Origin of the sequence: Bacteroides sp. D55t1_190419_B8 (assembly GCF_015558905.1) — a bacterium.
In the GTDB taxonomy this organism is placed as follows: Bacteria; Bacteroidota; Bacteroidia; order Bacteroidales; family Bacteroidaceae; genus Bacteroides; species Bacteroides vicugnae.
Genome location: NZ_JADMOU010000006.1, coordinates 115,344 through 172,564 on the forward strand (window position 1 = coordinate 115,344; position 57,221 = coordinate 172,564).

59 protein-coding genes, 1 tRNA gene and 1 riboswitch (2 of these 61 cut by a window edge) are annotated in these 57,221 nt (G+C 41.0%); of the genes, 33 read left to right on the top strand and 27 right to left on the bottom strand.

The window, feature by feature from the left end; genetic code table 11:
* Positions 1-558 carry the beginning of a tRNA uridine-5-carboxymethylaminomethyl(34) synthesis GTPase MnmE gene (mnmE, locus tag I2I13_RS07650; RefSeq protein ID WP_195649223.1) on the bottom strand. 840 nt of this gene lie to the left of the window's left edge, so 558 of the gene's 1,398 nt are visible here — the first part of the coding sequence; it begins with the start codon at positions 556-558; its stop codon lies beyond the left edge, outside the window.
* A 134-nt stretch (positions 559-692) separates the two neighbouring features.
* Between mnmE and I2I13_RS07655 the strand changes: the two genes are divergently transcribed.
* Both I2I13_RS07655 and I2I13_RS07660 read left to right on the top strand, forming a co-directional pair.
* A complete protein-coding gene (locus tag I2I13_RS07655; protein WP_148364516.1) occupies positions 693-2,600 on the top strand; it encodes a PAS domain-containing hybrid sensor histidine kinase/response regulator in 1,908 nt (635 codons plus the stop codon).
* Between the two features lie 82 nt (positions 2,601-2,682).
* On the top strand, positions 2,683-3,342 hold the full coding sequence (locus tag I2I13_RS07660; protein WP_139164924.1) for an NAD(P)-dependent oxidoreductase: 660 nt from the start codon (positions 2,683-2,685) through the stop codon (positions 3,340-3,342).
* A gap of 175 nt (positions 3,343-3,517) precedes the next feature.
* Here I2I13_RS07660 and I2I13_RS07665 read toward each other — a convergent pair whose 3' ends face one another.
* The 4 genes from I2I13_RS07665 to I2I13_RS07680 form a co-directional block, all read right to left on the bottom strand.
* Complete coding sequence (locus tag I2I13_RS07665; protein WP_148364518.1) at positions 3,518-4,396, bottom strand: nucleoside phosphorylase; 879 nt, start codon at positions 4,394-4,396, stop codon at positions 3,518-3,520.
* Between the two features lie 156 nt (positions 4,397-4,552).
* Positions 4,553-5,554 (bottom strand): flotillin-like protein FloA, encoded by a 1,002-nt coding sequence (gene floA, locus I2I13_RS07670; protein WP_143258399.1) that lies wholly within the window; start codon positions 5,552-5,554, stop codon positions 4,553-4,555.
* 23 nt (positions 5,555-5,577) lie between these two features.
* Positions 5,578-6,048, bottom strand: coding sequence for an NfeD family protein (locus tag I2I13_RS07675; protein ID WP_148364519.1), 471 nt, complete (start codon positions 6,046-6,048; stop codon positions 5,578-5,580).
* A gap of 16 nt (positions 6,049-6,064) precedes the next feature.
* Positions 6,065-7,486: a tetratricopeptide repeat protein gene (locus I2I13_RS07680; RefSeq protein WP_148364520.1), complete on the bottom strand. Its 1,422-nt coding sequence runs from the start codon at positions 7,484-7,486 to the stop codon at positions 6,065-6,067.
* Positions 7,487-7,669: 183 nt separating this feature from the next.
* Between I2I13_RS07680 and I2I13_RS07685 the strand changes: the two genes are divergently transcribed.
* The gene (locus tag I2I13_RS07685; protein ID WP_195649224.1) at positions 7,670-8,416 is read left to right on the top strand and encodes an ATP-binding protein; all 747 of its coding nucleotides are present in this window, start codon (positions 7,670-7,672) and stop codon (positions 8,414-8,416) included.
* Positions 8,417-8,431: 15 nt separating this feature from the next.
* A complete protein-coding gene (locus I2I13_RS07690) occupies positions 8,432-8,803 on the top strand; it encodes a DMT family protein (protein ID WP_004304892.1) in 372 nt (123 codons plus the stop codon).
* Between the two features lie 113 nt (positions 8,804-8,916).
* Here I2I13_RS07690 and I2I13_RS07695 read toward each other — a convergent pair whose 3' ends face one another.
* The 6 genes from I2I13_RS07695 to I2I13_RS07720 are packed head-to-tail and all read right to left on the bottom strand — an operon-like array spanning position 8,917 to position 13,428.
* The gene (locus tag I2I13_RS07695; protein WP_195649225.1) at positions 8,917-9,930 is read right to left on the bottom strand and encodes an FAD:protein FMN transferase; all 1,014 of its coding nucleotides are present in this window, start codon (positions 9,928-9,930) and stop codon (positions 8,917-8,919) included.
* Between the two features lie 30 nt (positions 9,931-9,960).
* Entirely contained in the window at positions 9,961-10,542 is a 582-nt protein-coding gene (locus tag I2I13_RS07700) for a manganese efflux pump MntP family protein (RefSeq protein ID WP_195358501.1), read from the bottom strand.
* 6 nt (positions 10,543-10,548) lie between these two features.
* Positions 10,549-11,298: a DUF6048 family protein gene (locus I2I13_RS07705; RefSeq protein ID WP_195649226.1), complete on the bottom strand. Its 750-nt coding sequence runs from the start codon at positions 11,296-11,298 to the stop codon at positions 10,549-10,551.
* The gene (locus I2I13_RS07710; protein WP_195649227.1) at positions 11,282-11,866 is read right to left on the bottom strand and encodes a DUF6452 family protein; all 585 of its coding nucleotides are present in this window, start codon (positions 11,864-11,866) and stop codon (positions 11,282-11,284) included. The genes I2I13_RS07705 and I2I13_RS07710 overlap by 17 nt, the downstream gene beginning before the upstream one ends.
* 21 nt (positions 11,867-11,887) lie before the next feature.
* A complete protein-coding gene (locus I2I13_RS07715; RefSeq protein ID WP_148364525.1) occupies positions 11,888-12,838 on the bottom strand; it encodes a glycosyltransferase family 2 protein in 951 nt (316 codons plus the stop codon).
* A 32-nt stretch (positions 12,839-12,870) separates the two neighbouring features.
* Positions 12,871-13,428 (bottom strand): DUF4199 domain-containing protein, encoded by a 558-nt coding sequence (locus I2I13_RS07720; protein WP_015532571.1) that lies wholly within the window; start codon positions 13,426-13,428, stop codon positions 12,871-12,873.
* 308 nt (positions 13,429-13,736) lie between these two features.
* On the opposite strand from I2I13_RS07720, the gene I2I13_RS07725 reads away from it, so the two are divergent.
* Positions 13,737-13,810 (top strand) — tRNA-Thr (locus I2I13_RS07725).
* A gap of 169 nt (positions 13,811-13,979) precedes the next feature.
* Here the strand turns inward: I2I13_RS07725 and I2I13_RS07730 are convergent.
* From I2I13_RS07730 to I2I13_RS07755, 6 genes are all read right to left on the bottom strand, one after another.
* Positions 13,980-14,453, bottom strand: a complete 474-nt coding sequence (locus I2I13_RS07730; RefSeq protein WP_004309775.1) for a hypothetical protein — start codon at positions 14,451-14,453, stop codon at positions 13,980-13,982.
* Between the two features lie 403 nt (positions 14,454-14,856).
* Complete coding sequence (eno, locus tag I2I13_RS07735; RefSeq protein ID WP_148364527.1) at positions 14,857-16,137, bottom strand: phosphopyruvate hydratase; 1,281 nt, start codon at positions 16,135-16,137, stop codon at positions 14,857-14,859.
* A 179-nt stretch (positions 16,138-16,316) separates the two neighbouring features.
* Positions 16,317-16,979: a pentapeptide repeat-containing protein gene (locus tag I2I13_RS07740; protein WP_009000687.1), complete on the bottom strand. Its 663-nt coding sequence runs from the start codon at positions 16,977-16,979 to the stop codon at positions 16,317-16,319.
* Between the two features lie 37 nt (positions 16,980-17,016).
* On the bottom strand, positions 17,017-17,394 hold the full coding sequence (gene crcB, locus I2I13_RS07745) for a fluoride efflux transporter CrcB (RefSeq protein ID WP_074557087.1): 378 nt from the start codon (positions 17,392-17,394) through the stop codon (positions 17,017-17,019).
* A 27-nt stretch (positions 17,395-17,421) separates the two neighbouring features.
* A riboswitch (Fluoride riboswitch) is annotated at positions 17,422-17,484 on the bottom strand.
* Positions 17,485-17,501: 17 nt separating this feature from the next.
* On the bottom strand, positions 17,502-18,278 hold the full coding sequence (locus I2I13_RS07750) for a hypothetical protein (protein ID WP_195649228.1): 777 nt from the start codon (positions 18,276-18,278) through the stop codon (positions 17,502-17,504).
* Between the two features lie 10 nt (positions 18,279-18,288).
* Positions 18,289-19,122, bottom strand: coding sequence for a M23 family peptidase (locus I2I13_RS07755; RefSeq protein ID WP_148364529.1), 834 nt, complete (start codon positions 19,120-19,122; stop codon positions 18,289-18,291).
* Positions 19,123-19,451: 329 nt separating this feature from the next.
* Between I2I13_RS07755 and I2I13_RS07760 the strand changes: the two genes are divergently transcribed.
* From I2I13_RS07760 to I2I13_RS07785, 6 genes are all read left to right on the top strand, one after another.
* Positions 19,452-21,611, top strand: a complete 2,160-nt coding sequence (locus I2I13_RS07760; protein WP_195649229.1) for a glycoside hydrolase family 97 protein — start codon at positions 19,452-19,454, stop codon at positions 21,609-21,611.
* A gap of 164 nt (positions 21,612-21,775) precedes the next feature.
* Positions 21,776-23,185 carry an amidophosphoribosyltransferase gene (locus I2I13_RS07765; protein WP_148364531.1) on the top strand — a complete coding sequence of 470 codons (1,410 nt, stop codon included), beginning with the start codon at positions 21,776-21,778 and terminating at the stop codon, positions 23,183-23,185.
* A gap of 153 nt (positions 23,186-23,338) precedes the next feature.
* The gene (gene pepT / locus I2I13_RS07770; RefSeq protein ID WP_195649230.1) at positions 23,339-24,562 is read left to right on the top strand and encodes a peptidase T; all 1,224 of its coding nucleotides are present in this window, start codon (positions 23,339-23,341) and stop codon (positions 24,560-24,562) included.
* 68 nt (positions 24,563-24,630) lie between these two features.
* Positions 24,631-25,716: a glycine cleavage system aminomethyltransferase GcvT gene (gene gcvT / locus I2I13_RS07775; RefSeq protein ID WP_195649231.1), complete on the top strand. Its 1,086-nt coding sequence runs from the start codon at positions 24,631-24,633 to the stop codon at positions 25,714-25,716.
* Between the two features lie 151 nt (positions 25,717-25,867).
* Positions 25,868-28,141, top strand: coding sequence for a cation:proton antiporter (locus I2I13_RS07780; RefSeq protein ID WP_008644441.1), 2,274 nt, complete (start codon positions 25,868-25,870; stop codon positions 28,139-28,141).
* Between the two features lie 49 nt (positions 28,142-28,190).
* Positions 28,191-28,616: an HIT family protein gene (locus I2I13_RS07785; protein WP_074635632.1), complete on the top strand. Its 426-nt coding sequence runs from the start codon at positions 28,191-28,193 to the stop codon at positions 28,614-28,616.
* 153 nt (positions 28,617-28,769) lie between these two features.
* Here the strand turns inward: I2I13_RS07785 and I2I13_RS07790 are convergent, their stop codons facing one another.
* From I2I13_RS07790 to I2I13_RS07805, 4 genes are all read right to left on the bottom strand, one after another.
* Positions 28,770-29,186, bottom strand: coding sequence for an RNA-binding S4 domain-containing protein (locus I2I13_RS07790; protein WP_004302058.1), 417 nt, complete (start codon positions 29,184-29,186; stop codon positions 28,770-28,772).
* A 100-nt stretch (positions 29,187-29,286) separates the two neighbouring features.
* Complete coding sequence (gene pth / locus I2I13_RS07795) at positions 29,287-29,853, bottom strand: aminoacyl-tRNA hydrolase (protein WP_148364583.1); 567 nt, start codon at positions 29,851-29,853, stop codon at positions 29,287-29,289.
* Positions 29,854-29,990: 137 nt separating this feature from the next.
* Positions 29,991-30,581 carry a 50S ribosomal protein L25/general stress protein Ctc gene (locus tag I2I13_RS07800; protein WP_004302060.1) on the bottom strand — a complete coding sequence of 197 codons (591 nt, stop codon included), beginning with the start codon at positions 30,579-30,581 and terminating at the stop codon, positions 29,991-29,993.
* A 137-nt stretch (positions 30,582-30,718) separates the two neighbouring features.
* On the bottom strand, positions 30,719-31,120 hold the full coding sequence (locus tag I2I13_RS07805; protein WP_074557094.1) for a PUR family DNA/RNA-binding protein: 402 nt from the start codon (positions 31,118-31,120) through the stop codon (positions 30,719-30,721).
* A 168-nt stretch (positions 31,121-31,288) separates the two neighbouring features.
* On the opposite strand from I2I13_RS07805, the gene nusB reads away from it, so the two are divergent.
* From nusB to I2I13_RS07835, 6 genes are all read left to right on the top strand, one after another.
* A complete protein-coding gene (gene nusB, locus I2I13_RS07810; RefSeq protein ID WP_009000694.1) occupies positions 31,289-32,215 on the top strand; it encodes a transcription antitermination factor NusB in 927 nt (308 codons plus the stop codon).
* A 39-nt stretch (positions 32,216-32,254) separates the two neighbouring features.
* Positions 32,255-32,578 (top strand): preprotein translocase subunit YajC, encoded by a 324-nt coding sequence (gene yajC, locus I2I13_RS07815; protein WP_074635624.1) that lies wholly within the window; start codon positions 32,255-32,257, stop codon positions 32,576-32,578.
* A gap of 20 nt (positions 32,579-32,598) precedes the next feature.
* Positions 32,599-33,612 (top strand): CdaR family protein, encoded by a 1,014-nt coding sequence (locus I2I13_RS07820; RefSeq protein ID WP_004309789.1) that lies wholly within the window; start codon positions 32,599-32,601, stop codon positions 33,610-33,612.
* Entirely contained in the window at positions 33,602-34,216 is a 615-nt protein-coding gene (gene coaE / locus I2I13_RS07825; RefSeq protein WP_195649232.1) for a dephospho-CoA kinase, read from the top strand. The genes I2I13_RS07820 and coaE overlap by 11 nt, the downstream gene beginning before the upstream one ends.
* Before the next feature lie 24 nt (positions 34,217-34,240).
* Positions 34,241-34,669: a DUF5606 domain-containing protein gene (locus tag I2I13_RS07830; protein WP_074635621.1), complete on the top strand. Its 429-nt coding sequence runs from the start codon at positions 34,241-34,243 to the stop codon at positions 34,667-34,669.
* Positions 34,670-34,888: 219 nt separating this feature from the next.
* Positions 34,889-35,137 (top strand): hypothetical protein, encoded by a 249-nt coding sequence (locus I2I13_RS07835; RefSeq protein ID WP_074557097.1) that lies wholly within the window; start codon positions 34,889-34,891, stop codon positions 35,135-35,137.
* Between the two features lie 56 nt (positions 35,138-35,193).
* Here the strand turns inward: I2I13_RS07835 and clpB are convergent, their stop codons facing one another.
* A complete protein-coding gene (clpB, locus tag I2I13_RS07840; protein WP_148364536.1) occupies positions 35,194-37,782 on the bottom strand; it encodes an ATP-dependent chaperone ClpB in 2,589 nt (862 codons plus the stop codon).
* A gap of 285 nt (positions 37,783-38,067) precedes the next feature.
* Here clpB and I2I13_RS07845 point away from each other — a divergent pair, with 285 nt between their 5' ends.
* Both I2I13_RS07845 and I2I13_RS07850 read left to right on the top strand, forming a co-directional pair.
* Positions 38,068-38,655 carry a DUF6621 family protein gene (locus tag I2I13_RS07845; RefSeq protein ID WP_004305640.1) on the top strand — a complete coding sequence of 196 codons (588 nt, stop codon included), beginning with the start codon at positions 38,068-38,070 and terminating at the stop codon, positions 38,653-38,655.
* Between the two features lie 72 nt (positions 38,656-38,727).
* Positions 38,728-39,624, top strand: coding sequence for a LysR family transcriptional regulator (locus I2I13_RS07850; RefSeq protein ID WP_008651317.1), 897 nt, complete (start codon positions 38,728-38,730; stop codon positions 39,622-39,624).
* A 214-nt stretch (positions 39,625-39,838) separates the two neighbouring features.
* On the opposite strand, the gene I2I13_RS07855 is transcribed toward I2I13_RS07850, so the two are convergent.
* Positions 39,839-40,483 (bottom strand): HU family DNA-binding protein, encoded by a 645-nt coding sequence (locus I2I13_RS07855; RefSeq protein WP_195649233.1) that lies wholly within the window; start codon positions 40,481-40,483, stop codon positions 39,839-39,841.
* A gap of 429 nt (positions 40,484-40,912) precedes the next feature.
* On the opposite strand from I2I13_RS07855, the gene I2I13_RS07860 reads away from it, so the two are divergent.
* From I2I13_RS07860 to I2I13_RS07880, 5 genes are all read left to right on the top strand, one after another.
* A complete protein-coding gene (locus I2I13_RS07860) occupies positions 40,913-41,251 on the top strand; it encodes a DsrE family protein (protein WP_148364537.1) in 339 nt (112 codons plus the stop codon).
* 31 nt (positions 41,252-41,282) lie between these two features.
* The gene (locus tag I2I13_RS07865; RefSeq protein WP_195649234.1) at positions 41,283-42,215 is read left to right on the top strand and encodes a GNAT family N-acetyltransferase; all 933 of its coding nucleotides are present in this window, start codon (positions 41,283-41,285) and stop codon (positions 42,213-42,215) included.
* Between the two features lie 60 nt (positions 42,216-42,275).
* Positions 42,276-42,707 carry a DUF1810 domain-containing protein gene (locus I2I13_RS07870; RefSeq protein ID WP_195649235.1) on the top strand — a complete coding sequence of 144 codons (432 nt, stop codon included), beginning with the start codon at positions 42,276-42,278 and terminating at the stop codon, positions 42,705-42,707.
* Between the two features lie 18 nt (positions 42,708-42,725).
* Positions 42,726-43,100, top strand: a complete 375-nt coding sequence (locus I2I13_RS07875; protein ID WP_148364540.1) for a YccF domain-containing protein — start codon at positions 42,726-42,728, stop codon at positions 43,098-43,100.
* A 120-nt stretch (positions 43,101-43,220) separates the two neighbouring features.
* Positions 43,221-44,213: a YeiH family protein gene (locus I2I13_RS07880; protein ID WP_148364541.1), complete on the top strand. Its 993-nt coding sequence runs from the start codon at positions 43,221-43,223 to the stop codon at positions 44,211-44,213.
* A gap of 118 nt (positions 44,214-44,331) precedes the next feature.
* Here I2I13_RS07880 and recA read toward each other — a convergent pair whose 3' ends face one another.
* From recA to I2I13_RS07900, 4 genes are all read right to left on the bottom strand, one after another.
* Positions 44,332-45,366, bottom strand: a complete 1,035-nt coding sequence (gene recA, locus I2I13_RS07885) for a recombinase RecA (protein WP_148364542.1) — start codon at positions 45,364-45,366, stop codon at positions 44,332-44,334.
* 25 nt (positions 45,367-45,391) lie between these two features.
* A complete protein-coding gene (bcp, locus tag I2I13_RS07890; RefSeq protein WP_004325328.1) occupies positions 45,392-45,847 on the bottom strand; it encodes a thioredoxin-dependent thiol peroxidase in 456 nt (151 codons plus the stop codon).
* A 29-nt stretch (positions 45,848-45,876) separates the two neighbouring features.
* Complete coding sequence (locus I2I13_RS07895; RefSeq protein WP_004302080.1) at positions 45,877-47,070, bottom strand: saccharopine dehydrogenase family protein; 1,194 nt, start codon at positions 47,068-47,070, stop codon at positions 45,877-45,879.
* A gap of 97 nt (positions 47,071-47,167) precedes the next feature.
* Positions 47,168-48,451 carry a hypothetical protein gene (locus I2I13_RS07900; RefSeq protein ID WP_195649236.1) on the bottom strand — a complete coding sequence of 428 codons (1,284 nt, stop codon included), beginning with the start codon at positions 48,449-48,451 and terminating at the stop codon, positions 47,168-47,170.
* 144 nt (positions 48,452-48,595) lie between these two features.
* On the opposite strand from I2I13_RS07900, the gene I2I13_RS07905 reads away from it, so the two are divergent.
* The 9 genes from I2I13_RS07905 to I2I13_RS07945 form a co-directional block, all read left to right on the top strand.
* Positions 48,596-49,384, top strand: a complete 789-nt coding sequence (locus tag I2I13_RS07905) for an META domain-containing protein (protein WP_195649237.1) — start codon at positions 48,596-48,598, stop codon at positions 49,382-49,384.
* 327 nt (positions 49,385-49,711) lie between these two features.
* On the top strand, positions 49,712-51,625 hold the full coding sequence (gene dnaK, locus I2I13_RS07910; RefSeq protein WP_143260363.1) for a molecular chaperone DnaK: 1,914 nt from the start codon (positions 49,712-49,714) through the stop codon (positions 51,623-51,625).
* Positions 51,626-51,826: 201 nt separating this feature from the next.
* Entirely contained in the window at positions 51,827-52,393 is a 567-nt protein-coding gene (locus tag I2I13_RS07915) for a hypothetical protein (protein ID WP_005812876.1), read from the top strand.
* The gene (locus tag I2I13_RS07920; protein WP_005812874.1) at positions 52,390-53,637 is read left to right on the top strand and encodes a site-specific integrase; all 1,248 of its coding nucleotides are present in this window, start codon (positions 52,390-52,392) and stop codon (positions 53,635-53,637) included. Before I2I13_RS07915 ends, I2I13_RS07920 begins: the two co-directional genes overlap by 4 nt.
* Positions 53,638-53,960: 323 nt before the next feature.
* Positions 53,961-54,602 carry a hypothetical protein gene (locus I2I13_RS07925; RefSeq protein ID WP_005812872.1) on the top strand — a complete coding sequence of 214 codons (642 nt, stop codon included), beginning with the start codon at positions 53,961-53,963 and terminating at the stop codon, positions 54,600-54,602.
* A gap of 133 nt (positions 54,603-54,735) precedes the next feature.
* Entirely contained in the window at positions 54,736-55,104 is a 369-nt protein-coding gene (locus I2I13_RS07930; RefSeq protein ID WP_004320284.1) for a helix-turn-helix domain-containing protein, read from the top strand.
* A 43-nt stretch (positions 55,105-55,147) separates the two neighbouring features.
* A complete protein-coding gene (locus I2I13_RS07935) occupies positions 55,148-55,489 on the top strand; it encodes an AlpA family transcriptional regulator (protein ID WP_005812869.1) in 342 nt (113 codons plus the stop codon).
* Between the two features lie 2 nt (positions 55,490-55,491).
* Positions 55,492-56,598, top strand: coding sequence for an AAA family ATPase (locus tag I2I13_RS07940; protein WP_005812867.1), 1,107 nt, complete (start codon positions 55,492-55,494; stop codon positions 56,596-56,598).
* Between the two features lie 200 nt (positions 56,599-56,798).
* Positions 56,799-57,221 carry the 5' end (the start) of a toprim domain-containing protein gene (locus I2I13_RS07945; protein WP_005812865.1) on the top strand. 477 nt of this gene lie beyond the right edge of the window, so the window shows 423 of its 900 coding nt (coding positions 1-423); the start codon lies at positions 56,799-56,801; its stop codon lies off the right edge, out of view.

A 57,221-nucleotide genomic window follows, 5' to 3' on the forward strand; every position in this document is an offset into this window, starting at 1 on the left:
TTCCACATCCTCTTCACTGAAATCCAACTCCAATTCGATCATGGAGGTGAAATTTAACAACTTGTTGCGTAGATCTGTCAGCTCTTTACTGAATCCACCCCGCATCTGGCTCATTGCCAATCGGTGAGTGGCAGCAGATGAAGAAGCAATCAAGTCCGCCACGGCTTCTGCCTGACTTAAATCCATCTTTCCATTGAGGAAAGCACGTTGCGTATATTCTCCCGGCTGGGCCATGCGACAACCGTTCTTAATAAGCAACTGCATTACCTGTTGAAGAATATAAGTGGAACCATGACACGTGATTTCCGTGCTGTCTTCTCCCGTATACGAATGAGGAGCACGGAAAAGGCTGACGAGTACTTCATCAATCATTTCGTCTCCGTCATAAATACGCCCGAATGTCAAAGTATATGGTTTTTGTCCGCTCAATAATTTGCTTGCTTTGGCTGGCTTGAAGATGCTGCCGGTGATGGAAATAGCTTCCGGACCGGAAACACGGATGCTTCCGATAGCACCGCCTTGAGCGGTAGCGATGGCGCAGATAGTATCTTGAATCATTGTTTTTTCGTTTTGGATGAGCAAAGATAATTGTTTCTAAGTAAAAAACAGAAAAATGAGCACAACTTATACTTTATTTGTTTATATTTGCTGCCGTGCAGTGGTACACCAAACAAAATAAAACAATAATGCTTATGGAACCAGCGATCAATTTATATTCCTCCAATGAAAAGAGTGAACTCATACGGGAGAACTCACAAGAAATTCTATCTGTCCTTGCAGCTCATCAAATAGCTTTATGGGAGTATGATATCATTACAGGTAAATGCTCTTTTTCTGACGATTATTTCTCTACACTTGGACTGAAAAATGCCGGAGTTCTTTTTGAAGATATTGATAGTTTCTATCGGTTTGTTCATCCGGAAGATGCTGAAGCTTACAAACAGGCTTTTGCAGAGATGCTTTCATCAGACTCTAAGACTTCACAAATCAGAGTCCGTTGTATTGGTGAACAGGGGAAAGTGGTTTGGTTGGAAGATCATTTCTTGTCCTATAAAGAGAGTTGTGCAAGCCATCCGGGTAAAGTGCTGGCGTACACGGTGAATGTCACTTCACAGTGCGAAAAAGAGCAACATATCAAATATCTGGAAGAATATAACCGCAAAATTATTGAGGCACTGCCGGAATTCATTTTTATTTTTGATGATAATTTCTTTATTACCGATGTCCTGATGGCACCGGGGACGATTTTACTTCATCCGGTAGAAGTGTTACGCGGAGCAGACGGGCGATCTATTTATTCACCGGAGGTTAGTGACTTATTCCTCTGTAACATTCGCGAGTGTCTGCAAGACAGTCAGTTGAAAGAAATTGAATATCCGGTTGAAGTGGATGGGTGTGTACATTATTTTCAGGCGCGTATCGCCCCTTTTGAGGGGAACAGAGTGTTGGCGTTGATACATGATATTGGAGATCGGATTCAGCGTTCGCAGGAATTGATTGAAGCAAAACGTCGTGCAGAGGATGCTGATAAGATGAAGTCGGTTTTCCTGGCGAATATGAGCCATGAGATTCGTACCCCGTTGAATGCTATTGTTGGCTTTTCGGAGATTATTGCGGTGACGGAGGGTGAAGAAGAGAAAAGGGAGTATCTGGAGATTATCCAGAGAAATAGTAACCTGTTACTGCAGCTGATTAATGATATTTTAGACCTTTCCCGTATTGAATCCGGTAAATCGGAAATGCATTTCCAGCAGGTTGAGATTGCGGGGCTAGTGGAAGAAGTGGAAAAAGTGCACCAACTGAAGATGAAGTCGAATGTAGAATTGAAAGTGATTCGCCCCGAAGGAGAATACTGGACTTCTACCGATCGTAACCGTGTGATGCAAGTATTGTTCAACTTCTTGTCGAATGCGATTAAAAATACGGAAAAGGGAAGTATAACCTTAGGCTTGAAACATGAAGGACCCTGGCTGAAACTGTATGTCAGCGATACGGGTTGCGGTATATCCAAAGAGAAACTCCCGCAAATTTTTACCCGTTTTGAGAAGCTGAATGACTTTGTGCAGGGTACCGGATTAGGGCTTTCAATTTGTAAAAGCATTGTAGAACGGTTGGGCGGTCGCATCGAAGTAACTTCAGAGTTAGGGCAGGGGAGTATGTTTGCACTCTATTTGCCTTATCAGGAAATACCGAAGGAGGTTGTCGAAAGAAGGCTTCAGCATAAGAAGAATGTCGATGAGGATAAACGTAAGAATATATTAGTGGTAGAGGATATTGAATCGAATTTTGCTCAACTTAATATTCTTTTGAATAAGGAATATATTATTTCATGGGTGCGCAACGGACAGGAAGCCATTAATAGTTTCATCCGTGAAAAGCCGGATTTGATTCTGATGGATATCCGTATGCCGATCATGGACGGTATTCAAGCCACTGAAAAGATCCGTGCTATTTCCCTGACTGTACCTATTATTGCAGTGACCGCATATGCTTTCTATACTGAACAGCAACAGGCTATTCAGGCAGGATGTAACGCTGTTATCTCAAAGCCTTATTCTTTAGAGAGGTTAAAAGAGACGATAGAATCTTATATCGGATAATTAATTTTTTGAAAAAGAACTAACATTCAGGATGTTGTAGTGTTACTTGTCATATAGTAGTAACATTATAATATATTGGAATATGGAGAAAGTGAAAAAGATTGTCCTTATCGGGGCAAGTGGTTTTGTGGGTTCTGCGCTTCTGAATGAAGCTTTGAATCGTGGTTTCGAAGTTACGGCTGTGGTTCGTCATCCGGAAAAGATAAAGATAAAGAATGAAAATCTGAAAGTGGTGAAAGCCGATGTTTCTGTGCTTGATGAAGTGGTTGGCGTTTGTAAAGGTGCAGATGCTGTTATTAGTGCATTCAATCCGGGATGGAATAATCCTGATATATACGATGAAACGATTAAAGTCTATCTGACCATTATTGATGGAGTGAAGAAAGCTGGCGTCAATCGTTTTTTGATGGTTGGGGGTGCCGGTTCTTTGTTTATTGCTCCGGGCTTGCGTCTGATGGATTCCGGTGAAGTACCTGAAAATATATTGCCGGGAGTGAAAGCTTTAGGAGAGTTCTATCTGAACTTTTTAAAGAAAGAAAAAGAAATAGACTGGGTGTTTTTCTCTCCGGCGGCAGATATGCGTCCGGGAGTCCGTACAGGGCGTTACCGGCTGGGAAAAGATGATATGATTGTAGATGTCGTAGGCAACAGCCATATCTCTGTGGAAGATTATGCCGCCGCCATGATCGATGAGTTGGAATATCCGAAACATCATCAGGAGAGATTTACGATTGGTTATTGATAAAATAACAAATCAAAAATAGCTGTGTAATATAATGATGCTATATTGAAAGATGTAAATGATAAAAAATGGCTTGAATCTATACGTTATCAGTGGAAGATTCAAGCCATTATCTATTTTTCGATGGCAGTTTTGTTCTTTCGATTACAATTTAATCCTTTTGGATATAGATGATTTATATTCTGTCAAGTACTGTCTTAATCAGCGTATCGATTGTATTCTTATATCCGGTGTTGGCTTCTTTGATAAGTCGGTTGGCTATCACCATGCAGACGGTCATTGCTTTATGTCCCATCAACCGGCTAAGTCCTGCCAAAGCCGAACTTTCCATTTCGAAGTTGGTGATTTTGTAACTTTTATATTCGAATGTCTCAATCTTATCATTCTGTTTCGGGTCTGCTAACGGGATACGAAGTTCACGTCCTTGAGGACCGAAGAAACCTCCGGCAGCGATTGTCACTCCACGTACCATGTCATCTTTGGCAATCCGGTCAATCAATTCTTCACTGGCATCAATGACATAAGGAGCGGGAGCACACATATTTCCCGACCAACCCATGTGATTGAGGAAGGCACGTTCGAAAGGTAAATCGCATACGGCATTACGTCCGGCATAGAAATTCAGTAATCCGTCGAAACCAATGGACTTTTGTGAACAGACAAAAGTTCCGACAGGAGTATTGGGCTGCAGACCGCCACATGTGCCGATACGCACTAATTCCAGTTGGCGGAACTGATCCTTTTCTTCGCGGGTGACAAAGTCGATATTGGCGAGTGCATCCAATTCATTCATCACGATGTCGATGTTATCGCAACCGATTCCGGTAGAGACTACCGTAATCCGTTTACCTTTATAAGTACCCGTGATGGTTTTGAATTCGCGGCTTTCCACTTCACATTCTTTGTTTTCGAAATGAGAAGCTACGAGTGCTACACGTCCGGGGTCACCTACCAGAATTACTTTGTCTGCCAACCATTCGGGTTTTACGTGAAGATGGAATACTGAACCGTCTTCATTGATTATCAATTCAGAGGATGGAAAGTACTTTTTCATGTTATTGAAGGGTTTTAGTTTTATAATAGATTGTATCTATAAATAGAAACGCCGGAACCGGATTTAAGTTCAGAAGAAGCCTCTATCTTTTTCTTTTGGAAAAGTGGAGTACGTCTTGCAACTGAAATGAAATCGGATTCCGGCGTTTGTAATAGATTATTTGCTCAATGGCTGGTTGCCTGTATTGCCTGTTGTAGGCTTGGCGATATTCTCACGCATTGAAGTATCAGCTTCGATATTCTTCATGCGATAATAATCCATGATGCCTAAGTTTCCACTGCGGAAAGCTTCAGCCATTGCTTTAGGAACTTCAGCTTCTGCTTCGATCACTTTGGCACGGGCTTCCTGTGCTTTTGCTTTCATTTCCTGTTCGGAAGCTACTGCCATAGCACGGCGCTCTTCGGCTTTTGCCTGTGCGATGTTCTTGTCTGCATTAGCCTGGTCAATTTGCAGGGCCGCACCGATGTTCTTACCTATGTCGATGTCCGCAATATCAATAGACAGGATCTCGAAAGCAGTTCCTGCGTCCAGACCTTTGCGAAGTACCAGTTTAGAAATAGAATCCGGATTCTCCAATACCGATTTATGATTTTCAGAAGAACCGATAGACGAAACGATACCTTCGCCTACGCGGGCAAGAATTGTGTCTTCACCTGCACCACCGACCAACTGTTTGATACTGGCACGTACTGTTACTCTGGCTTTAGCTATTAACTGAATACCATCTTTGGCAACAGCCGTAACGGGAGGGGTGTCAATCACTTTAGGATTTACGGACATCTGCACTGCTTCAAACACATCTCGCCCTGCGAGGTCGATGGCAGTGGCCATTTGAAACGATAATTCTATATTTGCCTTTGATGCGGATACTAAGGCATGGACTACTTTTTCCACATGTCCTCCCGCCAGGTAATGGGCTTCCAGTTCGTCACGGGTAATGTTTTTTAATCCGGCTTTGTGAGCCTCGATCATTCCCGGCACAATGATATAAGGCGGAACATTACGTATACGCATCAGGAATAGCTGTATCAACGAGATGTTGACACCAGATACTTTGGCCGACAACCATAAAAAGAACGGCACATAATGGAAAAATAGTATTAGGAAAATAATACCTCCAACAATCAGAAGGATAGGTAAGTACAGAGATGTTTCCATTGATAATTTGTATTAAGTGAATATTATTCTTTGCGTTTCTCAACCATGATTGTACCGTCGGTAATACGGTTTACAATAATCGGAGTCTTCTCATTGAGGAATCCGTCCATAGACTTTACTTCCACAATTTTTCCGTTTATCTCGGCATAACCGATTTGTGCCAGACGTGTAGTACTGATTCCTGTGTCACCCGCTTTGACGCTATCTTCTGCGCTACGGTCTACTTTTGAATCAATATCCTTTTTCAACGCCAGTTTATCCAGCATTTTCGATCGCATAAACCAGATCAGTGATCCAATGCAGGCAACCGCTGATATGCCAAGAGTGACGAATCCTCCTGCCATACCTAATTTGTCGAACGCATAGTAGTTGGCATACAGGATGCAAACCAATGCAGAAATTCCGGCCAGGCTAATGCCCGGGATGACGAACAGTTCTACCAAAAACAGTATGACTGCGGCAATAATGAGAACGGCGATAATGAGTATATCCATAGTTCAGAGTTATTATTTATTTTGTTTTTTCTGCATTACGTACATTCACTTCGAGAGCATCCAGTTCTTCGGACATTTGCAATATCCGCTTTTCAAGGTCGAGAATGGCAGGAGCCATTTTGGCTTTTCCCTGTTGGTTGGCACCGGCATATTGTTGTCGAAGGCTGTTCAGCTTTTCTTCTTGTTGATAATAGTCTTTTTCCATCTGCTGATAGCGTTGGAAAAGTGTCTTGGCTTTTGCGGATTTAAAGTCGCTCATCAGATAGTAAGTCGTATGGTCGTCAATGACAAACTCAAAATCCATGGCACGGCGTTCTTTGGGCTTATGACTGATAGCAGCTTCCAATCGTTGCAGTGCTTCGGTAACCGCTTGTTTATCCTTCCAGGTTTCTTTCAGCGAATGAATCTGCGCCAGACGAATGATCTGTTGCTGCTCCATTGCTTCATAATTATAAGTCTGTTTGGAAGTGTTAGGAATGAATACATAAATACATACCTTTCCTTCCGGTTGGAAACGGTCGGAAGCAAACCATCCGAGGTTGTTGTATTCATCAATGACGTACATATAATCGTTGTACGGCGAGTTGAACGGCATACCCACATTTTCCGGAACAAGATAAGTGTCGGTATTTGTGTTGTAGCGAGTGACAAAAATATCATAGCCACCCAGTCCCTCGCCATCGCTGGCGTAATAAACGGTGACTCCGTCCGATAGGACAAACGGATAATTCGCATTGCCGGAAGCATTGATACTACCCGGTAACGGGCGTCCGTCACTCCATTCATTCAACAATTTATTCTTTGAGAAGATGTCAAGATTACCTTTCTCACCCTTTTCGCTATAATAAATTTTATTTCCGATTTCTGTTTCATAAACAGTTCCCGGATGATCTCCTTCTGTCTTGAAGAACTCATTGAAAGTAAACAGCTTGCCCGATTCTTCGCTAATCTTGTAAGCGTTCAGGAAAGTCGCCTTGTCCACAACGAAGCTGTCGATGATGCACACATCTTCAACTCCCTTCAACATACGGAGGTCGGATTTACTTTTCTCCAGAAGCTTTTCCGCTTCTTCCGTCGATTTTTTACGTTTACTTAAATCTGCGATATATTCCTCAAAGCAGTTCACAGCGTCTTCAAAGCGGTACGTCTCATTATATGCTTGTCCCAAATAGAGTTGTCCACCGGTGATACGTTTCTTTACTGCTATTTCAAGAGGTTTCACCGCCTCTTCCGCCTCTCCGGTTTTCAGGCAACATACGCCATACCAATAATTATAATTCCCGTTCGACGGTTGTGATTTAGCATACTTCTTAAAAACTGGTTTGGCTTGTTCGTACTCACCTTTGGTAAATAAGGTGCGTGCCTGTTCCAACGTTTGTGCAGAGACTTCGCAAAGGAAGAGGCTGCAAATTAAAAATAGAATATATTTTCCTTTCATCGTTTTGAGCGTTTATGAGTGACGGGTAGATTGAAAACATTGCTGCTTTCGGGCACCGGTCTATTTATCAATTGTTCAAAAGTACAAATTTATTAGAAATAAACCCTTTTTCAGTGATTCTATTATGTTAATTCTTCTTTAAATCATTCTTTTCGCTTACTTTTGCAGCCGATTTTCAAAGATATGACACAATTTACGGAAGAAGAGAAAACCATTCGCCGCATTGAACGGCGGTTTAGCAAAGGAGTGGTGCAATATGAATTGATAGAAGAAGGAGACAAAATCCTTATCGGACTGTCGGGAGGAAAAGATTCGTTGGCGCTTGTGGAACTGTTGGGGAGACGCGCACGTATCTATAAACCTCGCTTTTCTGTCGTTGCCGTCCATGTAGTGATGAAGAATATTCCTTATCAGAGTGATACTGAATATTTGAAAGCGCACTGTGAAGCGTATGGAGTTCCCTTTGTGCAGTATGAGACTGCCTTTGATCCTGCTACCGACACACGTAAATCTCCCTGTTTCCTCTGTTCATGGAACCGTCGGAAAGCCTTGTTCACAGTTGCCAAGGAACACGGATGCAATAAAATCGCTCTCGGTCACCATATGGATGATATTTTGGAAACTTTATTGATGAATATCACTTATCAGGGAGCTTTCAGTACAATGCCGCCCCGGTTGGTGATGAAGAAGTTTGATATGACAATTATTCGTCCGATGTGTCTGGTTCATGAAGCCGATTTGGTAGAATTGGCAGCTTTGCGACATTATCAGAAGCAAGTGAAGAATTGTCCTTATGAATCGCAGTCCAGCCGGAGTGATATGAAAGGAATTTTACGGCAGTTGGAAGCGATGAACCCGGAAGCTCGTTATAGCCTTTGGGGTAGCATGACTAATGTACAGGAGGAATTATTACCAGATAAAATAGATTAATTTGAATAGATTGTTATGAAAGGATTCTATACCATTTTGTTGCTGATCGTATCTAATGTCTTTATGACATTCGCTTGGTACGGACATTTAAAGATGAAACAGGAGTACAGTTGGTTTGCGGCTCTTCCGCTGATCGGTGTGATTGCGTTCAGCTGGGCGATCGCCTTTTTTGAATATTCCTGTCAGATACCGGCCAATCGTATTGGCTTTATAGGTAATGGAGGCCCGTTTTCATTGATGCAACTAAAAGTCATTCAAGAGGTAATAACACTTGTTATTTTTACAGTGTTCACTACAATCTTTTTTAAAGGTGAGGCTTTGCATTGGAATCATCTGGCTGCATTTGTTTGTTTAATTGCTGCGGTGTATTTCGTGTTTATGAAATAGATATTTGCCAATTGAATAGAGGCTCTGTTTTACTCAAGTAGAACCTCTATTTTATACAAGCAGAGGCTCTATTAATGTCCAATAGAGCCTCTGCTTGTATAAAATATATATTATTATGGAGTAGCTATGTATTTTTTCATTCCTTCCGTGTAGAAAGTCTTGAACTCTCCATTTTCTCCGCTATAAATAAAGTAGGCGTCAATCGTTGTATCCGCTTTGCAGAAAGCTTCCGCTTCTTCCAGTCCCATCACCATGAAGGCGGTGGCAAGGGCGTCGGCAGTCATACAGTCTTTGGCGATTACCGTAGAGGACAAGATGTTGTGTTGTACCGGATAGCCAGTTCTAGGGTCAATCGTATGGGCGTATTTTTTCCCATCCTTATAATAATAGTTACGATAGTTTCCGGAAGTAGCCAAGCCTAAATCTGTTATCTCAAGAATTGTCTGTAAGTCTTGGTTTACGGCCAGTGAATCGTCGACGGGCTTATTGATTCCAATGCGCCATAAGCCTTTGGAAGGATTTTTCCCTTTCACTACCACCTCGCCGCCTATATCTACCATATAGTTTTTTATTCCCTTACGGTCGAGCAGTTGTGCGATTACGTCTACCGAATACCCTTTGGCAACGGCACTACAACTTAACATAGTGCGAGGATCCTGTTTGATGACTTTGCCGTTATCCATTTTCACTTTTTCATATCCGGTGATTTGTAACAGACTGTCTATCATTAATGAATCAGGAAAAGCACCTTTTTTGAAACCGAATCCCCAAGCATTGGCAAGAGGGGCCACTGTAATGTCGAAAGCACCCTTTGTCTCGTGGGAAATTTCCATCGAGCGGTTGAAACATTTCTGGAAAAAACTATCAGTCACCAGCTCTTCATTGCGGTTGACGCGACTGATAACAGAACTGTCATTGAATGGAGATAAAGATTGGTCGAAGCGTTTCAGTTCAGCTTCTATTTCCGGTTTTAAATCACCGTCATGCTGATAAGTAATTTTATACACTGTCCCAAATACCAAACCTTTGACACTATAATAGCCAACTTGTTGATTATGTCTGACTAATATCCAGATAGTTGCCAAAATCAAGAAAGCCAGCCAAAGGAAACTTTTCTTTGTTTTCATACGCTCTTCTATTTGATGAGAAAACTCGTTTTATTGAAGAAATAAATGTTCAATTAATATCTTTAGTCCGATAATGACTAGAATGATACCTCCCCATAACTCCGCTTTCAGTTTCCGGGCGATGCCACAGCCACATTGGATACCAAAGATCAGCCCGATGAGCGACATGGCGAAAGATACAAATCCGATGATAAGGATAGGAGAGATGATTTCTGTATAGTCCTGCACTCCTAAACAAGCAAAGGAGATACCGACTGCCAATGCATCAATACTTGTGGCTATCGCCATTGTCAATACCACTTTCGGATTTGCCGGATTGAACAGTTTACAACATTCTTCTTCTTTGAAAGATTCTAAAATCATTCGTCCGCCTAAGAAGGCAAGGATCGCGAAAGCAATCCAATGGTCTACACTTTCTATAAGATGACTGAATGTCTTTGCACACATCCATCCGATAAATGGCATGATTGCCTGAAAAAGGCCGAAAGCAAAAGCCATGACTAGCATGGGTTTCCATCGGGTACGTTTCAAAATAATACCGCTTGCAATTGAGACAGCGAAACAATCCATCGCCAGACCTATTGCAAGCAGCCAAATCTCTAGTCCTGTCATTGTATTCTAAAGAGGCAATTTATAAATAAGGGAATAAGTGATTCCCATGTTACTCGATTTAAATTTTCCGTAACCGGGCACGTACCATGGGTCTCCATATTCTCCGGTAGATGCTTTGGTTTTGTATTTCATACGTACTGACCACCCCATGTTGAAGTTTTTGTAAATACGTACTTTGACGCCTAAAACGATTTCCAGCCATTGCACCGATCCTTTCATGCCCAGATGGCTGAATGGCACACTTCCTCCCCAATAACCGTCTTCCAAACTCGGGTTGCTTATCGCATCTCCCCAGATAGGATCGTCTGCCGGCATCGTGGAAACATCATATTTAAATGAACTGAATGCATAGCGAAGTCCTGCATACAAGTAGCTGTTCTTCTCTTTTTTCTTTGCCATGGTGTTGTAATCCACGCCGATTCGGAAGAATGGAGCCATTTTGCTTTTGTAGTGTATGCCTGTTTCGCTCCAGGTATCTGTTCCTCCCATACCAAACTCAATGGTAGGGATGAATTTGTTCTTGAGGTTAACGGCTACACTGACTTCGGAACTCATAAAGTCACCTCCCAGCAGCTTGCTTCCAATACCATATAAATCCACACCGACATACGTACCATTGTAAAGCGGAATGGTATCTATCTCGGCAACCTCTTTTTTCTTCTGGTCTCTTTTAGGCGTTTGCACCGGACGTTGCTGTTGTGCCAGCAACGGAAGCCCAATGCAAAAGAGTAGAAGCAGACTAATTAGTCGTTTCATCAGGTGTGCGTTCTGGCCGATAATTATAGAATATCTGCAAGTTCTCGATTTCATTTGTATTGGCTTCTTTATTTTTTATATGAAGAGAATCTATCTGGTCCGGCTGCCCGTTGCCAGAGGGGGGAGGGTTGCCCGGTCTTCCCGGTTTTCCAAATTTGGCGCTGAGTATATTTTGTTTCATCATATAACCACATTCCATGGACTGGAAATAAGGGGTATTCTGTTGTACAATGTATAATGTGTCAACATCTTTTTCTCTACGTTTGGGATCGTATCTGAATATGAACACAGTAGTGTCACTTGTGTATCGTAGTGGCAGCATCAGGGTATGCACATTCTTTTCATTGTTCAGGATGATAGAGTCAGTGCCCAATGCTGTGATTGTTAATGAATCAAGCGTGTCTTTTAATGCAACAGTAGGATTATCCGGATCAATGGTATATATTGTGCAGTACATCATCGGACGTCCTGCCAATGAGCAATCGTTCTCATCCGAGCAGGCACTATGTAAGCTGACTGCACCGCCAATGATAGTCAATATGAGAAAGATGCGAATTAAATTCTTCATAGTCAGTTTATTGAATGTGAATCAAATTTTCTTTTCTATCTGATAGTTATTCCGTTCCGGTGCATTGCGCGAGATGAGTTCGCCAAGGAATCCGGCTAAGAATAATTGTGTACCTATAATCATTGCCGTAAGTGACAAATAGAAATAGGGAGAGTCGGTCACCAGTCGGTAAGGGAGACCGTTGGACATGGCGTATAATTTACTGGCGCCTACAATGATGACAGAAATCATACCGATCAGGAACATCAATGATCCCAGCAGTCCGAAGAAATGCATCGGTTTAACTCCGAATTTGGAAAGGAACCACAAGGAAATCAAATCCAGATATCCGTTTACAAAGCGGTTTAGTCCGAATTTAGTTGTTCCATATTTGCGTGCCTGATGGTGTACTGCCTTTTCACCGATTTTCTTGAATCCGGCATTCTTTGCCAGATAGGGGATGTAACGGTGCATCTCGCCATAGACTTCGATATGTTTTACAACGTCTTTTCGATATGCTTTCAGACCACAGTTGAAGTCGTGCAGGTTTTTGATGCCTGATACTTTGCGGGCGGTAGCATTAAACAACTTGGTGGGCAGTGTCTTTGAAATAGGATCATATCTCTTTTGCTTCCAGCCGGATACCAGGTCATAGCCATCCTTTGTAATCATCCGGTAAAGTTCGGGGATTTCATCCGGGCTATCTTGCAGGTCGGCATCCATCGTTATGACTACATTTCCTTCCGCTTCAGCGAATCCACAGTAGAGTGCAGGTGATTTACCGTAGTTACGGCGGAATTTGATACCTTTTACATGTTCCGATTGAGCTTTAAGCTTTTCGATCACTTCCCATGAATGGTCGGTACTTCCATCGTTTACGAAAATCACTTCGAATGAGAATCCGTTGGCTTGCATTACCCGTTCTATCCAAGCATAGAGTTCGGGTAGTGACTCTTCTTCATTGAATAATGGGATTACAACTGATATATCCATTTTTTAATTACTAATTACTTACGAATTACAAATTACGATTGAGACACTCCGTCATTTTCCGGTTTGGCCTTTTTCATTACCATCAATGCGGTGGGAATGGCCAGGATGCTTCCCCAAAATACATCCCATGACAATAGTTGCATGGTGATATTGATGGAAGTAAGTGAACGGGCGGTATCTATCGTTTCTTTTATAACTTCTTTGTTTTCTATCAGAGCCGGGGTGTTGGTCATCAGTTCGTCCCACAACTGGATGTAAGAGTTGATGATAAATCCATGATCGATGAATTGGAAATAGGCGTAGTGGGCCACAGCTACCAGCAGAGAAGCAAACATATACATAAATATGGTAAAGAGCATGGCATGCGAAAATTGGATACTTCCCCCGCAAATCTTATCCCGGTACATTTTCGCATAGTGATATCCGATGAAAGGTACGGACAATGTCAGGATTACAAATAAAAGCGAAAGGAAAGGTATGTGGAATCCCAACGGAAATAATATGAACTTCAATATCCAGTAGATTCCCATATACGTGCCAAAATGCATGGCATATTTTTGTAAATAGCTTCTGTTCTCTGTCATCTTCATTTATAAATTGCGCACAAAGGTACAAATAATATCGGTTGGTAGGGGAAATCTGGTTGTTAAAGTTAATAAAGCAGAGGAAGTTGCTGTCTGAATATTTTTTTGCAATTTTAATTGCCTGAAATGTAGCCTGTTAGTCTTTTATTAGTAAAAAAGTTGTCTGCAGCTATTGCAGAATACATAAAAATGTCTACCTTTGCAACCGCAAAACGGGTAAGTCCTATACGGCCAGCTCCCTTCGAATCCTCCAGGGCTTGATCGCAGCAAAGGTAGTTGGTTGTAGCGGCGCGATATAGATAGCTTACCCACCCGCCTCTTTAGCTCAGTTGGCCAGAGCACGTGATTTGTAATCTCGGGGTCGTTGGTTCGAATCCGACAAGAGGCTCAAAAAAAGGATATATAACAAATCCAAGAAAAAAGCATTCAGGTATTAGTCTGGATGCTTTTTTTTTATATTTGCATATTATCGAAATACGCAGTTCCCTAATTGTTGTAATATTCCATTTTTAAGAAAAGCAAATATTTATAGTTTCTTTTTGATTCATCATTGTTATTCATTCTTGTATATTATGCTCCGGATAGGACCTGAGTAAAAGCATCACATTGGATAAATGGCGTTGCAATATTCCATGAAGTTGCTTGATGATATTTATATTCCCGGAGAGAAAAACGATGAATTGCAGTTGAGAGGCAATTTCCTGATTCGTTTGTTTGCGTTCTTTACTTTCGATGTTATTTTGCATTAGATAAATGCCTAATGCTTTCTGAATATCAGCTATTCCCTTATCCCATTCATGTTCGCCAAGTGTTTGAATGAAAGTACAATATTGCTTGAGCTTTTTGCTTAGCTTTTTTAAACTGTTGTATTCGGTGTCAATGGGAGGATTAATGTGCGCAGAGCGTATTATGTTTGACATCTGCAAATAATACGTTTTCATTCCATTTTCAGAATTGAATGTAGTCAGGATATACTGTTTCGTAGCTTCTGAAACCTCTTCCTGTAAGTCTTTTAATTGACTGTTTTCCATAATCATTAGAATTTAAAAGATGAATAATTAGATTGATGGGAGAGGAAGAAGTGCTAATAAAAAAGCGGTTTCGCCTGTCCCATTGTCTAACATACCGACGGCAGGTTTAGAGGTGCATTAACACTCTCTATGGGGGTACGAAACCGCCCATATAAGAGTTCACATACGAACATAAAAATGCTCGCTGCGATAGTAGGCAGGTTTCCCCACCGTCTGTTAATATGTTAGACGTTGCAAATGTAGCCTTATTAATTCAATCCGCAAAATATTGGAGATATTTATTGATGCTTAGTGAAGCTAGTTTTCTTACGATGCAAAAAGATTTAGTGAATGGTTAATATGTAAAAATCCCCGGATAATCAAATTGTCCGGGGATGAATTATTCAAGTAAGAGAATATTGAATTATTTAATTCTCTTGTAACCATATACAGCCAAATCTCCCAGTTCTTCTTCGATACGGAGTAACTGGTTGTATTTCGCCATACGGTCGGAACGGCTCAAAGAACCGGTTTTGATCTGTCCGCTGTTGGTAGCTACTGCGATGTCTGCAATAGTAGCATCTTCCGTTTCACCCGAACGGTGAGAAGTAACAGTAGTGTATCCATGACGGTGAGCCATTTCGATAGCGTTCAGTGTTTCTGTCAGCGAACCGATTTGGTTTACTTTAATCAGGATAGAGTTGGCACAGCCTTTTTCGATACCCATTGCAAGGAAATCTACGTTGGTTACGAACAGGTCGTCACCTACCAGCTGGCAACGGTTGCCGATGCGTTCAGTCAGCTTTTTCCAGCCTTCCCAGTCGTTTTCGTTCATACCGTCTTCGATAGAGTCGATAGGGAATTTGTTGATTAGTTCTTCCAGGTAGTCAACTTGTTCTGCGGAAGTGCGTTTCTTACCTTTTTCACCTTCAAACTTGGTATAATCGTAAATACCATCGTGGTAGAATTCGGAAGCAGCACAGTCCATGCCGATCATTACGTCCTTGCCCGGTTCGTATCCTGCTGCTTTGATAGCGGCCATAATAGAGTTCAAAGCATCTTCCGTACCTTCCAGGTTAGGAGCGAAACCACCTTCGTCACCTACGGCAGTGCTAAGGCCACGGTCTTTCAAAACCTTCTTCAAGGCATGGAATACTTCGGCGCCCATACGCAAACCTTCTCTGAAAGAAGGAGCACCTACGGGGCGGATCATAAATTCCTGAAATGCGATAGGAGCATCACTATGTGAACCACCGTTGATGATGTTCATCATCGGTACAGGCATTACATACGTATTTGTTCCACCGATATAGCGATATAGAGGAAGGTCCAGATAGTTGGCAGCAGCTTTGGCTACGGCAAGAGATACACCAAGAATAGCGTTAGCACCTAAATTAGATTTAGTCTTAGTGCCGTCCAATGCCAGCATTGCGTAGTCGATACCTCTCTGATTGAGTGAAGACATACCAATCAGCTTCGGAGCGATGATTTTATTTACATTATCAACCGCTTTTTGTACTCCTTTTCCACCATAGCGCTGTTTGTCACCATCGCGAAGCTCCAATGCTTCGTGTTCACCTGTGGAAGCACCCGACGGCACAGAGGCACGTCCCATAATGCCGGATTCCAATACTACGTCAACTTCTACTGTGGGGTTACCTCTTGAATCGAGAATTTCTCGAGCTACAATTTTTTCAATTTTCATCGTTTCTATTGTTTTTGAATAAGATTTCTGCAAAAGTACGGACTTGACGGGGAGTGAGAAATCACTATAAATAGGTATTCTTTTTGTGCCTATTCCCTATATGTCGTTAGTCCGACCTTATATTATAACAACGGGACGATGCTTTTTGTTTGAGTGCGAAGGGGTGAATTTGCAGGATTTTAATCTTCGATAATAACCCCTAACAATGGAAGCAAATCCATTGCTTGCAGGGAAGTGATGACAGCCCCTTTCAGATCACTGATGTTAAGCGTGATTCCGCTGATACGGGAAGTGCGCAAATCTATTCCACGAAGCGGAGCATGTGAAAAATCGGCTTCCACGAGATCACAACTCTCAAATGCGACGGATGAAAAACGGCAGTCGTTCAGACTTCCGTTGCGGAGCTGGCTGTGTGCAAAACGTACCTGGTTCATTTTACTCATAGCCAGATTGATATAACCTGCGTTGCAGTCATGCAGCAAGACGTGATTCATCGTTGTTTCCGATAAATTGGTACCCAATAGTTTGCAGGAAATGAATTCTACCCGGTAAAGAGAACTTTCAGCGAAAGAAATATTGGATAAGTCGCAGTTCTCAAACCTGACATCGGTCAGCTGGGAAGAACGGAATTTACATTCGCTGAATGTCTGATGCTGAAAGGTGCAGTTTTTGAAACTTTTATAAGATTTGTCGATGCCTTCTTCTTTTCCTTTGCAGAATAAAAGATGAGAGACGGTTTCTTCTCTGTCGAGCCATTCCTGTAGGGTAGTAGTACTGACTTCCTGCTCTTCCATCATGGGAGGAACAACGCGGACGGGTTTGGTTGGGTTTCTTTTAATCATAAATATGTCAGTATGTTATGTTTTTATCATTTCCATTTCAGAATAATTTTGTAAGTGCATGCCCAAGGTATAACATAACAAATCCTAAAAACAAGCTAAGAGTAACATAAAGCGAGAGATAGAAGAAATTATCATTTTTAATTAGTTGAAAGTTCTCATTCATGAACGTTGAAAAGGTGGTGAATCCTCCGCAGAACCCTACAGTAAGAAACATTCTTAGATTGGAGTTCATCAGATTCCCTCGTTCGAAGAGTCCATAAAACAGACCGATGGCAAAACAACCGAGTACGTTGACCAGAAAGGTTCCTAAAGGAAAGGAAGTGATCAGATAATTCTGTGCATAGCGTGAGATGAGGTAACGTAGTATGCCTCCAGTGAAACTTCCCATGCCGATAAATAATAAAGTTTTGAGCATTAGCTGACAATTTAAGAGTTATACATTCAAATTGTAGGGATCATCAGCTCCAAAGGGCGGTTAAAGGCTAATCCCATAGCCGATGCAAAGATAGAAAAAAGATAAAACTATCTGCAGAAAGCTTCAAAATCTTTTTCAAATTGTTTGAAGCCTCCGGTATAAATCTGATCTATCTGTTCGGACACTGTGGACGAATTGTTTTTGTTTTGGAGGGAGTGCACAAAATCATGGAATATCTGCCGGGGAATTTTCTCAATCCAAAAAGTAACAAGTGCATGGGAAAGGATATAGGCATATTGCTCATCGGTTCTTTGTTGCTGCATAAATTCTTTCTGGCGACTGTTGATGAAGGTGAGTAAATCAATGTCCCCTAACATATATATAGTGCGGATTCTTCCTTTTTCGTATTCGGTAAATGTATGTTGGAGTCCTTTTTTATTGGCTTTACAGTGCTCAAAGTATTCAGCAAGTCCCTCGTTAAACCAAATGGGAGGACGCCCTGCTGTAATTTTCAAGGTGAGGTGATGGCTCAGTTCGTGATAGATGATGCCAAGGCCTTGTTGATATTCTTTCTCTCTGCTTAATATAATAGCTTTCTGTAATCTGGGTATATATAAACCGTTTGTGCCTTTGGGGGGATGAATGTTGAATTTATCCAGATAAGTTAGAGCGTCTTCTCTTTTGTTGAACACTGTTAACTTGAGGTTAAGCGTATCAGGAAGTCCGAATTGTGAGTAGAATTCAACTTCATATTGGAGAGTCTGTTCAATCTTCCGGCGTTCTTTGTCAGTAAGCGGGTCGCCTTCATAAATGATTTGTACGGTCTGTGCATGAAGTAAATCGCAAAAACAGACCCAAAGGAGGATTAGATGAAATACACGCATATTCTTTTCTTTATTTTGAGTATTTCTGTTTCTGAAATTTCTTTTTTTCACGTTTCGTCATTTCAAGCATGATCAGCTCGTCATCTATAGCCGATTTATAGGCAACTTTTTCATCTAGTTTTATATCTCCTTTATCTGTACGGAATACAGGAGTAAAATGAGAGTACGGATAACCTAGAGGACCATTTGAATCGAATTTATTGTTATCTAGAAAAAAGTAGGAGATTGATACTCCAAGTACTCCGGCTATTCCTATTGGTTGCCCAGTCATGATTTCCTCACCCCCTTGGATGAAATTCTGGCTCATCATAAGGTATGCGGCAAAAGTGTGATCGGGGTGGTATATTAATAATTGTTGTGGTAACACTGTTGTACATGCCACTCCTCTGCGGGTGGCATAAATGGTGTCACCTTCTTGAATTTGGAATATCATCGTTTTTGCAGATTCTTGCAAGGCGATTTGCCATTTTGTTTCTTTACCAGCTTTTACGGGAAGTGCGTAAGGAGTGCTGATTTTAAAATCTTTAGGGAATTGTCCGCGAAAGAACATATATCTGCTTGAATTCTTGAAGGGATTATTGGCATTGGAACCTTTCTCTATTCTGAATACCGTGTTTTTCCCTGGATTTAGATTGTATGAACGGTCGTTTTCGCGAAATAGATAATAGCTGCACAGGTCTTCGTTGTAATAGTTTAATTCTGTCCCTCCCTCTGGGGTCTGTTCCCATTTCGATTCAATAATACGGGGAGGCATCTCCATTAATTTTCGTAGGGATTGAGCGGAGGTATAAGTTGTAGATAATATAAAGAGAAACAATATCGTGTATCTAAGATCTTGTATCATAATAATATTAGATTATGTGTTTTTTAAAGTAAGATATTTTGCTTACAAATTTATCAATTATATATTAATATCACTGTATTCTTTGAACTTTTTAGCCTCTATTTTTTATTAGACATGGATTTTTAGGCTATTTCAGTATGATAATATGCTTTGTTATTCCATGTAGATACTATATTTTTTCTGTTGAATGACTTTGCTATTGTGCTTATTAATAGCTTCTTATCTCTTTTGTGATATTCGGAAATACTATATTTTATTTATAATCCGGAGTAATGCTTGTCATTCCTGTCTATCTTTGCCATACGATTATTAACTAACTCATTTATATCATGAAGAACATGAAAATAGGAACTGCAATATGGGTCTGCCTGTTGCTCTCTTTTTTCTTCGGCACATCAGCAAAGGCCGAAAGTATCACTTCTCCTGACGGACAATTAAAACTAAATTTCTCTGTCAACACGCAAGGAGAACCGGTGTATGAACTCTCTTATAAAGGAAAAGAGGTGATTAAACCTTCGAAACTGGGACTGGAATTGAAAAATGATCCCGGACTGATGAACGGATTCACTCTGGCCGATAGTAAAACTTCAGCTTTTGATGAAACATGGGAACCGGTGTGGGGAGAGGTGAAATCAATCCGCAACCATTATAATGAAATGGCTGTTACCCTGAATCAAAAGGCACAAGATCGTAATCTGATTATTTGTTTTCGTCTTTATAATGATGGCTTGGGCTTCCGCTATGAGTTCCCGCAACAAAAGAATCTGAATTACTTCGTTATAAAAGAAGAACATTCGCAGTTTGCTATGGCCGGCGATCATACGGCATTCTGGATTCCTGGCGATTATGATACGCAGGAATATGATTATACCGAATCCAAGCTTTCTGAAATTCGCGGATTGCTGCAGGGTGCAATTACCGGCAATGCTTCTCAAACATCTTTCTCTCCAACGGGGGTACAAACGTCCTTGCAAATGAAGACAGCCGATGGGTTATATATCAATCTGCATGAAGCGGCTTTGGTTGATTATTCTTGTATGCATCTGAACCTTGACGATCAGAATCTGATTTTTGAATCATGGTTGACTCCTGATGCAAAAGGGGATAAAGGTTATATGCAAACGCCTTGCCGTTCACCTTGGCGCACGGTGATTGTCAGTGATGATGCTCGTGATATTCTGGCTTCCAAATTGACTTTGAACTTGAATGAGCCTTGTGCCTACGAAGATGTTTCTTGGATTAAGCCGGTGAAATACATCGGTGTGTGGTGGGAAATGATTACCGGAAAAAGTTCATGGTCGTACACGGATGATGTTTATTCTGTGAAACTGGGACAGACGGATTATTCCAAAACAAAACCGAGCGGGCGTCATGCGGCCAATAATGACAAAGTGAAGCGTTACATTGACTTTGCTTCCAAACATGGATTCGACCAGATCTTAGTGGAAGGCTGGAATGAAGGTTGGGAAGACTGGTTCGGAAATTCGAAGGATTATGTCTTTGATTTCGTAACTCCGTATCCTGATTTTGACGTGAAGATGCTCAATGCGTATGCGAAGGAAAAAGGAGTGAAGCTGATGATGCATCACGAGACTTCCGCTTCTGTAAGTAACTACGAGCGTCATCTTGATAAAGCCTATCAGTTTATGATAGATAACGGATACAATGCTGTGAAGAGCGGGTATGTAGGTAATATTATTCCCCGTGGAGAACATCATTACGGGCAGTGGATGAACAATCATTATTTATATGCGGTGGAAAAAGCGGCCGAATATAAGATCTGTGTAAATGCTCACGAAGCAACCCGCCCGACAGGATTATGTCGCACATATCCGAATCTGATCGGTAATGAATCGGCTCGTGGCACGGAATATGAAGCCTTTGCAGGGAATAAGCCGTTCCATACTACCTTGCTTCCTTTCACTCGTCAGATTGGTGGACCGATGGATTATACACCGGGTATCTTTGATACAAAACTTTCTTTCCTGTCGGGCGACCATAGCTTTGTACGTACTACTTTGGCAAAACAATTGGCACTTTATGTAACGATGTACAGTCCTTTGCAAATGGCAGCCGACCTTCCGGAAAGTTACGAACGTCACATGGATGCATTTCAATTTATCAAGGATGTAGCCGTTGATTGGGATGACAGCAAGTATCTGGAAGCGGAACCGGGAGATTATATTACCGTAGCACGTAAGGCAAAAGGTACTGATAACTGGTTTGTAGGTGGTATCACCGATGAGAATCCCCGTACTTCTGCTTTTACACTTGATTTTCTCGAACCGGGAAAACAATATGTAGCTACTCTCTACGCTGACGGAAAGGAGGCGGATTTTGAAAAGAATCCTACTTCTTACCAGATAAAAAAAGGACTTGTAACAAACAAGAATAAGATGTCTGTGAAGCTGGCACGCAGCGGAGGATTTGCGGTAAGTCTGATTGAAGCAACTCCCGCTGACTTGAAAACGATCAAGAAATGGAAATAAGATTCAGGTAAAAAGATTGTTTACGGATTCCCCGCTTTTTAATAAATATTAGTTGTGCTTCGCAAAGAAAACTAAAACTTTGCGGAGCGCTTTTTTTATAGGATGGATTCTTTTTTGTACTTTTGCGCCATCTTTTTTAAAACATCATCAATAAAGAGAACAACATGGGAGGTTTTTTCGGAACAGTCTCGAAAACTAGTTGCGTGACTGATTTATTCTATGGCACAGATTATAACTCACATCTGGGTACCAAGCGGGGAGGACTCGCAACATATAGTGAGGAAAAAGGTTTTATACGCTCCATTCACAATTTGGAAAGTACTTATTTCCGAACCAAGTTTGAAGGAGAACTCGACAAATTCAAAGGAAACGCCGGAATCGGCATCATTAGCGACACAGACGCACAACCTATCATCATCAATTCTCACCTCGGGCGCTTCGCCATTGTCACAGTCGCTAAAATAGTCAATATCCAGGAATTGGAAGAAGAGCTTCTCAGTCAAAACATGCACTTCGCCGAACTTAGTTCGAGCAACACCAACCAGACGGAACTTATCGCATTGCTTATTATACAAGGTAGAACTTTTGTGGAAGGTATCGAAAATGTGTTTAAGCACATTAAGGGGTCTTGTTCGATGTTGCTTCTGACGGAAGACGGAAGTATCATCGCAGCACGTGACTGGTGGGGACGTACTCCGGTGGTGATTGGAAGGAAAGACGGTGCTTATGCTGCAACAAGCGAATCGTCCAGTTTTCCGAATCTGGATTATGAGATTGAGAAATATTTAGGTCCCGGTGAGATTGTCCGTATGTATGACGATCATGTTGACCAACTTCGCAAGCCCAACGAGGATATGCAGATTTGTTCGTTTTTGTGGGTGTACTACGGGTTCCCGACTTCTTGTTATGAAGGAAAGAATGTAGAGGAAGTGCGTTTCACCAGCGGATTGAAAATGGGACAGACAGATGAATCGGAAGTGGATTGTGCCTGCGGTATTCCTGATTCGGGAGTGGGTATGGCTTTAGGATATGCCGAAGGAAAGGGGGTTCCCTATCATCGTGCTATTTCCAAATATACACCGACATGGCCTCGTAGCTTCACTCCGAGCAATCAGGAGATGCGTTCGCTTGTAGCCAAGATGAAGTTGATTCCAAACCGTGCCATGCTGCAAAATAAACGTTTGTTGTTTTGTGACGATTCAATCGTACGGGGAACTCAATTGCGTGACAATGTGAAGATTCTGTATGATTACGGAGCGAAGGAGGTACACATGCGTATCGCTTGTCCGCCATTGATTTACGCTTGTCCGTTTGTTGGCTTTTCGGCTTCCAAAAATGCATTGGAGTTGATTACCCGTCGCATTATCAAGGAACTGGAAGGGGACGAGAATAAGAACCTGGAGAAATATGCTACTACCGGTTCGCCGGAATACGAAAAAATGGTTAGCATTATTGCCGAGCGTTTCGGTCTCAGTTCATTGAAGTTTAATACGCTGGAAACGCTGATTGAGGCTATCGGATTACCTAAATGTAAGGTTTGTACACATTGCTTTGATGGTAGCAGCCATTTTTAAAGTAGTCAGATAGGATATTTAAGTATCCGGATAAAAGTATACAATAAAAAAGAGCCGTGAATTGCTTTGTAATTCACGGCTCTTTTTTTACCTTTACGGCACTATAAACTATCAATTTGTAAATTGTAATTAGTAACTTGTAATTAAAATAATATGACTTTAGTAGACAGATTTTTAAAGTATGTAAGCTTCGATACACAATCTGATGAATCGACAGGGCTTACTCCAAGTACTCCGAAGCAGATGATTTTTGCTGAATACTTGAAAAAAGAGTTGGAATCTTTGGGATTGGAAGATATTACTTTGGATGAGCATGGATATCTTTTTGCTACACTTCCTGCCAATATAGATAAAGAAGTACCCACTATCGGGTTTATTGCCCATATGGATACAAGTCCTGATATGACGGGTAAGGATGTCACTCCACGCATTGTGGAAAAGTATGACGGTTCGGATATTGTGCTTTGTGCTGAAGAGAAGGTGATTCTTTCTCCGTCACAATTCCCGGAATTACTGGATCATAAGGGGGAAGACTTGATTGTGACCAATGGAAAGACGTTGCTTGGTGCTGACGATAAAGCCGGGATTGCGGAAATTGTATCTGCAATGGTGTATCTGAAGGAACATCCGGAAATCAAGCACGGAAAAATCCGTATCGGCTTCAATCCGGACGAAGAAATTGGTGAAGGTGCCCATAAATTTGATGTAGAGAAATTCGGTTGCGAATGGGGATATACGATGGATGGAGGTGAAGTAGGGGAGTTAGAATTTGAAAATTTCAATGCTGCCGCTGCTAAAATTACCTTTAAAGGACGTAATGTGCATCCGGGATATGCCAAGAATAAGATGATTAACTCAATCTATCTTGCCAATCAATTTATCACATTGCTACCCTCTCAGGAAAGACCGGAGCATACGACCGGTTACGAAGGATTTTATCATTTAATCGGTATTCAGGGAGATGTGGAGCAAAGCACTGTATCTTATATCATCCGCGATCATGACCGTGCGAAATTTGAGAACCGTAAAAAAGAGATGGAACGTCTGGTTGCTCAAATGAATGCTGAACATGGAGCGGGTACTGCAACTCTCGAATTGCGCGACCAGTATTATAATATGCGTGAGAAGATAGAACCGGTAATGCATATCATCGATACCGCTTTTGCTGCGATGGAAGCTGTGGGTGTGAAACCGAATGTAAAACCGATTCGTGGAGGTACGGATGGTGCGCAGCTTTCCTTTAAGGGATTGCCTTGTCCGAATATCTTTGCCGGTGGGCTGAATTTCCACGGTCGTTACGAATTTGTGCCTATCCAGAATATGGAGAAAGCAATGAAAGTGATTGTGAAAATAGCAGAACTGGTGGCTTCCAAATAAAAAGACGGTAAGCTCCGGTAATACTTAATACCTGATACTTAATACTTAAAACTTAATACTTTAAAATAATGAAAACCACTCCGTTTACAGAGAAACATATAGCACTTGGTGCTAAAATGCACGAGTTTGCAGGTTATAATATGCCTATTGAATATTCCGGTATCATTGATGAACACATAACTGTTTGTCAGGGTGCCGGTGTATTTGATGTATCGCATATGGGAGAATTTTGGGTGAAAGGTCCGCAAGCGTTGGCCTTTCTGCAGAAAATAACATCTAACAATGTGGCGGCACTGACTCCGGGTAAAATACAATATACTTGTTTTCCTAATGAGGACGGAGGTATTGTAGATGATTTGCTGGTTTATCAGTATGAACCGGAAAAATACATGTTGGTGGTGAATGCTTCCAATACGGAAAAAGACTGGAACTGGTGTGTTTCTCATAATACGGAGGGAGCCGAGTTGGAAAATTCGTCGGACAATATAGCTCAACTTGCTATACAGGGTCCGAAGGCTATTTCGGTTCTGCAAAAGTTGACGGATATTGATCTTGCTTCTATTCCTTATTATACATTTAAGGTTGGAACGTTTGCAGGTGAAGAGAATGTGATTATCTCCAATACGGGTTATACCGGTGCGGGAGGTTTCGAACTTTATTTCTATCCGTCTGCGGCTGATTCTATATGGAAGGCTATTTTTGAGGCTGGTGAAGAGTATGGCATTAAACCTATCGGTTTGGGTGCCCGTGATACGCTCCGGTTGGAAATGGGCTTCTGTCTGTATGGCAATGATCTGGATGATACGACTTCTCCGATAGAAGCCGGATTGGGATGGATCACTAAGTTTGTGGAAGGCAAGGATTTTGTCAATCGTCCGATGCTGGAAAAACAGAAAGCGGAAGGTGTTATCCGTAAACTGGTTGGCTTTGAAATGATTGATCGAGGAATTCCCCGTCATGGCTATGAACTGGTGAATGATGAAGGCGGGAAAGTCGGAGTAGTGACCTCCGGTACGATGTCGCCTACCCGTAGGATTGGTATCGGTATGGGATATGTGAAACCGGAATATAGTAAGGTGGGTACGGAAATCTGTATCGATATGCGTGGTCGGAAATTGAAAGCTGTGGTAGTGAAACCGCCTTTTAGAAAGTAAAAAATAGGCTTGTTATTGTGTATAGCCCCGGATAAGTTACGACTCTATCCGGGGCTAACTTATTTTATGATGGTTATTACAAAACATATCCGTAAATATGTTGTTTATCCCATAGAAATAATATAATTTTGTCATCAAATACGATAAAATAATGTCTCAATTACCTACTCTTATAGCTGACCTCGCACTTATATTGATTTGTGCCGGTGTTATGACTTTGTTGTTTAAGAAGTTGAAACAACCTCTGGTCTTGGGATATGTAGTTGCCGGATTTCTGGCAAGTCCGCATATGCCGTATACTCCTTCAGTGATGGATACTGCCAATATTAAGACTTGGGCGGATATTGGTGTTATTTTCTTGCTGTTTGCTCTTGGTTTGGAATTTAGTTTTAAGAAGATTGTCAAGGTGGGTGGTTCTGCCATCATTGCTGCCTGTACCATCATCTTTTGTATGATTTTGTTAGGAATAGGAGTCGGCATGGGTTTCGGCTGGCACAGGATGGACAGTCTGTTCTTGGGCGGTATGATTGCGATGTCGTCTACTACTATTATTTATAAAGCTTTTGATGATTTAGGATTAAGGAAGAAGCAGTTTACCGGACTAGTGTTGAGTATCTTGATTTTGGAAGATATTTTGGCCATTGTATTAATGGTGATGCTTTCCACCATGGCGGTGAGCCAACATTTTGAAGGTACCGAGATGTTGGAGAGTATCGGGAAATTATTGTTTTTCCTTATTCTGTGGTTTGTTGTCGGTATCTATCTGATTCCTGAATTCTTGAAACGCTGCCGGAAATTGATGGGAGAGGAGACTCTGCTTATTGTGTCGTTGGCGCTTTGTTTCGGTATGGTAGTGATGGCGGCTCATACAGGATTCTCTGCTGCATTTGGTGCATTTATAATGGGATCTATTCTGGCGGAAACAATCGAGGCGGAATCCATAGACCGGCTGGTGAAACCGGTAAAGGATCTTTTTGGAGCTATCTTTTTCGTATCGGTCGGTATGATGGTGGATCCTGCAATGATTGTAGAATATGCCGTACCTATTATAGTTATTACTTTGGCTGTTATCTTGGGGCAGGCTGTTTTTGGAACATTCGGTGTTATTCTCTCCGGAAAGCCTTTAAAGACAGCTATGCAATGCGGCTTTAGTTTAACGCAGATCGGAGAATTTGCGTTTATTATTGCTTCTTTGGGAGTCTCTTTGCATGTGACGAGTGACTTTCTGTATCCGATAGTGGTAGCGGTTTCTGTGATTACTACTTTCCTGACTCCTTATATGATTCGTTTTGCCGAGCCGGCTTCTACTTTTGTGGATGCTCATCTTCCGGAATCATGGAAAAAAATAATGATGCGTTATTCTTCCGGTTCGCAAACAGCCCTGAATCACGAGAATTTGTGGAAGAAGCTCATCTTGTCAATGGTACGTATAACAGTTGTTTATTCAATTGTCAGTATGTCGATTATTGCACTTTCTTTTCGTTTTGTCGTGCCATTCTTTAAAGAGAATCTGCCTCATTTCTGGGCATCATTGTTGGGAGCGGTATTTATCATTCTGTGTATTGCTCCTTTCTTGCGTGCCATTATGGTGAAGAAAAATCATTCGGTTGAGTTTATGACCTTATGGCATGACAGCCGTGCCAACCGTGCACCGCTGGTATCGACAATCGTGATTCGTATTATGATAGCGGCACTTTTCGTCATCTTTGTTATTTCCGGATTATTTAAGGCGTCTATCGGATTGATTATTGGAGTGGCTGTACTTGTTGTATTGTTGATGGTATGGTCTCGCCGTTTGAAAAAGCAATCGATATTGATTGAACGTCGTTTCTTTCAGAATCTCCGTTCCAGAGATGTACGTGCAGAGTATCTGGGAGAGAAAAAGCCGGAGTATGCCGGTCGTTTGTTGTCGCATGATTTGCATCTTGCCGATATGGAAATTCCGGGTGAATCCAGTTGGGCGGGAAAGACATTGATGGAGCTGAATCTGGGGAAGAAGTTTGGAGTTCATGTTGCTTCTATTCTTCGTGGAAAGAGGAGGATTAATATCCCCGGTGGTTCTGTCCGCCTGTTTCCGATGGATAAGATACAGGTGATAGGTACGGATGAACAATTAAGTGTGTTTAATGAGGCGATGCAAAACGGAGCGAAGATAGACTGGGAGGTCTATGAAAAGAGCGAGATGGCTTTGAAGCAGTTTATCATTGACAGTGATTCTGTTTTTCTGGGTAAAACGATTCGTGAATCGGGTATTCGCGACAAATATCATTGTATGATAGCCGGTGTTGAAAGTGAAGACGGTACACTGATGGTTCCTGATGTAAATGCTCCGCTCGAAGAAGGTGATGTTGTCTGGGTGGTAGGCGAAAAAGAGGATGTGTACCAATTAGTCGATCAAAAAAACGAAAAAGTACAAGCCGGATAAGAATGGAATACCTATTTTTGCAACGATAAAAACTTAAAATAATAATATCATGAAGAGTGATCCGAAAGAATGTCTGTATTGCCAGAACAATGAAACGCTGCATAATCTGATGATTGAGATTGCGGAATTGAGTGTGTCACGTGTGTTTTTGTTTAAGGAACAAACCTACCGTGGACGTTGTCTTGTTTCTTATAAAGACCATGTGAACGATTTGAATGAATTGAGTGATGAAGACCGTAATGCTTTTATGGCAGATGTAGCGCGTGTCACTCGTGCCATGCAAAAAGCTTTCCAGCCGGAAAAGATTAATTATGGTGCTTACTCGGATAAATTGTCTCATTTGCATTTTCATTTGGCACCTAAATATGTGGATGGACCTGATTATGGAGGTATATTCCAAATGAACCCGGGAAAGGTTTATCTGACTGATGCAGAATATCAGGAACTGATTGATGCTGTTAAAGCAAATCTGTAAATGGTATTTTACAATTCACCACAGAGGACACTGAGGACACGGAGGAAATAAAGGGAAAAAGTCTTTTACGAATTATACTCTTAATTACAATTACAGGATACCAGTAGGTATACTTTGATATTCCTCTGTGTCCTCCGTGTCCTCTGTGGTGAACTATTCTTCGAAATCGAAATCAAAGTCAAAATCATCCATAAACTCTGGAGTTGTAAATTCTTCCAGTTCCCGGCGATCTTTTTTGGTCGGGCGTCCGGTTCCACGTGCCCGGTCTACGAACCCGCTGATTTTGCTCATTTCAAGTAATTCATATTGATCGGGCGTCGTTACATTTTCCATCATTTCCGATACAAGTTTGGCTCCTACACGTTTCTCAATCGGTTGTAATACCTTGAATGAGTATGTGATAGGTGGTTTCTTCACTTGAATAACATCACCCGGTTTTATCATACGGGCGGCTTTGACCAGCGAACCGTTGATGGTAATACGTCCTTTTTTGCAGGCTTCTGCTGCAATCGTCCGTGTCTTGAAGATGCGGACAGCCCACATCCATTTATCTATTCTTGCTTCAGCCATTTTAGTTAGTTATTTAGTGATCAGTAATTAGGCGGTTAGTGGACGTTATCATTGATCGCTAACCGTTCATTGCTATTTTTATTTTTATGGAACAGGTTCATCATTTCTTGTTGAACTGGTTCATTGTGATGTCGATACCGGCAAGACAGAAACTTTTGATAATTTCCCCTGCCATCTCCAGTCTTTCATCCATTGTCTTCCAGTCTTCATCAGTGAAGTGACCGAGTACGTAATCGATTTGTCCGCCACGTGGAAAATCACTCCCGATTCCAAAACGCAGACGCGCATAGTTTTGAGTGCCCAGAGTGGCGGCAATATGCTTCAATCCGTTATGGCCTGCATCACTTCCTTTTCCTTTTAGACGTAACGTTCCGAAAGGAAGAGCCAGATCATCTACTACGATCAGCACATTTTCCAGTGGAATATTTTCTTTCTGCATCCAATAGCGAACGGCCAATCCACTCAGGTTCATAAAAGTCGATGGCTTGAGCAGGATCAACTGACGTCCTTTGATAGAAAAGCTGGTGGTGAATCCATAGCGCCCATCCATAAAAGGAGGAGCATTGTTGACTCTGGCCAATGCTTCTACTGTCATGAATCCGATATTATGTCGGGTTTCATGATACTCGGGACCAATGTTTCCCAGTCCGACAACTAAATATTTTATCATCGTTTTTCCGTAAAACAGTTCATTAATATAGAAAGAGAAACGCAGATTAATACAAATTAATGCAGACTGAACATCTGCTTTAATCTGCATTAATCTGCGTTTGAAGTATATCTCTTTACAGGGATAATCTCAAATTACTTGCCAGCGGCTGCTGCTGCACCTCTTGCTGCACGAGTCAACTTAACTGCACATACAACGGCTTCTTTAGCACTAATCAGTTCAAGACCTTCGAAGCTCAATTCGCCAACTTTAACAGTCTTACCCAATCCCAGGTGAGAAACGTTAACGATCAGTTTCTCAGGAATAACATTGTACAAAGCTTTCACTTTGATCTTACGCATCTGCAGTGCAAGTTTACCACCGGCTTTCACACCTTCTGCAAGACCTTCCAACTGTACAGGTACTTCCATTACGATAGGTTTAGCTTCGTCAATCTGATAGAAGTCAACGTGCAGGATAGTATCTTTTACCGGGTGGAACTGAATATCTTTCAGGATAGCGTTTACTTTTTTGCCATCGATAACCAGGTCTACAACGTAGATGTGCGGAGTATAAACCAAGTTGCGAAGTCCTTCGTTAGTCACTGTGAAGTGAACTACTTCATTACCTCCGTAAAGTACACAAGGTACACCACCGTTTTTACGAATTTCTTTCAAAGCTCTAGCTTGTTCAGAAGAGCGTTCTGCAATTGTTCTTGCAGTTCCTTTTACTTCAATTGATTTCATTTCTTTAAAAATTTGTGTTACTCTAAATTAAGTTAGTTTGCTTAATTCACCATCACACGATGTGGATTATCACACGATGTTGCAAAAAAGCGGTGCAAAAGTACGTCTTTTTTTTGAAATATCAAAGAGTTACTTTCTTAAAAGTCAATATCGATCTTAATTTCGCTCTCTAACTTGTTTTCCCGGGCTTCTTCGATTGCTTTCTGTTCACTTTCTTCATCAGCTTCGGTGTTCAGGCGGGCGATGTATTCGTTCACATCACTGCACTCGATGAAATTGACTGCTTCTTCGAGTCCTGCCATAAACTTCTGAAAGTCCTCCCTATATAGGAAGATTTTGTGTTTTTCGAAACTAACCTGAGAATCGTCACCTTCTCCCGTTATCACTTTTTTACTCTCTGTAATAGCCAGGAACATTTCATCTTTACGATTCTTCTTTACGTCAAGGTAATAGATGCGTTTACCTGCTTTAATGGACTTGGAGAATACAATCTCCTTATCATTCATGTCTGCGCTCATTTTCTTTTTTAAATCTTCCATATCTTTCGGTCCGTTTATAATCGGCTTCAAAATTGGATATTTTTTTTAAACTGTCAAAAGAAAAAGCGCAGAGAATCAAATACTGCATTAAAAAATGTGATTTATTAGTGGAAACTCATTAAAAATATCTACTTTTGCAGTTCGATAACAACAGTATTAATTTGAATTATGATCAACAGAGTTCTTATTCGTCTTAAGATTATACAAATAGTATATGCCTATTATCAAAATGGCAGCAAAAATCTAGACTCAGCGGAGAAAGAGTTATTCTTTAGTCTTTCAAAGGCGTATGACCTTTATAATTATTTGCTAATGCTGATGATAGCATTAACAGAGTATGCACAAAAACGTATTGATGCGGCAAAAGCTAAATTGGCACCTACGAAAGAAGAGTTGTACCCCAACAAGAAATTCGTGGATAACAAATTTATTGCTCAATTGGAAGTCAATAAGCAATTGGTAGAGTTTATAGCCAATCAAAAAAGAACCTGGGCAAACGACCAGGACTTCATCAAGGAACTTTATGAGAAAATTGTAGAAACCGATATCTATAAAGATTATATGGCTTCTGACGATCACTCATACGAGGCCGATCGTGAATTGTGGAGAAAACTCTATAAAACATACATCTTTAATAATGATTCTCTCGATCAGGTATTGGAAGATCAGAGTCTGTATTGGAATGATGACAAAGAAATTGTAGATACATTCGTCCTGAAAACAATCAAACGTTTTGATGAAAAGAAGGGTGCCAACCAGGAACTGCTTCCGGAATTTAAGGATGACGAAGACCAAGAGTTTGCACGTCGTTTGTTCCGTCGTACTATTTTGAATTCCGACTATTACCGTCATTTGGTTAGTGAGAATACGAAAAACTGGGATCTGGACCGTATTGCATTTATGGACGTTATCATTATGCAGACTGCATTAGCAGAAATTCTTAGTTTCCCGAACATTCCGGTCAGTGTTTCGTTAAATGAATATGTAGAGATAGCGAAGTTGTATAGCACAGCTAAAAGCGGTAGCTTTATCAACGGTACGCTGGATGGAATAGTTAATCAATTAAAAAAAGAAGGTAAGTTGACTAAAAACTGATACCTTTGTCCATATAGTAGAAACTAAAACAGATTATTTATGAACGTATTGACTGTATTATTGCAAGCTCCTGCCGGTGCTGCCGGAGGTGGAAGTATGATGTGGATCATGCTGATAGCCATGTTTGTTATCATGTATTTCTTTATGATCCGTCCTCAGAATAAGAAGCAAAAAGAAATAGCAAATTTCCGTAAATCTCTTCAGGTAAATCAGAATGTGATTACTGCAGGTGGTATCCACGGAACAATCAAGGAAATTACTGACGATTATATAGTACTTGAAATTGCTTCTAATGTAAGGATTAAAATAGACAAGAATTCTATTTTCGCTGATGCTTCAGCTGCTAGCAATCAATCTAAATAATAGTTGATAAATAAGTGCCTATGTTTGATCGTAGGAAAATAGAATATACATATTTAAAACTATCAAAGAAAATTAAGGATTTTCTGCTCAGTGATAAGAGCAGAGAGTTCTTAATTTTTTTATTTTTCTTCCTGATAGCCGGTGGATTTTGGCTGCTTCAGACTCTGAATAGTGACTATGAAGCGGAGTTCTCCATTCCGGTACGAATGAAAGATGTTCCCAATAATGTAGTGCTGACTTCAGAACCACCTTCCGAACTTCGAGTCAGAGTGAAAGATAAAGGTACGGTGCTTCTCAATTATATGCTGGGGAAAAGTTTTTTTCCGGTAAATCTAGGTTTTCTTGATTATAAAGGAAAAGATAATCATGTGAAGATTTACGCATCTGATTTTGAGAAAAAGATATTGAGCCAATTGAATGTGTCCTCTAAAATACTTTCAATCAAGCCGGATACATTAGAGTATATTTATTCTGAAGGAAAGTCAAAGTTAGTACCTGTCCGCTTTCAGGGGAAAGTGACAGCCGGACTTCAATATTATGTATCAGATACGATTTGCAATCCGGACTCTGTATTGGTTTATGCTCCGGAAGGAATTCTGGATACTATCACCACCGCATATACTCAAAAGATAAATCTGGAGAATATTTCAGATACAACCCGGCGACGAATTCCGCTGAATTCAGAAAGAGGGGTGAAGTTTGTTCCGGCTTCGGTAGAAATGACCTTTCCGGTAGATATTTATACGGAGAAAACAGTAGAGGTGCCATTGCACGGAGTTAACTTCCCGGCCGATAAGGCATTGCGTACCTTCCCTTCCAAAGTTCAGATTACTTTTCAGGTGGGGTTGAAGCGGTTTCGCAGCATAAAAGCAAGCGATTTTATCATCAATATTTCTTACGAAGAGTTGTTGAAGCTCGGTTCTGATAAATATACGGTTAAATTGAAGTCCTTTCCGAGCGGAATCAATCAAATCCGTATTGTTCCTGAGCAAGTAGACTTCTTGATAGAACAAATTACTTCTAATGTCGATTAAGATTGGTATAACCGGTGGTATCGGTAGCGGAAAGAGTGTAGTTTCCAGGCTATTTGGAATAATGGGAATTCCTGTTTATATTTCAGATATAGAAGCAAAGCGTATCACGCAGACAGACCCGGTGATTTGCCGGGAACTTTGTGCGCTGGTCGGTCAGAATGTGTTTCAAAATGGTGTGTTGAATCGTTCTTTGCTGGCATCCTATATGTTCGGTCATCCGGATCGTGTGCAGAAAGTGAATGAAATTATTCATCCACAGGTGAAAGAAGATTTTCGTCGGTGGACTGCCCGGTTCGGGGGTGAACAATTGGTCGGTATGGAGTCTGCCATACTTGTGGAAGCCGGTTTCAGGAATGAAGTTGATTTTCTGGTTATGGTGTATGCGCCGTTGGAAGTGAGACTGGAGCGCGCCATAAAGCGGGATTGTTCATCGAGAGAACAGGTAATGAAGCGTATTGAAGCACAAATGAGTGATGAAGTTAAGAGAAGTCATGCTGATTTCGTGATAGTCAATGATGATGAAACAGCGTTAATTCCGCAGGTTTTGGAGCTTATTTCTTTGCTATCTAAAAATAATCATTACCTTTGCTCCGCAAAAAAATAATTAATAAATAAAAGGATATATACTATGTTGAAGACTATCTTGTCTATCTCAGGTAAACCGGGATTATACAAACTTATTTCGCAAGGAAAAAATATGTTGATTGTTGAATCAGTCAATGCTGAGAAGAAACGTTTCCCCGCTTATGGTAATGAAAAAATTATTTCTTTGGCCGATATAGCAATGTACACGGACGATGCAGAAGTTCCTTTGTATGATGTGCTGGAATCTATAAAAGAGAAAGAAAAATCAGCGCAGGCTTCTATCGATCCTAAAAAGGCTACACCTGAACAATTGCGTGAATACTTGGCTGAGGTATTACCTAACTTTGATCGTGAACGCGTATATGTAGCCGATATCAAGAAATTGGTAGCCTGGTATAACATCTTGATTTCTAATGGAATTACAGAATTCAAACCGGAAGGCGAAGTTAAGGAAGAAGTGACTGCAGAATAATTTGTATCGTTTATTTAAACGAAATAAAAACATGATAATCATTTGAGGTGGTTATCATGTTTTTTTTGTATAAATGCTTGTGAATTCGGAAAATATTAGTATTATTTGGGTTATCTTTTATTATAATAAATATCTTCTACTTATATTGTAAATAATGATGCTTTTTATGTATCTTTGTCGCTGTTCACTATTCTTGAGAATGATAGGTAAATATTGGGTATGGAGACAATAACAAATAAAGAAGTAAACGTCCATTTGGACAATGAAAAAGGGACATTATGCCTGACGCGTTTGTTGGCAGGTACAATGGTATTCCTTTACGACTCACAGGGAGAGCTAAAAGGCAAACATAAATTTGCTTTGCCTTCATTGACTATGGAAATCCCTCAACAGGGTACCTATGTTTTGGTAATGAGTCATCCGAACTGCCAACCGGAAGTCCGGAGGTTTACATATTCAGGGATATAAATAATGCCGGTATGCTTCTTATTAAGCATACCGGCATTCTATTTAAATGGAAACTCTTAATTTCTGAATACCAATCCGTCTCCACCAGCGTCAACGGTAATTGCTTTGCTGCGGTCGACTTCCTGGGAAAGTAACTTTTTGGATAAATCATTCAACAGATAACGTTGAATAGCCCTCTTTACCGGACGAGCTCCAAATTCAGGATCATATCCCACTTGAGATAAGAAGTCCAATGCCCCTTCCGTGAGTTTTAGTTCCACTCCGTTTTCGGCAAGCATTTTCTGTACTCCCTTGATTTGTAAGAGTACGATCTGCTTGATTTCCTTTTCGTTCAATGGTAAGAACATGATCGTTTCATCAATACGGTTCAGGAATTCCGGGCGAATCGTCTTTTTCAACATATTCAAGACTTCCTTCTTCGTTTCTTCAATCACTTCTTCTTTATTGGAACCGTGCAACTTTTCCATCTGACTTTGTATATAAGAACTACCCATATTCGAAGTCATGATGATGATGGTATTCTTGAAGTTGACTACCCTTCCTTTATTGTCAGTCAGTCGTCCGTCATCCAATACCTGTAACAGGATATTGAAAACATCCGGATGGGCTTTTTCTATTTCGTCAAACAGGACAACAGAGTAAGGTTTCCGACGTATAGCTTCTGTCAGCTGACCGCCTTCATCATATCCTACATATCCCGGAGGCGCTCCGACTAAACGAGAAACACTATGCTTTTCCTGATACTCGCTCATGTCGATACGAGTCATCATCGTTTCGTCATCGAACAGGAATTCCGCCAATGCCTTCGCCAGTTCGGTCTTACCTACACCGGTGGTTCCGAGGAAAATGAACGAGCCAATCGGACGTTTCGGATCCTGTAATCCGGCACGACTACGGCGCACGGCATCTGCCACGGCTTCAATCGCTTCATCCTGACCGATTACACGTTGATGGAGTTCTTCTTCCAGATGCAATAGTTTGTCTTTCTCACTTTGCAGCATCTTGCTGACAGGAATACCTGTCCAACGGGAAACAACATCGGCAATGTCCTCCGCATCTACCTCTTCCTTAATCATGGCTTTATCGCCTTGCATATCACGTAGCTGCTTTTGAGTATCTTCTATCTCTTTGTCCAAAGCCTGAAGTTTACCGTAACGAATTTCGGCTACTTTACCATAGTCACCTTCACGTTCAGCTTTTTCTGCTTCAAATTTAAGATTCTCTATCTCAACCTTATTCTGCTGGATTTTATCCATCAGCGTTTTTTCACTCTGCCATTTGGCTTTAAAGGACTTTTCCTGTTCTTTAAGTTCGGCAAGCTCCTTACCGATGATTTCCAGTTTCGGTTTATCGTTTTCACGTTTGATAGCTTCCCGTTCGATTTCCAACTGCTTGATTTTGCGGGAGATTTCATCCAGTTCTTCAGGAACAGAATCTACCTCCATACGCAGTTTAGCTGCGGCTTCATCCATCAGGTCAATGGCTTTGTCCGGCAGGAAACGGTCGGTGATATAACGGCTGCTCAATTCGACGGCTGCAATGATTGCATCATCTTTGATACGTACATGGTGATGGTTCTCGTAACGCTCTTTCAGTCCACGAAGGATAGAAATGGTACTCAAGTTGTCCGGTTCATCCACTTGTACGATTTGGAAACGACGCTCCAAAGCTTTGTCCTTTTCGAAGTATTTTTGATATTCGTCGAGGGTTGTTGCTCCGATGGAACGTAATTCTCCACGAGCTAAGGCAGGTTTTAGAATGTTTGCGGCATCCATGGCGCCCTCACCCTTGCCGGCTCCTACCAGTGTATGAATCTCATCAATGAACAGAATAATATCACCTTCTGATTTCTTCACTTCATTGACAACTGATTTCAGCCGTTCTTCAAACTCACCTTTATACTTTGCACCGGCAACCAGTGCCCCCATATCCAGTGAATAGACCTGTTTGTTTTTCAGGTTTTCAGGTACATCTCCTCGAAGAATACGATGTGCCAAGCCTTCTACGATCGCTGTCTTACCAGTTCCCGGTTCACCGATTAGAATCGGGTTGTTTTTTGTACGGCGGCTCAATATCTGGAGTACCCGGCGGATTTCTTCATCACGTCCGATTACAGGATCCAGTTTTCCGCTACGGGCAGCTTCATTCAGGTTGATAGCGTACTTTTCCAATGATTGATAAGTGTCTTCACTGGATTGTGATGTTACTTTTTCTCCTTTCCTCAACTCGCTGATGGCATTGCGTAATTCTTTTTCCGTCATACCGGCATCTTTCAAGATAGTGGAGACGGTACTTTTTACAGTCAGCAATGCCAGTATGATATGTTCTAATGAAACAAACTCATCGCCCATTTCTTTAGAATACTGCGTTGCTTTCTGCAATACTTCGTTGGATTCACGACTTAGATACGGTTCTCCGCCGGATACTTTGGGCAGGGAGTCGATTTGTTTATCGACAACGAGAGCTACCTGCTGTCCGTTCATGCCAAGTTTCTGGAAGATGAAGTTAGTGACATTTTCACCTACCTTCATTACTCCCTGCATGATGTGGACAGGTTCAATGGCTTGTTGCCCCCGGCTTTGTACGAGGTTCACGGCCTCCTGTACCGCTTCTTGAGATTTAATGGTAAAATTGTTAAAGTTCATATCTTTGTTCTCCTTTCTTATTTCACGTTTTAATAACACCTAAGAGGGCGCAAAAGATTTGCCAAGTATAAAAATATGACAAAATAGCATGAGTATTAAGGAGTTAAAGGACAAAATGACCTTTTTTATCCGGGAGTAACTGACGAATTTGCTATCAAATATCATTTGCTACATGATACGCTTGTTTGTGTAATCTTGGCCTGTGATGAAAGAAAATAAATATTGAAAAGTGGATAAATAAAAGTATTGTAGTATCTTTATCCGCTGTAATAATATAGATGGTATATGAGTGATAAGCCCCAAATAAAACTTGCTGAAACAGTGGTGTTGATTGACGCTGCTTTTTTGAATTTTGTAATAACGGATATAAAAGGATATTTTGAAGAAACTTTGCATCGTTCTTTACAAGAGATAGACCTTTCGATGTTGACTACCTATATAACCTTGGATGCAGGGATTACAGAAGGGAAGAACGAGGTACAATTTCTTTTTGTGTATGATAAAGAATCCAGTCGATTGCAATATTGCCAACCTTCCGATTTGCAGGAAGAATTGAATGGAGTTGCGTTTCAGAGTCCTTATGGTGAATATTCTTTTGCTAGCGTTCCGTCGGAAGGAATGGTGTCAAGAGAAGATTTGTTTTTGGATTTACTCTCTATCGTTTCCGATTCGGCAGACGTGAAAAGGATGATCGTTATTTCTTTCAATGAGGAGTATGGAAAGAAAGTGACTGATGCTTTGCATGAAGTGAAAGGCAAAGAGGTCATTCAATTCCGTATGAATGAGCCGGAACTTCCGGTGGATTATAAATGGGATATGCTGGCTTTCCCTGTCATGCAGGCGTTGGGGATAAAAGCGGAAGAATTGCAATAACTATTGTGCTTTTATTCTTTCTGTAATTCATTATTCGTCATTGATTTCTTAACTGTTTTAATCATAATTGCCGTGTCCGATTTTCGTTTAAAAGTATTTCAGAGCGTAGCGAAGAATCTAAGCTTTACGAAGGCTTCGCAAGAATTGTTTGTCAGCCAACCTGCTATTACTAAACATATTCAGGAACTGGAGACTTACTATCAAGCTCGTTTGTTCGACCGTCAAGGGAGCAAAATCTCATTGACTAAGGCCGGAGAATTGCTGCTGAAACATAGCGAGAAAATCCTGGACGATTATAAACAGTTGGAATATGAGATGCATCTGTTGCATAATGAATATATCGGTGAACTGAAATTGGGAGCCAGCACTACGATTGCACAATATGTACTTCCTCCTTTGTTGGCGAACTTTATAGCCAAGTTTCCGCAAATTAATCTTTCTTTGATTAATGGAAATTCCCGCGGAGTGGAAGCTGCCTTGCAAGAGCATCGGATTGATTTGGGATTGGTCGAAGGGATCTTCCGCCTACCTAATCTGAAATATACTCCATTTTTGCAAGATGAACTGGTTGCCGTGGTGCATACACAGAGTAAGTTAGCTGTCTCGGATGAGATTACTCCGGAAGATTTGCTGAATATTCCTTTGGTTTTGCGGGAGAGGGGTTCCGGTACATTAGATGTATTTGAACGTGCCTTATTGCAACATAATCTCAAACTTTCTTCTTTAAATGTATTGATGTATCTCGGTAGTACAGAGAGTATCAAACTTTTTTTGGAACATACAGACTGTATGGGAATTGTTTCTATCCGTTCGGTGCATAAAGAGCTTGTAGCTGGTAATCTCCGTGTAGTCGAAATAAAAGGAATGCCGATGCTGCGCGAATTTAACTTTGTACAACTGCAAGGGCAGGAGGGAGGATTGTCACAGGTATTTATGCGTTTCGCCGGACATCATAGTAAAAGCCTGTAAGTTTGTCTTTTTCTCTCGTGCAGGCTTAGGGTCTCCAGAATGAGAAAAATGTTTTTCATTTCTCATATTCTCATAATCACTATATAATAATTTTATAACCAGTTGATTACCGAATGAGAAACGTTTTGAGAAAGCCTATTTCTCATAGTTTCTTTAGTGAAATAGGCCTCAAAACAGTTATTTCTCATCTATTTCCGGGGTATTTCTCATACTGTTATTCACTTTGTTCTGCTATTTTTTTCTTTATATATACCCTGTGTGCTCCTCTTCCAGTGATTTCTATTCCAGAATCCGGTTGATGTCCCCACTGTCTTAGTTCGTTGGTTGCTGCTGTTTGCAACAATCCTGTTAGTTTGCGATATTCCCAAACGGTCAGGAAGGGATGTTCATCCAGATACTTTAGAGCTAATGCCAGTCGTTGTTCCGATGTGAATTTTTTAGAGGATCGTTGCTTTTTCCAGGGTGCTCTTTCCAGTTGGCATCTTTCGCTGATATTTCTCACCATTTCTCGGTCTACCCGAAAGTTTACACCTCCTATAAAGATACTTTGTGCGTTGCGATGAGTTCCCCCTTCTTCCGGATCTTCCCGCTCTTTGTCTCTGCCTAAGGTAAGAGAGGGAGTAAACGTTCCTATTCCGTCTATCTTTACCGAACGTCCTTCTGCCATCAAATGCGCCATTTCAATGGCGGTTTGAAGTAATACGCCTTCTATGTCTCCTGCACTGAATCCACTGACGTCACCAACTCGTTGCGCTAACTCTTTTATGCTTGCATTATCTATCCGCGCAAATTTAGGATAAGTAATTCTTTTGCCTGTTTTCTGAAGATCGGGCATCTCCTCTATGATATATCTTGCCATATCATCTATTGTTTAAAGTGTTAATAGATAAGTTCTTTTGTATTAGAGGCAAACTTCCTTTCTTCTAATAGTAAAGTTCTTGTTGATTAATAATAAACTATAAATGCAACTTTTGTTTTTATAATTGAAGCTTGCGTTTATAAAAACAAAGCTTTCATTTTTATAATCAAAGCTTGCATTTATAGTTTGTTCCTATGCAAAGATAAGTTTTCTATTTGACAAAAAGAAGTTTATCCTTAATAAAGAAGAAGTTTTCTATTAATAGTTTGAGAGGGAATGAAGATGATTAACGAGAAAGGATATAGCGGGATTTTATGCTTAATATATTATTTCCTAAAAAGTGGATGCAATGTTTCTGTTAGTTTTTAGAAAAGTGTATATTTGTGATATTATGAATCATAAAGTATAACTGATAAATAATTAGGTGCGATGGATGATAAATTGAATATATTGTGGACCACTGATAACAGAGACACCATTTTTAATATGCTCTCTATGTATGCGATAAACTCTGTTAATAGAGGTTGGTGGAAGCATCTGAATATTATTCTTTGGGGAGCATCCGTGAAGTTGGTAGCTAATGATACCCAAGTACAAACTGAAGTTTTGGAAATGATACAAACTGGTATAACTATTGAAGCCTGTCAAGATTGTTGTGAAACATTTGGTGTAACTTCGATTATAAAGAATCTAGGCATTGATGTTAAATATATGGGTGCACCATTTACTCAATATATAAAAGATGGAGAAAAGATTCTGACTATTTAGATTGTTGCTATTAAATTTAGAAAGTGGACCAATGGGACATACTAATATCATGCAAGCTGAAGAAAATGATTTGGTAAACATTTTATCTTTGCAAAAGAAATCTTTTATGGTGGTGGCCGAACGAATGAATAAATTCGATTTTCCCCCTTTGTTGCAAAATCAGGATGAGATTTGTGATGAGTATCAGACAGGCATTATTCTAAAATACGTATCAGATGATGGACAGATTGTAGGTTCTGTCAGGGGATGTATGGATGAAAATAGAGTATGTCATATTGGTAAATTGATAGTGCATCCCGATTTTCAGAATAAAGGCATAGGTAGAGAACTTATGACTGAAATAGAACGATTATTTCCTCACTGTCATAAGTTCTCTCTTTTTACGGGCGAAGAGACACCCAATACTTTGCATCTATATAGCAAAGTCGGTTATAATATTGTATGTAGAAAAGAAATGGAGGGTATCAGCATGATTATTATGGAAAAAGAAAAACTTACTTATAGAGATTTTACGTCTGACGATTTAGAAACTGTTTGTAAATTACCTCGAAACAAGCAGGAACTGTTTTTTATGTTTCCTAAAGCTGATTTTCCTTTAACAATCGATCAATTAAAGAATACAATAAAAGATAGATTTGATTCGACTGTTGTTTTATTTAATAATGAAGTAGTAGGGTTTGCAAACTTCTATGAGGTAAGAGAATCTCAATATTGTGCTATTGGAAATGTAATAGTAAGTCCTTGTTTTCGTAATCGTGGTGTTGGCACATTTCTGATAAATACTATGGAATATATTGGGAAAAAGCAATATAATGTATCGGAGCTTCATTTGTCTTGCTTTGATACTAATACGAATGGGCTTCTGTTATATACTAAATTAGGATATAAACCCTATGAAATAGAGAAGTATATTAATAAGGAAAACGAAGTCTCGGCTTTAATAGAATTGAAAAAAGTGCTGTGATTCGAAATAAATCACTTATTTGATTCTATTATCTCCTGAAAGTATGATAACTTAAAAAAAATGCGAGAAGTATCTATGACTGACTATAACTTACAACGATTTTTAGATGCTCAGCGAGGGGATTATGAACAAGCCCTTGCAGAAGTTAGAAACGGGCGGAAATATACCCATTGGATTTGGTATATATTTCCTCAACTGAAAGGATTGGGCATGAGTTATAATTCACAGTATTATGGTCTTAGCGGCAAAGAAGAGGCTGAAGCATATCTTGCCCATCCAATTTTGGGAGAAAGACTGCGTGAAATAACGTCTGTTTTTCTTCAATTGAAGAATAAAACGGCGCAGGAAGTTTTCGGTCCGTTAGATGCGGTGAAAGTATTGTCATGCATGACGCTTTTTAATGAAGTTGCTTCGGATGATTTGTTTCAGCAAGTGATCGACCGTTATTATCAGGGTAAAGTGGATGAGACAACAAAAAGAAAATTGGAATAATAACTAATACTAATTTATATGGGCTGTTTAATGAATTTATTATGGCTGTTGCTTGGTGGTATCTTTACCGCTGTCGAATACCTCATTTCGAGTTTATTGATGATGCTGACCATTATCGGCATTCCTTTTGGAATGCAAACATTGAAGTTGGCCGGACTTGCTTTATGGCCTTTCGGTAAAGAAGTCAGAAGTGGGAACCGTTCCGGTGGCTGCCTCTATATATTGATGAATATCCTGTGGATATTTCTGGGTGGCATTTGGATTTGTCTGTCACATTTGGTTTTCGGGGCTATATTGTGCATTACCATTATCGGAATCCCTTTTGGATTGCAACACTTCAAGTTGGCAGCTTTGGCATTATCACCTTTTGGGAAAGACATTGTAACAGTGTAAGAGTAGTTGGGAGAGAGTATGCTTATAATTAAAAGTTATAATGCATAATTAGAAACTATTGGCGGGTCTTGATTGTTTACCGTACCTTTGCGCCCGGAAAACAATTAAAGATAAAAAGATATGATTTCAACAGCTACAAAAACTTTGCAGTCAAATAATAAAATGATTTATGTTGCACTGCTTTCCACTCTGACTTTTTTCCTGTTTTTAGACTATATTCCGGGATTGGAAGCATGGTCGGCTTGGGTAACTCCTCCGGTTGCTTTGTTCCTCGGACTTATTTTTGCATTAACTTGCGGACAAGCGCATCCAAAGTTTAATAAGAAAACATCGAAATATCTGTTGCAGTATTCAGTAGTAGGACTGGGATTCGGTATGAATCTTCATTCTGCTTTAGCTTCCGGTAAGGAAGGTATGGAATTTACGGTTATTTCAGTAATCGGAACATTGGTGATTGGCTGGTTCATCGGACGTAAGTTGTTTAAAATAGACCGGAATACAGCTTATCTTATTAGTTCGGGAACCGCTATCTGTGGCGGTAGTGCTATTGCAGCAGTGGGACCGGTGTTGAAAGCGAAGGACAGTGAAATGTCTGTGGCATTAGGTACAATCTTTATCTTGAACGCTATTGCACTTTTCATTTTCCCTGCCATTGGTCATGCATTGAATATGGATCAACAACAGTTCGGAACATGGGCAGCTATTGCCATTCATGATACCAGTTCTGTAGTAGGTGCGGGAGCTGCCTATGGAGAAGAAGCATTGAAAGTGGCTACTACTATCAAATTGACCCGTGCTCTTTGGATTATCCCGATGGCTTTTGCTACCTCATTTATATTCAAGAGCAAAGGACAAAAGATCAGTATTCCATGGTTTATCCTCTTTTTTGTATTGGCATTGGTGGTAAATACTTATTTGCTGGATGGAGTGCCACAATTAGGAGCAGCTATCAACGGTATTGCCCGTAAGACTTTGACGATAACTATGTTCTTTATCGGTGCTTCTCTTTCTATTGATGTTTTGAAAGCTGTTGGAATTAAACCTCTGATTCAAGGAATATTGCTTTGGGTAATTATCAGCTTGAGTACATTGGCATACATTTATTTTGTATAAGAGAGATAAAAGAGAGAATGATATAAAAGAGAAAAAGGTGGGAGAATGATCGTAAACGACTTTCTCCCACCTTTATTTATTTAGCTTTCAGTTTACGGATAAGCAGATTCAAAGCGAATTATTTCTTCTTCAATTCTTCAAAAATCAGTCCTTCCAGTTCTTCTGCCAGTTCAGGATTATCCATAATGCATTGTTTAGCAGCATCACGTCCTTGTCCTAGCTTGGTGTCGTTGTAACTATACCATGAACCGCTCTTCTTGATGATCCCTAAGTCAGCACCCAAGTCGATGATTTCTCCGGAGTGGGAGATACCTTCACCGAACATGATGTCAAATTCAGCTTTGCGGAAAGGAGGCGCTACTTTGTTTTTCACTACTTTCACTTTGGTCAGTTTACCAAGAATCTCTTCACCGTCTTTGATGGGTTGGCTGCCACGGATATCCAAACGTACAGAAGCATAAAACTTCAAAGCGTTACCACCGGTAGTTGTTTCCGGGTTACCGAACATAACACCGATCTTTTCACGCAACTGGTTAATGAAAATGCAAGTCGTACGTGTCTTACTCACTGCAGCTGTCAGCTTACGAAGTGCCTGAGACATCAAACGTGCCTGAAGACCTACCTTGTTGTCACCCATGTCACCTTCGATTTCCGCTTTAGGAGTCAGTGCGGCTACAGAGTCGATAACGATGATGTCGATAGCAGAAGAACGGATCAGTTGTTCTGCAATTTCCAAAGCCTGTTCTCCATTGTCCGGTTGAGAGATATAAAGATCATCAATGTTCACTCCCAGCTTAGATGCATAGAAACGGTCGAAAGCGTGTTCGGCATCAATGAAAGCAGCGATACCGCCAGCCTTCTGCGCTTCAGCAATGGCATGAATAGCCAATGTTGTTTTACCGGATGATTCCGGGCCATAGATTTCGATAATTCTACCTCTTGGGTAACCTCCAACGCCAAGTGCCACGTTCAAGGCAATAGAACCTGTCGGGATCACTTCTACTTGTTCAACACTATTATCACCCATTTTCATGATAGAACCTTTACCGAAGCTCTTTTCTATCTTTTCCATGGCAGCCTGTAAGGCTTTTAGTTTTTCGCTTGATGCCATTTTATTATCTGTTTCAAAATTAAGTTCATCTTTCTTTGCCATACCTTATCTAATATAATTAATGGAGTTATTGATTTAAAATCTGTGAGGCATGTTCCTTGGTCTTCACTTCTTTTGGAGTGATAATCCGTTCTACGATTCCCTCTTCATTAATCAGGAAAGTAGTGCGGAAAGTACCCATGTAAGCACGTCCGTACAGTTTCTTTTCTCCCCATACGCCAAACTCTTCCACTAACTTTTTGTCAGTGTCGGCAATCAGGGTAAAAGGAAGATTGTTCTTTTCGATAAATTTCTGGTGCGACTTTTCATTGTCTACGCTGACACCGATTACTTCATAGCCGGCTTTACGTAGTTCGGAATAGTTGTCGCGTAGATTACACGCTTGTGCGGTGCAACCCGATGTACTGTCCTTCGGGTAGAAGTACAACACAATCTTTTTTCCTTTATAAGCACTTAAACGGATTTCTTCGCCTTTTTCATTGATGCCTAAGATTTCCGGTGCTTTATCTCCTACGTTTATCATAACTATCTTTTTAATGAACAGGTCTACTCTTATAATTCCAGATTTTTGTCGAACTCTTCATGCCAGGGAAGACCTTGCTTATTGAGTTGTTCCATAAACGGATCCGGATTGAACTCTTCTACGTTGTTTACACCCGGGCGTTTCCACTCACCTTTGAAGAACATCATGGCTCCGATCATTGCCGGAACTCCGGTGGTGTAGCTCACTCCTTGCATACCAGTTTCCCGGTAAGCTTCCTGATGGCTGCAGTTGTTGTATACATAATAAGTACGTTCCTTGCCATCTTTCAAACCGCGGATACGACAACCGATAGAGGTTTCTCCTTCGTAGTTTTCTCCTAAATCCTGCGGGTTAGGCAATACAGCTTTCAAGAATTGCAGCGGCACAATCTTCACTCCGTTGTAATCAACTTCGTCGATTCGTGCCATACCGATGTTTTGGATAACGCGTAAGTGAGTTAAATACTCTTGTCCGAAAGTCATCCAGAAACGTGCACGTTTGATGGTCGGGTAATGTTTCACCAATGACTCCAGTTCTTCGTGATAAAGAAGATAAGAATCACGGGGACCGATGTTCGGATATGTCAGGTCTTTATGGATTTCCAGCGGACCGGTAGTGACCCATTTGCCATTTTCATAATAGCGTCCGTTCTGCGTAATTTCGCGGATGTTGATTTCCGGATTGAAGTTCGTAGCAAATGCTTTATGATGGTTACCCGCATTACAGTCTACAATGTCCAGATATTGAATCTCATCAAAATAATGTTTAGCTGCATAAGCGGTATAGATGCCACTTACTCCCGGGTCGAATCCGCAACCGAGAATAGCTGTCAGACCTGCTTCTTTGAAGCGATCGTGGTAAGCCCACTGCCAACTGTATTCAAAGTGAGCTTCATCCTTCGGCTCGTAGTTAGCGGTGTCCAGATAGTTCACTCCAGCTTTCAGACAAGCTTCCATAATAGTCAGATCCTGATAAGGGAGAGCCACATTAATCACCATTTCCGGTTTGAAATCGTTGAATAAGGCTACCAGCTCATCTACATTGTCTGCATCAACTTTAGCTGTTTTTATATTGGGGTTACCTATTGCCTCGACGATTTTATCGCATTTCTCTTTCGTACGGCTGGCAATCATGATATCTGTAAATACATCGGCATTTTGTGCCACTTTGTGCGCAACGACAGTGCCAACACCGCCCGCACCAATAATAAGAACTCTACCCATTTCGTTAATTGCGAATTAAAATATTAAGAATATTGGAATTGTTAGCTTTGCAAATATACGTGATTATTTTCAGATAATCATTCGCAGCTACTCCTTTTTATTTGTAACGCTGCAAGGTTCCATTTTCAAATTCCAGTGTTTTGCCATTGTAGAACCAAGTTTCGAAACGATTGTCTTTTTTCAGCTCGATTTCTATCGGATCACCAATGGATAAACGACATTCCACTGTACTCATGCCCGTCTCCAGATCTCCCCGGGAGATAATCTGCCAACGATTTTCTGTGATACCCGGATATTTTTTATGTATATCTTCGAATCCGAAAAAGTCTTCGATATAATTTTCATTTCTGACGATAACATCATATTTCAGATCGATTTCCAATTCATAGATTGCTCCGTCCTTGTCTTCTAATGAGAGAACAGCCAGACTGCCGGGAGGAGATAATCTAATATCTTTGATTTGCAGAACTGTATATCGGGGCAGGTGAACGCGTGATTCGGTCTGCTTGTTTTCAAAAGATATGATTCTTTTGGCTGGCAGCACCTTTTTAGGATAAACTGTCATTCCCATATATTTGTTTTTCAGGCTTTCGATAGTGCCCAGGCTCTTATTGGTGAAACTGAATGCATTTGAGAAATATTTCATTCTCTTTTCTCCTTGAAAATCATTCAGGTCCATGCCGGAGTTTGTTCGTGAGAGGGCAACTTCCAGATAATAAGAATGTCCCTGTGTGTCTTTGAATACGATTTTTGCCGGATATGCCTGACTGCCGACTCCGATAGCGGTAATCGTTGCTTCCGTATTGACGGGAATGGCTATATCCCGGTAGCCGGAATAATTGTTGGCATCGTCTATCCGGACACTTTCTGCTTGTATATAGACTGTTTTTCCTACCAACAGCTCTTTTGCTGTATCCACATCTTTCAGATAGACCAGTTCGTTGATACCGGTACGGGGAGCCTTTTCTGAGATTTCCTCCAGCCGCATATTCTTTATCTCATAATAATATTTTCCTCCCTCACATTCGAAGATGAAGCGGGTGGAGTAGTTAGTCCCGTTGGAGATATTTTGAGCTTTCTCTTCAGTTCCTGTGAAAGTGAGTATTTTATGTTTCAGCAGGCTGTTGTCTACCCCTTTCTCGGTGTCATAGCTGGAAAGGGTGGGAAGGAACATGCTCCGTGGAGATGGAACGAACATAAATTTCATTCCGGGTGTCCATTTGCCCAGCGGTAGCAGCGGAAAATTACTCCTGATAAACTGTTCTTCTTGACCTACAGGGATTTCCTGTGCGGAAGGAGTAGTGACGATATAATCGCTTTGAGCTGTGATAGGAGGCGTAACACAGCAGAATAGAATCAAAGACAGGACAATTATTCTCATATTTGTTTACTTTAGGTGAACTATGTAAATTGTTCGTTTGTTGTATATTTATTGGCAAATGTATATATTTTATGTTGCATTGGATATTATTTCCCAATCTTTTGATATCTTTGCCCCCGATTTTAACTTAAACGTTATAACAATATGAAGAAAGTATTTGTTTCAATTTGCATTGCTGGTGCAGCACTTGCAATGTCTTCGTGCCGTTCGGTTGAGAAGGCAATTCCCCTGTCATCTATCAATGGTGAATGGAATATCATAGAAGTCAATGGCTCGAAAATCACTCCGGGCGAAAGTAAATCCCTTCCTTTTATCGCTTTTGATACAGCAACCGGTCGTGTGTCCGGCAATAGCGGCTGTAATCGGATGATGGGTAGCTTCGATGTAAATGCGAAGCCGGGAAGTCTTGAACTTACAGGAATGGCTAGTACCCGGATGATGTGTCCGGATATGACTACTGAAAATAATGTATTGAATGCTTTTGCGCAAGTAAAAGGATATAAGAAGGCAGGTAAAGACAAAATGTATCTTTGCAATTCGTCCAACCGCCCGGTTGTCGTTCTACAAAAGAAGGAGGCTGATGTGAAACTTTCGGTTTTGAATGGAGAATGGAAAATTAAAGAAGTGAATGGTGAGGCAATTCTTTCCGGAATGGAAAAACAACCTTTCATTGCTTTTGATGTGAAGAAAAAGACAATTCATGGCAATGCCGGATGTAATCTGATTAATGGCGGTTTTGAAACCAGTACCAGTAATGCCAAATCTATTTCTTTCCCGGGAGTAGCGAGCACAATGATGGCTTGTCCGGACATGGAAACAGAAGGTAAGGTGCTGAAAGCTATCAATGAGGTGAAGTCATTCGATGTGTTGTCCAGTGGTGGCATTGGCTTGTATGATGCAAATGGCGCATTGGTCATCGTGCTGGAAAAGTAATAAATAGATTATCTATATAATAGGATATGCCTGTGTCGCACATGATGACACAGGCATATTTTTTTTCTTTTCATCGAACCAGAGCCGTCTGCATTTGTTTAAAGAAACAGTTGCTGACTGGCTTTGAATATGACTATGTCAGCAGTGTCTATTTATTAAAACTGTCTTTTTGGCAGATATTATGTCATGCATTCGTATAATTTCCTTTTGGCACACGGTTTGCTTTTTAGTAAGCGTCCGTTCGCGACGAGGCTCGCTGATAAGAGCCGGAGAAACAACCGGACAAAAAGAAATCATAGAATAAATAATAAATAAAAAATAACGATCATGGGAAAAATTATTGGTATTGACTTAGGAACTACAAACTCTTGTGTTGCCGTATTCGAAGGTAACGAACCTGTAGTAATTGCAAACAGTGAAGGTAAACGTACGACTCCTTCTGTTGTCGCTTTCGTAGATGGCGGTGAACGTAAGGTAGGAGATCCTGCAAAACGTCAGGCTATTACGAATCCTACACGTACAATCTTCTCTATCAAACGTTTCATGGGTGAAACTTGGGATCAGGTGCAAAAAGAGGTGACTCGTGTTCCTTATAAAGTAGTGAAAGGTGACAATAACACTCCGCGTGTTGACATTGACGGACGTCTGTACACTCCGCAGGAAATCTCTGCTATGATTCTTCAGAAGATGAAGAAGACTGCTGAAGACTATCTTGGACAGGAAGTGACAGAAGCAGTTATCACCGTTCCTGCATATTTCTCCGACTCTCAACGTCAGGCTACTAAAGAAGCCGGACAGATTGCCGGTCTGGAAGTAAAACGTATTGTAAACGAACCGACAGCCGCTGCTCTTGCTTACGGTCTGGATAAGGCTCACAAAGATATGAAGATTGCTGTATTCGACCTTGGTGGTGGTACATTCGATATCTCTATCCTTGAATTTGGTGGTGGTGTGTTTGAAGTACTTTCTACAAATGGTGATACTCATCTGGGTGGCGATGACTTCGACCAGGTAATCATCAACTGGTTGGTACAGGAATTCAAGAATGACGAAGGTGCTGACCTGACTCAGGATCCGATGGCTTTGCAACGTCTGAAAGAAGCTGCAGAAAAAGCTAAGATTGAGCTTTCTTCTTCTACAAGTACAGAAATCAACTTGCCGTATATCATGCCGGTAGGTGGTGTGCCTAAGCACTTGGTGAAGACTTTGACTCGTGCAAAATTCGAATCTCTGGCTCACGAATTGATTCAGGCTTGTCTTGAACCATGTAAGAAAGCAATGAGCGATGCAGGTTTGAACAATGCTGATATTGATGAAGTAATCCTTGTTGGTGGTTCTTCCCGTATTCCGGCTGTTCAGAAGTTGGTAGAAGATTTCTTCGGCAAGACTCCTTCTAAAGGTGTGAATCCGGATGAAGTGGTAGCTATTGGTGCTGCTGTACAGGGTGCTGTTTTGACAGATGAAATCAAAGGTGTAGTATTATTGGATGTTACTCCGTTGTCAATGGGTATCGAAACACTGGGTGGTGTAATGACTAAGTTGATCGACGCTAACACTACCATCCCGGCTCGCAAGAGTGAAACATTCTCTACTGCTGCCGATAACCAGACGGAAGTTACTATTCACGTATTACAGGGAGAACGTCCGATGGCTGCGCAGAACAAATCAATCGGTCAGTTCAACTTGACAGGTATTGCTCCGGCTCGCCGTGGTGTTCCTCAAATTGAGGTTACATTTGATATCGATGCCAACGGTATCTTGAAAGTATCTGCAAAAGATAAGGCTACCGGTAAGGAACAGGCTATCCGTATCGAAGCATCCAGCGGTTTGAGCAAGGAAGAAATCGAAAAGATGAAGGCTGAAGCTGAAGCTAATGCTGAAGCAGATAAGAAAGAACGTGAAAAGATCGACAAGCTGAATCAGGCTGACAGCGTAATCTTCTCTACTGAAAATCAGTTGAAGGAATTGGGTGATAAGTTGCCTGCTGACAAGAAAGCTCCGATTGAAGCTGCTTTGCAGAAATTGAAAGATGCTCACAAGGCACAGGATTTGGCTGCTATTGATACTGCTATGGCAGAAATCAATACTGCTTTCCAGGCTGCAAGTGCTGAAATGTATGCACAGAGCGGTGCACAAGGTGGAGCACAGGCTGGTCCTGATATGAACGGTGGTGCTGGCCAGCAAGATAACAGCAAGCACGGAGATAACGTTCAGGATGCTGACTTCGAGGAAGTGAAATAAGCACATAGAGAAATAAGAATACAATATCAAATGGAAAGCGTGTAGCTCAATGAGTTACACGCTTTTCTTGTTTTTGGCCGTACACAATAATATTGCTATCTTTGCGTTATTATTATAAACATCTGTACCTTATTTGTACCTGTAAGAAAAAGTAGATATGATGAGAAGAATAGATATTAAGAACTACAAAATGAATGAATTATGGCAGTAGCAAAGTATAAGATAGTACGGAAATGTCCTGTGTGCGGAGAAGAGTTCTTCGCAAGGACTTTGGAGTCCTGGTATTGTTCACCCAAATGCTCCAAGGTGGCGTGGAAGCGTAAGCATGATGAAGAAAAACGCCAACTTGAACTGGACAAGATTGTAAGCAATATGCCCAAGTCTAAAGAGTATATCAGCATAACGGAAGCGTATGCTATGTTTGGTGCAAGCCGCTCAACCATTTATAGGCTCATCTACATGAAAAAGATTTCCTTCATTGAGCCAGAGAAAGGAATACGACTTGTATGCAAAGGAGAACTAATGAATCTGTTTCCGTTAAGACAGTCTCCGCTTGACACCAAGCCAAGGAAACCAGTTACCATGTACCGCATGGAACCAGAGGATTGCTATACAATAGGTGAGATTTCCAAGAAATTTCATCTGGATGACAGCACCGTGTATGCTCATATACGAAAATACTCAATACCGACCCGGCAAATCGGTAATTATGTGTATGCTCACAAGGAATCAATAGACAAACTTTATAAAGATATAAAACCATTATGAAAAGATTAGATTATACTAAAGTCTCCGTCAAATTAAAGAAAAGTGAGTGGAGAGATGAGTGGTTCATCTATCTTGAAGCTTATCCTGTTTATGAGACGGGAAATGACAAACCCAAACGAGTGCGTGAATATCTCAGGAGGTCTATTACTACCCCTATATGGGATAAACGACGAAGCGAGCGAGCCGTTGCTGGTAGAATAAAGTACAAGCCCAAGCGAGATGACAATGGCGTTATTCAGTGTAAATCCAAGCAAGATATGGAAACTTGCCTTTATGCGGATGGCGTTCGAGTCCTGCGTCAAAAAGAGTACGACAACATGGCTCTCTTTACTGACCAGCAAATGGAAATGGCAGAACAAAGCGAACGCTCAAAATGCAATGTTCTGGAGTATATTGAGAAGTTAATCAAAGAAAGAGAGGAAACTGCGTCAGAATCGATAGTTGTCAACTGGCGCAGATTGCACACACTGTTGTCAATGTTTGCCAAGTGTGACTACATACAGTTCTCGCAGATTGACATGAAGTATATTGAGGCATTCCGTTCCTTCTTGATAAAGGCACCGCAGGGTGGTTCTAAGAAAGGAACTATTTCAAGGAATACGGCATCGACGTACTTCTCTATCTTCAAGGCGGCACTCAAACAAGCTTTCGTGGATGGCTATCTGAATTGTGATATTGCTGCCAAGGCTAAAAATATCATGTTTCAGAGTGCTCGAAGAGAGTATCTGTCACTGGAAGAACTTAATATATTGGCAAAGACTCCGTGTGATGATATACTAAAACGGGCAGCCTTGTTCTCTGCACTGACAGGAATGCGACATAGCGATATTCAAAAGCTTAAATGGTCAGAGGTTGAAGAATACAATGGTGGGTACCGTCTCAATTTCACTCAGCAGAAGACTAAGGGCGTTGAATACATGCCTATATCGCCACAGGCATACAAGCTTTGCGGTGAGCGCAAGAAAGACGGAGAACTGTTGGTGTTTGCCGGACTGCCTGACCCTTCATGGATATCTAGGCCTTTGGAACGGTGGGTAAAAGCATCAGGGATTACCAAGCACATCACCTTTCATTGCTTCCGCCACACCTATGCAACGTTACAATTGGCTAACGGTACAGACATATATACCGTAAGCAAAATGTTAGGGCATACCAATGTAAAAACCACGCAAATCTACGCAAAAGTAATTGACAAGAAGAAAGATGAAGCTACAGAAGCTTTTAAGTTGGACATAGATGAATAGTGATTATCATTTGTAAGCACTTAGTATAGAAGACCACTTGTATCAATAAGTCCTTTATTGTACAGGTGGTTTTTAGTGCCTTTCATTTTCAACATTCTATGTAATGATGCTATTGTTTTGGCACTTTAACCTTTCGTGGAAACCAAACATTTATAACAATAAACAGATAAAAATGAAAAAAGACAGCCTTTTTTGGCTTCTCTCTTTTTGAAGAGAGCAAGCGTGTCCACAAACATGTGGAGTGTACAGAAGACTTCTACAGAGAACTGTATGAGTTGTTTGAGATCGCAAGAAGTTGGTATCTTCAAGCTGAAAAGAATCATATGAAGACAGAGTACTTCATAGAACTATTTGAGCGCAGTCACCAATATATTGACTGTGATTGTGCACGTTGTAAGAACTCGCGACAGATGGCAATTGGCATTATTGGTACTTTGTTTAGAGACTCTAAGTGTGTGTCAATAATCAAGAAAAAAGAAGATTATTCCAAGCAGGAACTTATTGAGTTGTTTCTTCAACATGTGGGTACTGGTCTGCCAATCCTTACCCGAAAGAAATCGTCCATCCTCACTTTGGGATGCCAATTGTCAGACAGACAGATGGATTTGTTGGTAGAACTTGTCCAAAGTCACGACATATTTGATTTTGCCGACAACAGTGATGTGCGTAGCGAGTTGTGTCGCCTATTCAAGTGCGACTTGGACGCATCTATCCGTGTAAAGAATGTACGTAATGTAGCCGTACTGTTTGACGCTATGGCTCAATACCATTTGATAAACAATAATTGGCAATATGTCATGGGAGAAGGTCGCTTCTTAACCAGTATCAAAAAGGATGGAACAGAGAAATTCATAACTTCAAGTTGTCTTTCCTCTTCTCTTTCAAGGATAAGAAGAAACGTTTCCATGACAGCAAGTCAATATGCCATCTGCAAATCCATCGAACAGATATTAAGAGAGGAATAAATCACAATAATTCTGCTAAATGAAAGTAAAAACGTGATAGTTTGGTTGATACTGCCTTACTATCACGTTACTTTTTCTATTTAGTGACAGTCTCCCCATAACTTTGCATCAAAAATCATAAAAAATAATTAGCATGGAAGAAAATAGTATAAGATTTGAAGATATTCCCAACGCTATAACGGGGGTACTGAAAAAGCTGTCATCATTAGAAGACAAGATTGATGGTATATATGAACTTGTTCAATCAGAAAAAGAAGAAACATGGTTTACGGTTGCTGAATTATGTGCTTATCTCCCAACACATCCGGTAGAGCATACCATATATTGCTGGACAAGCAATCGGGAAATACCGTTTCACAAGAGAGGCAAACGCATCATGTTCCTCAAATCTGAGATAGATGAATGGCTTCAAGGAACCAAGGGCAAATCGAAGAACGAGATTCAAAGAGAAGCAGAGGAATATGTACTATCTACACAAAGAAAGAATAGACGGCTAATATAACCGTGCTACTGTCTGTAAACAATTTAATTAAGGTACGTGACACATGAATGAAAGACATTTTAGACTCTATGAGCGAATTGTCGCAATAGAAGACAGTTTGGAGGCTTTGGGACCTATTGACAAACTAATAGAGCGAATCGAGGAATTGGAGAAGATGGTCAAGCAGACCAAAACCGTCTTGGGGTTTGACGAAGCATGTAAGTATATTGGTGTTTCTGAAAGCCTGCTATACAAACTTACAGCCGCAAAAGAAGTTCCACACTATAAGCCAAGGGGAAAAATGCTGTATTTTAATAGAGAAGAAATCGACAAGTGGCTGCTCCAAAACAAACAAGAGGTCATTGGAATGGTAACGAAAATAGAAATTGATAATCCGAAAGAATGAAAATGGAAGAAAATAACAAACATGTACAGCCTAACTCAAAAGAGGAAGGAGTACAGCGTCTCAATCGCATATTGAGCGAATCGTTGATAAAGGCAACAGATACTTATAAAACACCTCCTCAGATTATATGGGTTGATAATTCCAGCATAGCCACATTGGGCAACTTCAGTGCTTCTACTGGTAAGGCAAAGGCGAAAAAGACCTTCAACGTGTCTGCCTTGGTAGCCGCTTCCCTCGCCAACGGCAAGGTACTGAACTATCGCGCCAGTCTGCCAGAGGGGAAACGCAAGATACTGTATGTAGATACGGAGCAGAGCCGCTATCACTGCCATAATGTGCTGGAGCGCATCCTGAAGCTCGCTGGTCTACCTACAAGCATCGACAACGAGAACCTTGACTTTATCTGTCTGAGAGAGTACACGCCCTCCGTCAGGATAGAGGTCATAGACTATGCGCTTGCCCAAGACCAAAGCTATGGACTGGTCATCATCGACGGAATCAGAGACCTGCTTCTCGACATCAACAATGCGGGAGAATCGGTCGAGGTCATCAACAAGATGATGGAATGGTCATCAAAGTATGACCTGCACATCCATTGCGTATTGCATCAGAACAAGGGCGACAATAACGTGCGCGGGCATATCGGTACGGAGATGAACAACAAGGCAGAGACGGTGCTTGTCATCACCAAGAGCACCACCAATCCCGACATCAGCGAGGTGAAGGCGATGCACATCCGTGAGAAGGAGTTCAAGCCGTTTGCCTTTACAGTCAATGAGGAAGGGTTGCCAGAGATTGTCGAGCACACGCCGGAGAAGGAAGAAGGTGACAAGCAACCGTCAAGGTTTACTTACCAAGACTTGACATCCGAACAGCATAACGAGGCGCTGACGGCTGCATTCAAGGAGAAACCTATCAAAGGATTCGATCGCATGGTGGAGGAATTAACGCAAGCCTATGCAGACATTGGCTTTAAGCGTGGCAGAAGCGTCATCATCAAAATGCTGAAATACCTGATTAACGAGCAAAAGCTCATAGTGAAGCGGGATAATCATTACTATTTCGGATATACACCTGCCGAGATTGACCTGTTCCATGAAGAGGAATAAAAACAGTTCAGAAACCAGTTTAGTTTACGTCCGTACCTATATATAAGAAATAAGGCCAAAGTAAACCGAAATCGGAGGCTGAATTGGGAAGCGGAAAAGTAGTTTAGCAAATGGTTTAGTTTACGGGTGTGCCTATATAGGAGAAAGGGTAAAGTAAACTGTTTCCATGGACAAAGTAAAACCGAACAAATGAAAGTACAATGAATATTGAACAATCGAAGAAACTGAGCATTATAGACTTCTTAGACAAGGAGAATGTAACGCTGAAAAAGAAGAAGGGCAATGCCTACTGGTATCTGTCACCCTTCAGGGACGAGAAGACCGCATCGTTCAAGGTCAGCAAGAAGGAGAACCTGTGGTACGACTACGCCATTAAGGAGGGCGGTGACCTTGTGGAGCTGGTAAAGCGTATGTATAACAAACAATCCGTTTCCGATGCCCTTGCCTACCTTGCGTCCAAGAGTATTGCCACTGTGGATAAGGCAATCGAGACCGCTATCGCAGCCAAGGAATACACGACAACCAAGATGAACGATGTGAAGCTGCTCCCACTGAGCAACCATTCTCTGCTGTCCTATTTCAGTAGCCGACGGATAGACATCACCATTGGCAGGATGTATTGC

Bases quoted from the DNA above. Each gene is read 5' to 3' on its own strand.
- I2I13_RS07655 (WP_148364516.1), top strand. From the start codon at position 693: ATGGAACCAGCGATCAATTTATATTCCTCCAATGAAAAGAGTGAACTC.
- I2I13_RS07660 (WP_139164924.1), top strand. From the start codon at position 2,683: ATGGAGAAAGTGAAAAAGATTGTCCTTATCGGGGCAAGTGGTTTTGTG.
- I2I13_RS07665 (WP_148364518.1), bottom strand. From the start codon at position 4,396: ATGAAAAAGTACTTTCCATCCTCTGAATTGATAATCAATGAAGACGGT.
- floA (WP_143258399.1), bottom strand. From the start codon at position 5,554: ATGGAAACATCTCTGTACTTACCTATCCTTCTGATTGTTGGAGGTATT.
- I2I13_RS07675 (WP_148364519.1), bottom strand. From the start codon at position 6,048: ATGGATATACTCATTATCGCCGTTCTCATTATTGCCGCAGTCATACTG.
- I2I13_RS07680 (WP_148364520.1), bottom strand. From the start codon at position 7,486: ATGAAAGGAAAATATATTCTATTTTTAATTTGCAGCCTCTTCCTTTGC.
- I2I13_RS07685 (WP_195649224.1), top strand. From the start codon at position 7,670: ATGACACAATTTACGGAAGAAGAGAAAACCATTCGCCGCATTGAACGG.
- I2I13_RS07690 (WP_004304892.1), top strand. From the start codon at position 8,432: ATGAAAGGATTCTATACCATTTTGTTGCTGATCGTATCTAATGTCTTT.
- I2I13_RS07695 (WP_195649225.1), bottom strand. From the start codon at position 9,930: ATGAAAACAAAGAAAAGTTTCCTTTGGCTGGCTTTCTTGATTTTGGCA.
- I2I13_RS07700 (WP_195358501.1), bottom strand. From the start codon at position 10,542: ATGACAGGACTAGAGATTTGGCTGCTTGCAATAGGTCTGGCGATGGAT.
- I2I13_RS07705 (WP_195649226.1), bottom strand. From the start codon at position 11,298: ATGAAACGACTAATTAGTCTGCTTCTACTCTTTTGCATTGGGCTTCCG.
- I2I13_RS07710 (WP_195649227.1), bottom strand. From the start codon at position 11,866: ATGAAGAATTTAATTCGCATCTTTCTCATATTGACTATCATTGGCGGT.
- I2I13_RS07715 (WP_148364525.1), bottom strand. From the start codon at position 12,838: ATGGATATATCAGTTGTAATCCCATTATTCAATGAAGAAGAGTCACTA.
- I2I13_RS07720 (WP_015532571.1), bottom strand. From the start codon at position 13,428: ATGAAGATGACAGAGAACAGAAGCTATTTACAAAAATATGCCATGCAT.
- I2I13_RS07730 (WP_004309775.1), bottom strand. From the start codon at position 14,453: ATGGAAAACAGTCAATTAAAAGACTTACAGGAAGAGGTTTCAGAAGCT.
- eno (WP_148364527.1), bottom strand. From the start codon at position 16,137: ATGAAAATTGAAAAAATTGTAGCTCGAGAAATTCTCGATTCAAGAGGT.
- I2I13_RS07740 (WP_009000687.1), bottom strand. From the start codon at position 16,979: ATGATTAAAAGAAACCCAACCAAACCCGTCCGCGTTGTTCCTCCCATG.
- crcB (WP_074557087.1), bottom strand. From the start codon at position 17,394: ATGCTCAAAACTTTATTATTTATCGGCATGGGAAGTTTCACTGGAGGC.
- I2I13_RS07750 (WP_195649228.1), bottom strand. From the start codon at position 18,278: ATGCGTGTATTTCATCTAATCCTCCTTTGGGTCTGTTTTTGCGATTTA.
- I2I13_RS07755 (WP_148364529.1), bottom strand. From the start codon at position 19,122: ATGATACAAGATCTTAGATACACGATATTGTTTCTCTTTATATTATCT.
- I2I13_RS07760 (WP_195649229.1), top strand. From the start codon at position 19,452: ATGAAGAACATGAAAATAGGAACTGCAATATGGGTCTGCCTGTTGCTC.
- I2I13_RS07765 (WP_148364531.1), top strand. From the start codon at position 21,776: ATGGGAGGTTTTTTCGGAACAGTCTCGAAAACTAGTTGCGTGACTGAT.
- pepT (WP_195649230.1), top strand. From the start codon at position 23,339: ATGACTTTAGTAGACAGATTTTTAAAGTATGTAAGCTTCGATACACAA.
- gcvT (WP_195649231.1), top strand. From the start codon at position 24,631: ATGAAAACCACTCCGTTTACAGAGAAACATATAGCACTTGGTGCTAAA.
- I2I13_RS07780 (WP_008644441.1), top strand. From the start codon at position 25,868: ATGTCTCAATTACCTACTCTTATAGCTGACCTCGCACTTATATTGATT.
- I2I13_RS07785 (WP_074635632.1), top strand. From the start codon at position 28,191: ATGAAGAGTGATCCGAAAGAATGTCTGTATTGCCAGAACAATGAAACG.
- I2I13_RS07790 (WP_004302058.1), bottom strand. From the start codon at position 29,186: ATGGCTGAAGCAAGAATAGATAAATGGATGTGGGCTGTCCGCATCTTC.
- I2I13_RS07800 (WP_004302060.1), bottom strand. From the start codon at position 30,581: ATGAAATCAATTGAAGTAAAAGGAACTGCAAGAACAATTGCAGAACGC.
- I2I13_RS07805 (WP_074557094.1), bottom strand. From the start codon at position 31,120: ATGGAAGATTTAAAAAAGAAAATGAGCGCAGACATGAATGATAAGGAG.
- nusB (WP_009000694.1), top strand. From the start codon at position 31,289: ATGATCAACAGAGTTCTTATTCGTCTTAAGATTATACAAATAGTATAT.
- yajC (WP_074635624.1), top strand. From the start codon at position 32,255: ATGAACGTATTGACTGTATTATTGCAAGCTCCTGCCGGTGCTGCCGGA.
- I2I13_RS07820 (WP_004309789.1), top strand. From the start codon at position 32,599: ATGTTTGATCGTAGGAAAATAGAATATACATATTTAAAACTATCAAAG.
- coaE (WP_195649232.1), top strand. From the start codon at position 33,602: ATGTCGATTAAGATTGGTATAACCGGTGGTATCGGTAGCGGAAAGAGT.
- I2I13_RS07830 (WP_074635621.1), top strand. From the start codon at position 34,241: ATGTTGAAGACTATCTTGTCTATCTCAGGTAAACCGGGATTATACAAA.
- I2I13_RS07835 (WP_074557097.1), top strand. From the start codon at position 34,889: ATGGAGACAATAACAAATAAAGAAGTAAACGTCCATTTGGACAATGAA.
- clpB (WP_148364536.1), bottom strand. From the start codon at position 37,782: ATGAACTTTAACAATTTTACCATTAAATCTCAAGAAGCGGTACAGGAG.
- I2I13_RS07845 (WP_004305640.1), top strand. From the start codon at position 38,068: ATGAGTGATAAGCCCCAAATAAAACTTGCTGAAACAGTGGTGTTGATT.
- I2I13_RS07855 (WP_195649233.1), bottom strand. From the start codon at position 40,483: ATGGCAAGATATATCATAGAGGAGATGCCCGATCTTCAGAAAACAGGC.
- I2I13_RS07860 (WP_148364537.1), top strand. From the start codon at position 40,913: ATGGATGATAAATTGAATATATTGTGGACCACTGATAACAGAGACACC.
- I2I13_RS07865 (WP_195649234.1), top strand. From the start codon at position 41,283: ATGGGACATACTAATATCATGCAAGCTGAAGAAAATGATTTGGTAAAC.
- I2I13_RS07870 (WP_195649235.1), top strand. From the start codon at position 42,276: ATGCGAGAAGTATCTATGACTGACTATAACTTACAACGATTTTTAGAT.
- I2I13_RS07875 (WP_148364540.1), top strand. From the start codon at position 42,726: ATGGGCTGTTTAATGAATTTATTATGGCTGTTGCTTGGTGGTATCTTT.
- I2I13_RS07880 (WP_148364541.1), top strand. From the start codon at position 43,221: ATGATTTCAACAGCTACAAAAACTTTGCAGTCAAATAATAAAATGATT.
- recA (WP_148364542.1), bottom strand. From the start codon at position 45,366: ATGGCAAAGAAAGATGAACTTAATTTTGAAACAGATAATAAAATGGCA.
- bcp (WP_004325328.1), bottom strand. From the start codon at position 45,847: ATGATAAACGTAGGAGATAAAGCACCGGAAATCTTAGGCATCAATGAA.
- I2I13_RS07895 (WP_004302080.1), bottom strand. From the start codon at position 47,070: ATGGGTAGAGTTCTTATTATTGGTGCGGGCGGTGTTGGCACTGTCGTT.
- I2I13_RS07900 (WP_195649236.1), bottom strand. From the start codon at position 48,451: ATGAGAATAATTGTCCTGTCTTTGATTCTATTCTGCTGTGTTACGCCT.
- I2I13_RS07905 (WP_195649237.1), top strand. From the start codon at position 48,596: ATGAAGAAAGTATTTGTTTCAATTTGCATTGCTGGTGCAGCACTTGCA.
- dnaK (WP_143260363.1), top strand. From the start codon at position 49,712: ATGGGAAAAATTATTGGTATTGACTTAGGAACTACAAACTCTTGTGTT.
- I2I13_RS07915 (WP_005812876.1), top strand. From the start codon at position 51,827: ATGGCAGTAGCAAAGTATAAGATAGTACGGAAATGTCCTGTGTGCGGA.
- I2I13_RS07920 (WP_005812874.1), top strand. From the start codon at position 52,390: ATGAAAAGATTAGATTATACTAAAGTCTCCGTCAAATTAAAGAAAAGT.
- I2I13_RS07925 (WP_005812872.1), top strand. From the start codon at position 53,961: ATGAAGACAGAGTACTTCATAGAACTATTTGAGCGCAGTCACCAATAT.
- I2I13_RS07930 (WP_004320284.1), top strand. From the start codon at position 54,736: ATGGAAGAAAATAGTATAAGATTTGAAGATATTCCCAACGCTATAACG.
- I2I13_RS07935 (WP_005812869.1), top strand. From the start codon at position 55,148: ATGAATGAAAGACATTTTAGACTCTATGAGCGAATTGTCGCAATAGAA.
- I2I13_RS07940 (WP_005812867.1), top strand. From the start codon at position 55,492: ATGGAAGAAAATAACAAACATGTACAGCCTAACTCAAAAGAGGAAGGA.